We start from the raw sequence: 55,012 nt of genomic DNA on the forward strand, positions 1-55,012 counted from the left end.
TCTGGAACGGCATGCGCATGGCGATGCCATCGGCCTTGGCCAGCGCGCCATCGAGTTCCGGTGCAGTGGAGGCACCGGTCATCAGGCTGATCTGGAAGGGCAGGCCCTGGGCATGCACCGATTCGATGCGGCGGGCCAGTTCAACGGGAACGGCCTTGGGGTAACCGGAGCCGGTAAAGCCGCTCATGGCCACGGTTTCACCGGGCTGGATCAGCGCGGCTGCGGCCTCGGCGGAGACCACGCGGTCACGAAGACGCGCGTTGGCGATGCGATCAACAGTCATGACGACAGCGTTTCTGGGGGGAATCCCGATTATCGGCCATCCCCTGCCGTACGGGGGGTTCTACCTTCGTGGAATGGTGTTTCCGGCAACGCCTCTCCCATACCCGCCAGTTTTGTTTTGCAGTGCAGCGTGCAAAGTACTTTCGTACACCGCACGATGGCCCTGCATCCCGACGTGGGGGAGGGAGCAGAGCCCGCTGGCAGTTCGCTGCAAGCGGGCTTTTTTATTGCCTGTCGCCCAGTATGAATACGCGTTTTGCACTATTGGTAGTGCCGGCCGCTGGCCGGCAACCCCAGCAACCTTCGGCAGGATCGCAGCAACGGGTCACAGCCCTTCGCCGTTGGCAAAGGGATCCGACCCCGCGAGAATCACGGTATGACCCTCGCCCCCGCCGAATTGCCCGCCACCCTGCAGCCCCTCGTTGACCGCGCACTGGCGCGCCTGGCCCAGGCAGTGCCCGATCCCATCCCGGCCGAGCTGCAGCCGATGCTGGTGCAACTGGCGGTCAGCAGTGACTTCGCCATGGACACGCTGGTGCGCCAGCCCGGCCTGTTGGCGCAACTGGCCGCGCCGGGCTGCCCGCCACTGCCGGCGCCGGTGCTCGACCCGCTGCAGCCCGGCGACTGGCCGGCGCAGCTGCGGCGCTGGCGCACGGCGATGTCGACCCGCTTGATCTGGCGCGACCTGGCCGGGCTGGACGACGTGCCACAGACCCTCGCCGGTGCGACTGCGCTGGCCGAGGACTGCCTGCGCTTGGCGCTGGACGCCCTGCAGCAGGAGTTCGCCCAGCGCCACGGGGTGATTGCCGATGACAACGGCCGACCGCAGCAGCTGGTGGTGTTCGGGCTGGGCAAGCTGGGCGGTGGCGAGCTCAACTTCAGTTCCGATGTCGATCTGGTCTACGCCTACGTGCAGGGCGGTGAATCCGACGGTCCGCGCGCGCTGGCGGCCGAGGAGTACTTTGCCCGCCTCGGTCAGCGCTTGGCCAAGCTGCTGGATGAAACCACCGTCGATGGCTTCAGCCATCGCGTCGACCTGCGCCTGCGCCCGTTCGGCAGCGCCGGCCGCGTGGCGCTGTCATTCGCGGCGATGGATCAGTACTTCCAGCGCGAAGGCCGCGACTGGGAGCGCTATGCGTGGTTGAAGGCGCGCGCGGTGGCGGGCGATATCGCCGCTGGCGAGGCCTGGCTGCAGACCCTGCGTCCGTTCGTGTACCGCCGCTACCTGGACTTCACCGCGCTCGATGGCCTGCGCGAAATGAAAGCGGCGATCACCGCCGAAGTCGCGCGCCGCGAGATGCACGACGACATCAAGCGTGGCGCCGGAGGCATCCGCGAAATCGAGTTCCTGTGCCAGGCGCTACAGCTCATCCGCGGTGGCCGCGAGCCGGTGTTGCGCGAGCGGCGGCTGCTGGTCGCGCTGGATGCGCTGGTCGCCGCCGGGCAGATCGCCAGCGATGATGGCGCCGCATTGCGCGAGGCCTACCTGTTCCTGCGTCGGCTGGAAAACCGCCTGCAGATGCTGCGCGATGCACAGACCCATGTGCTGCCATCTGATGTACTGGATCGCGAACGCATTGCCGTCGGCCTCGGCTATGCCGATTGGGATGCGCTGCGTGCCGCATTGACCGTGCAGCAGCAGCGCGTCAGTACCGAGTTCGCCGCATTGCTGGCCCCGCGCAAGGGCCAGGCCGCGCCGGATGCGCTGGCCAACTACTGGCGCAGCCTGCCCGAGGGCAGCAACGCTGCGCTGCTCGCCGAGGCCGGTTTCCTCGATGCGAATGGCGCCGACCAGTCACTGCGTGATTTCGCCCAGGGCACGGGCGTGAAGTCGCTGTCCGATGCAGCGCGTGCGCGGCTGGACCGCGTACTGCCAGCACTGCTGCACGCCGCCACCCGCTCACCGCAGCCCGACGCCGCCCTCAAGCGCGTGCTCGGCCTGCTGCAGGCAGTGCTGCGCCGTACCAGCTATCTGGCGCTGCTGGACGAGCAGCCCAGCGCGCTCGCGCGCCTGGTCGACGTGCTCGCACGCAGCGCATTGCTGGCCGAACGCCTGGCCGCGTATCCGCTGCTGCTGGACGAACTGCTGGACGTGCGCGTGTCCGGGCCGATGCCCGATGCGGCCGGCATGCTGGCCGAATGCCAGCAGGTGCTGCCGGTGGAAGATCCCGAATCGCAACTGCGCTGGCTCAATGAGACGCGGCTCGCCCTCAGTTTCCGCATGGCCATGGCCACGCTGGATGGCCGCCAGGGTGCGGTTGACAGCACCCGGCAACTGGCCGAACTGGCGCAGGCGGTGGTCATCACCGTGCTGGCGATGGCCGAGGCGGATATGCACGCCGCGCACGGCGCTATCGTCGGCGGCCGCTTCGCGATCATCGGTTACGGCAGCCTGGGCGGCCTGGAGCTGGGTTTCGGCTCGGATCTGGACCTGGTGTTCCTGCACGATCACCCGGCGGGTGTGGAAGCGAGTGATGGCGCCCGCCCGCTGGAGCCGGGCCGCTGGTATGCGCGCCTGGCCCAGAAGGTGATGGCGCTGCTGGCTGCGGTCACCGCCGCCGGGCGGTTGTACGACATCGACGTGCGCCTGCGCCCGGACGGTGGCAAGGGCTCGCTGGTGTCTTCCCTGGCCAGTTACACCGAGTACCAGCGTGATCGCGCATGGACCTGGGAGCACCAGGCGCTGGTACGCGCACGCGGCGTGGCCGGCGATGCCAGCCTGCTGCAGGATTTCGAACAGGTACGTGCGCAGACGCTGGGCCGCGAACGTGATCGCGCGACGCTGTACGCCGATGTGCTGAAGATGCGCGGGCGCATGCGCACCGAACTGGACCGCAGCGATGCCGCACGGCTCGACCTGAAGCAGGGCGCAGGCGGCGTGGTCGATCTGGAATTCCTGCTGCAGACCGGTGTGCTGGCGCGCAGTGCGCAGACACCTGCGTTGCTGCAGCCGCGTGCCACGCCGGCGTTGATCGACGCGTTGGCAGCGGCGGGATTCCTGCCCGATGCCACCGCACAGGCGCTGCATGGCGCGCACGCCACGCTGCTGGAGGTAGGGCTGGCCTGCACGCTGGATCGCAGGCCGCGGTTGGCGCCGACGACGCCGGCCATCGAAGACGCGTGTGCGGCGATCAGCGCCGCGTGCATCGCCGCGGATCTGCCGTTCGCCTGAGTGCAGGTGGTGTGGATGCCAACCAAGGTTGGCACCTACCGGGTGATGGCCTGCTGTTGGCATCCACCGTGCGATGGCTTGCTGTTGGTAGGTGCCAACCTTGGTTGGCACGCTGTTGCCGGCGGAATGAACGCTGACGGATTGTGCCAACCAAGGTTGGCAACTACCGGGCGAAGGTTTGCTGTTGGCATCCACCGTGCGATGGCATGCTGTTGGTAGGTGCCAACCTTGGTTGGCACGCTGTTGCCGGCGCCATGAACGCTGACGGATCGTGCCAACCAAGGTTGGCACCTACCGGTGAGGCGGTCAGCCCGCTGTGCGCAGCGGCGCCATCTTCCACAGCAGCGCGCGGAACGGGGCCAGCAGGCATACGCCGATCGCCAGCTTCACCGCCAGGTCGCCCGCGGCCCAGCTCACCCACGGCAGGGTGGAACCGGCGAAGGCGATCGACCAGAAGATGGTGGTATCCACCGTAGCGCTGCAGGTGGTGGCCACCATCGGCGCGCGCCACCAGCTGCCACGGCGCAGGCGGTCGAACACGGTGATGTCCAGCAGCTGGGCCACGATGAAGGCCGAGCACGAGGCGATCGCAATGCGCGGCGTCGCCACCCACACCGACAGCAGCACCGCCACCGCAAAACCAATCCACGCCACGCGGCGGGCCGGGCCCGGGCCGAAGCGGCGGTTGATCAGGTTGCTGACCAGAAACGCCACCGGGTAGCTGAAAGCACCCCAGGTCAGCCAGTCATTGATGGGGTACTGCACCAGCACGTTGGACAGCAGCACCACCGCGCCCATGGCCAGCACCGCCAGCACCAGGGCGCGGGCGGTCAACGGGGCAAAAACAGGCGCAGGACGCACGGACATGGCGAGCCAGGGGAAAAAGGGGATCGCCCATTATCCGCCCGGCCCGCCGCAAAGCCAAAAACGGCCGTTCAGCTTTACAGCTGTTCGCTCAGCGCGTCGCCGGCGGCATAGGCCGTGGGCACATAGGCCAGCGCCTTGCCGTCGCTGTTCTTCACCGTCCAGCCGGCACCGGCATCGGTCGGGTCGAAGCGCACCTGCTGGCCGACCACGAAGCCGGCCACCGGGTCATCGCCCTCGATCGCCGGCCACTGCAGGGTCGCGGTCTGGTCGGCCTTGTCCGGCACCTGCAGCTGCACCTGGCGCTCGCCAGCGGCGGTGGTCGCCACCTGCTTCACTTCCATCGGCGGCAGCGGCACCGCCGGGGTGCGCTCGGCAACCTTGCCATTGCGCTCGCTGGCCTTGAACGGCGCCTTGGACAGCGCGGCCAAACCCATCGAGGTGGCAAGCGGAACCGACACCACGATCAGCGACGTGACCAGCACGCTGGCCTGGCCGCTGTTGATGTGCGGGGCAGCACCGGCGTGCACGGTCGGCACCGTCAGGGCCGAGAGCAGCAGGGCGGCGGCGGGGGCGCGCAGGGAACGAAGCATGGTGACCTCCTGGTCGGGAAGAGAAGCAGCGGCTCAGCGCTGCGTATCGAAAATGTCGCGTGGGCCGGTGGCCTCGGGCAGGTACTCCAGCGGCCGGCCCTGGTTGTCGCTCACCCGCCAGCCGTTGCCCGATCCGGCGGGTTCGAAGTTCACGGTCTGGCCCACGTTGAACTGCACAGCGGGGTCACCGGGGCGCTTGGGCCATTGCATGGACGCGGTGTTCTGCGGGTTGGCGGGGTCCTGCAGCAGCACCTCGCGGCGACCATCGACGGTGGTGGAGATGGCGCTGACCTGCATCTGCGGCAGCTTCACCGCGCCCTGGCCCGCAGGCACGCCGGTATCCTCGGCTTCTTTGGCCGCCGCCGCTTGCGCAGCTGCCACCATCGGTGCGGACATCTCCAGGCTCGGCCCCTCGGGCACGCTGTTCTGGATGATCACGATGCGGCGCTCGGCATGTGCCGGCGCTGCAGACAACAGGCTGCCGCACACAAGCACGGCCAACGCGGAAAACTGCAGGTTGCGCATCATCTTCTCCTTGCCAGGTCAGGGCGCAGCGGCGGCAGTGTCGGCCGTCGCGTGCGCAATGGTCAGTTCCTGCTGCAGCTGGCTGCGCTGGTGCAGGAAGTCGAATACCGATTCCACCGTCACCACCGAGTAGTTGCCGGAAATACGTTCACTAGCCGGATGGTCGGTGGTGGTGGCGTTGGCCACGAACAGGCGCGCCCCAACGCGCTTGCCCAGGCCGATATGCAACACGCTGGGCTGGAATTTCTGCGCGCGCAGCCATTGCTGCGCCTGTTCGCGCTTGACGATGACCGGGCCACCTTCATCCTGCGCCATTGCCGCGGCGAGCACTTCCAGGATCCACTGGTTGGAATTCTGGAAGTCGGTGGCGAACGGATAGGCCACGACGTTGTACTTCGATTCGTGCAGCGCCTTGGGCTGGATCGCCGGTGCTGCCAGCATCCGCTTCAGTGCCAGCTGCAACGCCGGCGGCGGCACGCCGATGCGCAGATCGGTATGGGTGCCGCTCTCGCCGACGAAATTGCCCAGACCCTCGCGGTACAGCTGCGAGCTGTCGGTCTTGCAGCGGTTGAGCAGGTGCATCGCCCGCCAGCGGCCGTCGTCCTCGCGCAGCAGGAAGGCCAAGTGGCTGTGGCGCAGGCCGTAGCGGCTCAGGTCCTGGCCACCACGCGCGGCGATCACCACGTCCACGTCGGGCAGCGCATCCAGGCGCTCGGCCGTGGTCCACGCCACATCGAACATCGCCGCCTGTGCGGCCACGCTGGGGTAGCGCTCCAAGCAGGTGCCGCTGTCGGCCCATGCCGGCGCGGTGGCCAGCAGGCCCATCAACAGCAGCAGGCCGCAGCGCAGGCGATGCAGACGTTCCATGTATACCGCTCCAGACGCGGGCAGGCCCGCGCGCCGATCATACCCGCATCGCTGGAATCAGCGCTCCACGCCCTTGCGCCGCAATTCCTTGTCGCAGGCATCGCTGATCGGCGCGATCGGCAACGGCGGGCGCTCGTTGCGCGGATTACGCAGTGCCGGCTGCTCGCGGTAGGCATCCAGCTGCTGCTGGCAGGCGTGCGACAGCGGGTCCAGTTCGGTGGGGGTAGTGGAGCAGGCCGCCAGCAGGGCCAGCGGCAGCAGAAGCAGGGTACGCATGGGGACGTCCAGTCCGAGGGGGAGGCTGGACTCTAACTGCGCCGACGGATCGAAATGTTCAAAAAGCGCTGGACGGCGTCACCCCAACGCCAAGCGCGCTTTGACCTCGGCAGCAATCCGAGCGGTCTCGCGCAGTGGTTCGATGCGGTCGTACTGCCAGTCCAGCCAGCGTGGCTGCAGGCGCCCGCGTTCGCGCAGCTGCTGCTGGAAGCGCCCCAGCCGTCCCTGCGCCGTATCGGCCAGGGCCACCATCACCGGCATGCGCGTGGCGCTGGCCTCGGACAGCAGGTTCACCGAATCGGGCGACACCACCACCCGGTTGGCCCAGCCGAGCAGACCGGCATACGGGTTCACCCCATCGCCGCCATCACCCCAGATCACATGCGGCAGGTCGGCGAACTTCGCGCGCAGGATCTCGGCCAGCGCCGGCGGCGTGCGCCGCGAAGTGGTCGCCAGCAGGCTGCCACCCTCGCTGCGGATCTGTTCGGCCAGCGCCTGGAACACGTGCACCATCGCCGTCTCATCCCATGGTGCCAGCGGCGTCGGGCCGCCCACCAGCAGTGCCGTGCGCGGGCCGGGCAGGGTGCTGAAGCTGGCGAACGCGGCGCGGCCCAAGGCCAGCCAGTCATCGTCCACCGGGTTCAGGCTGCCGACCAGGGTCAGCACGTTGCTGCCGCGCAGGGCGTCATGCTCGGGCACCACCACCACGTCCCAGTGGCGGCAACCGATGCGCGGGTCGAGGATCTGCACCACCTGGCTGCCGCGCGCACGCAGCACGCGCAGCGCACCGGCGGCCTGGCGGCCACAGCCGATCGCCAGTGCGGGCGCTTCGGCAGCGAGGGACGCAAACGCCTCGCCGTAGCCGTTCACATCACCGGGCAAGCGCCGCGGCGACAGCCAGCGCCACGGCGCGCGGGGTTGCAGTACCAGGGGGCGGTGGCTGCCCAGGCGCAGCGCCGTCGCCAGCGCGACCGCCTGGCGGACATTACCGGCACGGCCATCGGTGACCGTCCATGGCGTGCTCGATCGTTTCACCATTGGCATTAATTCGTTTCAATCCTGCTGGGTGTTGCAACAGTCGCGACACTCTACACTGCGGATCGACGTTTCGCCCCGCGCCGCCCGCGGGCACTGACCTTAGCCGCCCTGGAGATCCACCGATGTCCCACGCGCTCGACGCTGCTGCACTGGACCAGTTGTTCCGCACCGCCCGTACCCAGAACGCCTTCCTCGACAAGCCGGTTGAAGACGCACAGCTGCACGCTCTGTACGACCTGCTGAAGTGGGGCCCGACCGCCGCCAACGGCAGCCCGGCGCGCTTCGTGTTCGTGAAGTCGGCCGAAGCCAAGGCCAAGCTGGCACCGGCGCTGTCCGAAGGCAACCACAACAAGACCCTGGCCGCCCCGGTCACCGTCATCGTGGCCTTCGACCAGGACTTCCACGAGAAGCTGCCGTACCTGTTCCCGCACACCGATGCCAAGGCCTGGTTCGACGGCCCGCGCGAAGGCCGCCACGAAGGCGCGTTCCGCAACGGCAGCCTGCAGGGTGCCTACCTGATCCTGGCCGCACGCGCGCTGGGCCTGGATGCCGGCCCGATGTCCGGCTTCGACAATGCCAAGGTCGATGAAGCGTTCTTCGCCGGCACCAGCATCAAGTCGAATTTCCTGGTCAACCTGGGGTACGGTGACGATTCGGGCCTGTTCCCCCGTCTGCCGCGTCTGTCCTTCGACGAAGCGGCGCGCATCGCGTAAGTCGCTGTATCGGTTTCGGGCCCGCCCGCCGTGGCGGGCCATTGCTGCACTGTGTTCCCACCCTACGATCCGGAGAGTTCCTGAGATGAGCGCCACCCGTAAACTGCTGCTGCCGCTGGCCCTGACCCTGGCCATCGCCGCCTGCTCCAAGCCGGCCGACACCGCCGCCCCGGCCGCCGATGCTGCTGCCCCGGCCACCACCGAGCAGGCTGCCACCACCCCGGCCGCCGATGCCGCTGCTGCTGCCCCGGCGGCTACCGCCATCACCATCGCCTCGGGCACCTACAAGCTCGACCCGACCCACACCGACGTGCTGGCGCAGTGGAGCCACTTCGGCTTCTCCAACCCGAGCGCGCACTTCGGCAATGCCGAAGGCACCCTGGTGTACGACGCCACCGACGTCACCAAGTCCACCGTGGAAGTGAAGCTGCCGCTGAGCGGACTGAACAGCTTCACCGCCAAGTTCGACGAGCACCTGAAGAGCGCCGACTTCTTCGACGCTGCCAAGTTCCCGGCCGCCAGCTTCAAGAGCACCAAGGTCGAATCGGCCGGCACCAACAAGCTGACCGTCACCGGCGACCTGACCATCAAGGACATCACCAAGCCGGTGACCCTGGATGTGACCGTCAACGGCGGCGGCGAGCACCCGATGGCCAAGGTTCCGGCCGCCGGCTTCGATGCCACCACCACCATCAAGCGCAGCGATTTCGGCGTCGGCGCCTACGCCCCGAACGTCAGCGATGAAGTGAAGATCCGCATCACCACCGAAGCCACCGGCGAGAAGCCGGCTGCTTGATGCAACATCCCGCTCACTCGTCGTGAGAAGGCAGAAGGCCCGCTGAAAAGCGGGCCTTCTTTTTTGCGTGCTCCGGCAGGTGCCGACCTTGGTCGGAACACAATCAATCCGCAGGCCAACCAAGGTTGGCCACTACCGGGTATGCGCGCTCAGCGCAGCGTACCCAGCCATGCGGCCGATGCTTCGCTCGGGCTCTGCTTGGCCTTCACCACCAACCCGCTCGCGCGCACGAACGTCTGCGCGGCCTGTGCCACCACCTGGCGGGCGATCAGCGCGGCCTGCCTGGTAGACGCCTGCTGCTTGCGCAGCTGCACGATATGCACCGACGGACGACCCACCGGCGCGTACTTCTGGTCGCGGCGCAGGATGTCGGCCACCTGTGCCACTTCATGTTCGGCCTGCAGGTAGCGGTGCTGTGCTTCGACCAGCTCACGCAGCGGTACGCGCGCCGCAGCCGGGTCGGCGAAGGCGGACAGCACTGTGTCGCAGGCGCTGTCGTCGGCCAGGCGGGTACGCAGCGTGTCCACGCCGCTCAGGGTCAATTTGCCCACGTGGGGCCTCGTTGGTGCAGGAAAGGAGCGCGATTGTCGCATGGGGTCGCGGTTACCATGGCGGCCGCACTGAACCACGGAAGACAACACCATGCAGGAAGCGCAGTACTGGCTCGGCGAATTCTGGACCGGCCTGAGCCTGCTCGATCTGATCGGCGGCAGCGTGCTGGGCACCCTGTTGGGGCTGGCGCTGGGCATCTTCGCTTGGCGCGGGTTGCATCGGCGCGGTTGGCTGCGGCGGCAGCGGCGTTGGCACCACGGGCTGCTGGCCTCGTATGTGGTGCTGCTGCCGTTGCTGGTCGCGTTCTTCGGCCTGCAGCTGGGCTTTACCGCCGGCGCGCACCGCGCGCTGTTCAAGCAGCTCGATCACTTCCAGCCGCACCTGCAGACGATGGTGGAAGGCTGGAGCAGCGGCTTCACCGCCTCGCTGGAGGACGAACGCATGCGTGCCGCGCTGCAGAGCCAGGGCACGGTGGGGGATGTGGCAGATTCGCTGGCCGCGATCTACCTGAGCGAGCATCCGCTGCCCGGCGTGGACCGGCTGGGTGACGGACCGATGGCGCGCGGCGTGGGCTGGGTGATCGGCAAGGTGCGCGCCGGGCTGCTGCGCGCGATGGTGGAAGACACACTGATCGACAAGGCCGGCACGGTTGGGCTGGAGCCGAAGATGGTGCGCGAGGCGCTGACCATGCGCATCGACGAACTGCTGCATACACGCGGCGTGCTGCGGCTGGTGAAGGCGCAGATCAACGGCATGATGCCGGGCGTGTACCTGGGGTTGCTGCTGCCGCTGGCGATCATCGCGCTGCTGCTGGCGCTGGAGATCTGGGCCGCGCATCGGTTCGGGTGGGTGCGTGGGGCTGCGCCCCGCATGGTAGTGCCGGCCGCTGGCCGGCAACTGCAGGATGCTGCCGAAGGGTCATGAGGTTGCCGGCCAGCGGCCGGCACTACCCGTAGAAGAGCGTGCGGACCAACGGTCCGCGCCCACCCGCTGCCCGGTCAATCGCCGTCCTGTTCGTCCGGGTGCGCCTTCCAGTAACCGGTCGAGCGGATCCAGTCGCGCGGCACGCCCAGGTGCCCTTCGATGAACTTGCGCATCATCCGCGCGCGGCGCGATTCGGTGGCGATCCAGTAGAACGCATCGCCGTCCGGGGCTTCGAAGTCGGTCAGCATGTCTTCCAGCAGCGTGCTGCTGGCCGCCGGGAAGCCATTGCGCTCCAGCCAGTGGATGCGCACGTTCTCGTACTGCGGCAGGTCCTGGCGCTCGTCCTCGTCGGCCACTTCGATGTACGCCTGCACCTGCGCGCCTTCGGGCAGCACGTCCAGCCAGCGGGCGATGGCCGGCAGCGCGGTCTCATCGCCAATCAGCACATAGGCGTCGTAGCTGTCGGCCACCACGAACGAACCGCGCGGGCCGCCGATCACCAGCGTGTCGCCGGCCTGTGCGCGCTCGGCCCACGGCCCGGCAATGCCCTGGTCGTGCAGCACGAAGTCGATGGCCAGCTCGCCGGTTTCGTGGTCCCACCAGCGCGGGGTGTAGTCGCGCGCCGGCGAAGGCTGCTTGCCCTCGGGGTAGCTGCGGCCTTCGGCGGTCAGCACCGGCAGCACCATCTCGCCGCTGGCGTTGGGGAAGAACAGTTTGATGTGGTCATCGGCGCCGGGCGAATCGAAGCCGGCCAGGTCGTCGCCGCCCAGCACGATGCGGCGCATGTGCGGGGTGACAGTCTCGGTGCGCAGCACCGTCAGTTCACGGAAGCGCACATCCAGGCGCAGGCGCGAGTTGTGATGTTCGGTCATGGGGGTACCTGTGGGAAGGTCGCGCGGGGGCGCGCGGCATGGGGGAAGACCTGGCTGGATTCAGTCTGGCTGGGTCGTAGAAAAGGGAGAGGACACGTTGCCGGCCTGGCCATTGATCAGCGCCGACGCGCGCGACAGCAGCGCGGCCACCTGCTCGGCTTCGCCGTCGGCCCAGCGCCCGTGGTGGTGCACCAGCGCCAGCTTGAACTCGCGCAGCGCAGCGGCCAGCGGCGCCGGCAGCGAAGCCTTGGTGATCTCGCGGGCGCGGTCGAACGCGCGTCGCTGGGCCAATCGCACCTGGGTGCGCTGCACCTTCAGCTCGAACTCGCCGGCGCTGGTGATGCGGAACACGCGACGGCCGTCCACCTCTTCCGATTCCACCCAGCCGGCCTGCTCGAAGCTGGCCAGCAGCGGGTACATGGTGCCGGCACTGGGGGTGTAGGCCTGCATGAACATGGTGCTGATGTGCTGCATCAACTCGTAGCCATGGCGCGGCTGCTCGCCGATCAGCGCCAGCACCAGCAGGCGCAGGTCGCCACGGCTGAGCACGCGCGGCTGGCCGTTGCGGCGGGGTACCGCAGCATCGTCGGTGCGGTTCCTGGGAGAGGGGGATCGGCCCATTTCGATATATCGGTAACGTGTGCGGCAAACGATATATCGATAAGCCGGACCCGACAAGTATGGTTTCGGCCACAACGCTTGCCAGATCGGGCCATGCAGCCAGCTACTGCAAGGGCTGAAGGGGAGGGGTGCGCGCGGCGCAAGCCACCGTTGCGCGGCCTGACATCCGTATCGGGCCACGCAACGGCGCTGCGGGTTTCCGCCCCGGGCGGGGCGCAGCAGACGAGCGGCGAACCGCGGGAAGGGGCCTGCTCGCCGCCAACCGTGCGCAGCGGCCCCGTCCACGTCGAGAGGCGCGCGCGACACGTTGTCGGGGGTTCAGCGGCAGCCCGTCAGACAACGCCGACACGGCGCCGGCCTTGCCCTACAACGGTCATCCGCAGCAGTAACACTGCGTCCTGCGCATGGGCGCAGCAGGCCGCAGGCGACAGCTGGCGCAGCCCTTGCAGGCAGCCATAGCGGCCTGCAGCAGTGCTTTGTCCCGCCGGTGGACGTCCCGGGACATGCCGTGCAGACATGGGTGGCATGCCTCCATACGCCAGCGTAGCCAAGTGACGAAAGCCCTTGGTGCGCTACACTTTGCGGTCTAGAAATCTATCAACAGTCGCGCGCGTGCGTGCGGTAATGGGAGCGCTAATGAACTGGTTGAACGAGGTGCTGAACAACGACCCGAATCCTGTGGAAACCCAGGAGTGGATCGAGTCGTTGAAGGCCGTTATTGATGTCGAGGGCCCCGAGCGCGCGCATCAGCTGCTGGAAGGCATGGTGGAACTGACCCGTCGTTCGGGTGCCTATCTGCCGTTCTCTCCCACTACCGAATACGTCAACACCATCGAGCCGCAGCTGGAGGCCAAGAGCCCGGGCAACGCCGAACTGGAATGGCGCATCCGTTCGATCATCCGCTGGAACGCGATGGCCACCGTGGTGCGCGCCAACCGCAAGCCGGGTGACCTGGGCGGCCACATCGCCTCGTTCGCCTCCGGCGCAACGCTGTACGACGTGGGCTTCAACCACTTCTGGCGCGCCCCGAGCGAAAGCCATCCGGGAGACCTGCTGTTCATCCAGGGCCACAGCGCCCCGGGCATCTACGCGCGTTCCTTCCTGGAAGGCCGCATCAGCGAAGAGCAGCTGGACAAGTTCCGCATGGAAGTGGACGGCGGCGGCCTGTCGTCGTACCCGCACCCGTGGCTGATGCCGGAATACTGGCAGACCCCGACCGTGTCGATGGGCCTGGGCCCGCTGGCCGCCATCTACCAGGCGCAGTTCATGCGCTACTTGGAAAACCGTGGCCTGATCGAGAAGTCCGACCGCAAGGTGTGGTGCTTCATCGGCGACGGCGAGAGCGACGAGCCGGAAACCCTGGGTGCCATCGCACTGGCCGGCCGTGAAGGCCTGGACAACCTGATCTTCGTGGTGAACTGCAACCTGCAGCGCCTGGACGGCCCGGTGCGCGGCAACGGCAAGATCATCCAGGAACTGGAAGGTGTGTTCCGTGGCGGCGGCTGGAATGTCATCAAGCTGCTGTGGGGCGGTTACTGGGATGCCCTGCTGGCCAAGGACACCAATGGCGTCCTGAAGAAGCTGATGATGGAAACCGTCGACGGCGAATACCAGAACTGCAAGGCCTTCGGTGGCGCGTATACCCGCGAGCATTTCTTCGGCAAGTACCCGGAAACCGCTGCGATGGTGGCCGGTCTTTCCGACGACGACATCTGGCGCCTGAACCGTGGTGGCCACGACCCGCACAAGGTGTACGCCGCCTACCACCAGGCCGTGAACACCAAGGGCATGCCGACCGTGATCCTGGCCAAGACGGTCAAGGGCTACGGCATGGGCAGCGCCGGTGAGGCACTGAACCCGACCCACCAGACCAAGAAGCTGGACGACGAAGCGGTGCGCCACTTCCGCGACCGCTTCAACATTCCGGTGACCGACGCGCAGCTGGCCGACGGCCAGGTGCCGTTCTACCACCCGGGCCCGGATTCGCCGGAAGTGCAGTACCTGCAGGAACGCCGTGCCGCGCTGGGTGGCTACCTGCCGCAGCGCCGCCGCAAGGCCGAAAAGAGCTTCGTTGCCCCGAAGCTGGAAAGCTACGAGCGCCTGCTGAAGAGCAGTGGCGAGCGCAGCTACTCCACCACCATGGCGTTCGTGCAGAGCCTGAACATCACCCTGCGCGACAAGGAACTGGGCCCGCACATCGTGCCGATCGTGGCCGACGAAGCCCGTACCTTCGGCATGGAAGGCCTGTTCCGCCAGATCGGCATCTACGCGCCGTTCGGCCAGAAGTACAAGCCGGTCGACGCCGACCAGCTGATGTTCTACCGCGAAGACCAGAGCGGGCAGGTGCTGCAGCAGGGCATCAGCGAGCCGGGTGCGATCAGCTCGTGGATGGCCGCCGGTACCAGCTACTCGGTCAGCAACGTGCCGATGCTGCCGTTCTACATCTACTACTCGATGTTCGGCTTCCAGCGCGTGGGCGACATCGCCTGGCAGGCTGCCGACATGCGTACCCGCGGCTTCCTGCTGGGTGGTACCGCCGGCCGTACCACGCTGAACGGTGAAGGCCTGCAGCACGAAGATGGCTTCAGCCATCTGGTGGCCGGTGGCATTCCGAACGTGCGCAGCTACGACCCGACCTTCGGCTTCGAAGTGACGGTGATCCTGCAGCACGGCACCAAGGCGATGATGGAAGATCAGATTGACGAGTACTACTACGTCACCCTGATGAACGAGAACTACACCCACCCGGAAATGCCGGAAGGCGCGGCCGAAGGCATCGTCAAGGGCATGTACCTGCTGACCGACGCCGGCAAGCCGAAGAAGGGCGAGCTGCGCGTGCAGCTGCTGGGTTCGGGCACCATTCTGCGCGAAGCCATTGCCGCGGCCGAGCTGCTGGACAAGGACTTCGGCGTGACCGCCGACATCTGGAGCTGCCCGAGCTTCAACGAACTGCGTCGCGATGGTTTCGACGTGGAGCGTGCCAACCGTCTGCACCCGGAAGGTGAGCAGCGCAAGGCCTACGTGACCGAGCTGCTGGAAGGCCGCCAGGGCCCGGCGATTGCCGCCACCGACTACGTGCGTGCGTATGCGGACCAGATCCGCGCGTTCGTGCCGATGTCGTACACGGTGCTGGGTACGGATGGATTTGGCCGTTCGGACACGCGTGCGAACCTGCGCCGGTTCTTTGAGGTTGACCGGTACTACATCGCGCATGCCGCGATTGCGGCGCTGGCGAAGGACGGGAAGATGACGGCGAAGGATGTGGCCCGGGCGATCAAGCAGTACAAGATTGATCCGGAGAAGGCTAATCCTGTTGGGGTTTGATTGATTTCCACCAAAGTTGAAAGAAAGGGGGCCCTCGCGGCCCCCTTTTTTCTCACCATCTCGGGACGGCGTGCCTGCAGACGTTGCGTTGGCACCTGAACTAGAATAGGCCAGTCAACAATCGCGTCGGAGCGCCAAGCTTCAGCAATGAAAAGTCCCCGTTTTGTAAGTCTTTTCTCTGGGTGTGGGGGCTTTGACTTGGGATTCGTCAGGGCGGGTTTCGACCCTGTTGCTGCTTTTGATAACTGGGCAGCGGCCGTCGACAACTACCGCTTGAATATTGGCGGAGAGGCCGTTGTTAGAGATCTGTCCTCAGGTGAAGTCCCCTATGACGGGCCTTGCGACGTGCTGTTATCTGGCTCACCTTGTCAGGGGTTCTCGACGGTAGGGAAACGTGACGTCGCAGATCCTCGGAACGCACTGCTAACTGCAGCCGTATCTGCAGCGGCGAAGCTCAGACCAAAAGTGGTCGTAATCGAGAACGTGCCGGGAGTCCGCTTCGGTGCTCACAAAGAGTATTGGATCAGAGCTATTCGAGGTCTTGAGGCATTAGGTTACTGCGTCCAACAGGTTGCTTTGGATGCAGCTGACTACGGGATACCCCAAGCGCGCCGGCGCGTGATGCTCGTTGCTTTCAAAGCACGCGTCGCACCTGTCTTATCGTTCGATGCACTGAAGCCGGTCAAGCTCTCTGACGTACTCCAAGGGCTGAAAGGAATAGCGAACCACTCACCGAAATTGCTTGGGGAAGATTCGCCAGATGCCAGGATCGCTAGGAGAATTGGTCTTGGCCAGAAGCTCTGCGATGTGCGGGGCGGAGCAGCTTCCGTGCATACGTGGCAGATACCGGAGGTATTTGGACCAATAAGCGAAGCAGAAAGAGAATTCCTTGAGGCATTGCTTGTGCTTCGAAGGCGCGACAGAGTTCGTTCATTCGGCGACGCGGATCCTGTTAGGCTGAATGTGATATCGGAGTTCCTCAAAATCCGAGAAAGCCGTGCGACTACATTGTTCCGATCGCTTGAGAAGAAATCCTATGTTCGCGAAAGAGACGGCCGCGTAGATATGAGATACGGATTTAATGGGAAGTATCGTCGCCTGTCTCCGGACGCCGCTTCTTGTACTGTCCATACTCAGTTCGGCAATCCGCAATATTTTCTTCACCCATTTGAAAACAGAGGCTTCACCGTTCGGGAGGCTGCTCGAATCCAATCGTTTCCGGACAGTTATGTTTTCAGTGGGAGTGCGCGGGATCAATACAAGATGATTGGAAATGCAGTGCCGCCAGCATTGGGGTTTGCAGTTGCGATGGCTCTTAGGAATTCCGTCAAGGGGTGGCGTATATGAGTGGGACTATATTTTCATGGGAGAGTTCCGATCCTGAAAAGGCCACTAAAGTAATCGGGCTGAGGAGGTATTATGAGTTTCTTTCAAAGCGTCTTTATGATGAGTACGAGCCAACAAAAATAGCCAAAATTCCGATTCAACGAAACTTTCTTAAGCGAGTTGATGAGTGGCTTGGGAATTTTTCAAGCGACGAGCTTAGGTATTCTGCTTTCAGGTCTATCGAGTACATTTTCTTTGCTGGCAAGAGGGAGTATGAGGAGCTCTACAGATGCGCTGATTCCATCAATATGCGAACCTGGCTCAGGTCAAAGCTGGGGTTAAAGATATTTGATAATGGCTATCATCGAGCGCTCAAATCTGCTATTCGAGAAACCTGGATCTGTCCGGCAACCGACAGTCTGAAAATAAATGAATTTCTTAAGATAACAGGCCTTCGCGGCCATTCAAATGGGCGTGCAGACTGGCGCTCTATGAAAAGAATGGGACAATTGGACGGTGTTAAGAAATTTATTAGAGAGGAAAAAGTTGAGAGAATAGTTCTGCTTGAGGATTTTGTTGGTAGCGGGCGTCAGTACTGTGATGCGCTGGAAACCGTGGCATCAATATTCGATGGGCCGGTCCTTGCGCTCCCGTTGGTTATATGTGAGGAAGGCTGCAAATCAGTTCGAGGTCTAATCAAAAGGCTTGGTAGGGACAATATTGAACTTTCACCAGTGCTTGTTGTTCCGCCAAATTGCATGATTGGACCAATTCAGAATATTGGTGAGCCTCGTCTATTCCAGGCTCTTAGAAATTCCATGGTGGATGGTTACAAGACCATGAAGCTCACTTTGAATGGTGAAGCATACGGATTTGAATGGGTTGGCAGTCTTACTGTTTTATATAGTAACTGTCCGAACAATGTGCCTCCAATCTACCATTCGTATGGAAAATCCGAAAAGACTTGGAAGCCAATTTTTCCGCGAGGGAGGAGGGCTTGATGAGTGCTAGTCCGATACGCAACCCATTTCACGACCTGTGGCTGACAGAGCACCTGACGCCTGTCGGATTCGTTCGGCTCTTTAGCCCTATAGTTGCTATGGGGCATGAAATGCTGTTCTCTGCGGGCAACATAGTTGTGAAAGGCCGTCAAGGTAGTGGCAAAAGCATGCTGCTCTCCCTGTTGGATACGGATACGCGAATTGCTTACGCACGAGCGGGAGTTCCCTACCCTGGTAGGTCAAGTAGGCCGTTTATATCTGCCGGGGTCAACCTAACCCGAGAGAACGTTAGGTTGGTGGTGGCTCGAATAGATGAGGTTGAAATTGCGCAGAGGGAAAGAAGGGCGGCTGCTCTTTTTTCAGACTATGTAAACTATCTTCTCGCCGCAGATTTGATTAGGAATATTCTTAGCCTTGCGCAGGAGCAAAATTTAGATCGTGTCTTGATGGGCGAGCTTTGCATAACGCTATCGCCTGAAACCGAAGGTCGATTTGTTAAGTCCATAGTAAGTTCTGAAAGTTGGGTCGGCTACCTTGATGGGTGCAATAGTATCCAGGATATTTTTGATAGAATTAAGCATCGTCTGGCATCTTATAATCGATACTTTAATTATAATGGTGATCTTGACGATAGGATATCTAGCTCAGGGACTGAGCTCGGTCAGCCGATTGCGGAGATTGCTGAGGCGCTAAAGTTGGAGGGAGTTTTGCCTCCGGATACCATGGTTTTTTTGCGCCTTGATCAGCACGAAGAGCTCTACGTTTTGGAGCGGGTTTCCGGCTTCGGTTCTGTGTTCCGTCAAGTTATCAACAGGGCGCTGGCGATGCGTGATCCGAGAATATCATATCGAATTGGTACTCGGCACTATGCATGGGATGACAGTATTGTCGTATGGGGAAGTGGCGCTAGTCTTGAGAATTTGAGGGATTATAATTCAATTGACATAGACGAATATTTTAAGCGTCCCGAAAGTAAGTCGGTAAAATGGGAGTTCCCGGCCTTCGCTGAGGATGTCTTCAGGAAAAGGTTGATGGCTGCGGGATATGACCTAGATGGTCACATCTACGCGAAACCGCTCGATTACGTTTTTGGAAAAACGCCGCTTCCAGCGGCACGTGCACGATCCTACGCTGCTGGATCGCCCCCTCAACCTCGGATTGATCCGGGTTGGCACGAGACTTGGATCGAGCTGCTAAATGAATTGTGGAAGTCTGATCCTCTTTCTGCTCGGCTGGGCGAGGCTTTCCTGAGACAACGGAATCAAATTAGGTCGGGAATGGCCTATAAGGCAGTGCCAACAGGTGAGCTGCCGTGGGAGACGAAGGCCAAGCGTTGGTGGAGAAAGGAGCGACTAGAAGTTGCGGCGATGCAAATCGCAAGCGAGCGAAATCAGTCCCTTATTTGGGGTGGAAGCAAGCATATCGTTGAGCTTGCGGGCTGGAATATTTTGCCATTCATGACGGTATGTAAGACAGTTTGGGGGGCATGGAATCGCAATGTTGAAAGTCATGCATCTGTTGGTTCGCCTCCTCCTCAGATTGGTATATCCGAACAGACGGTTGGAATTCTAGAGGCCAGTAAGATCTGGTTCGAGAAACTGCAAGAGGGTATTTACGGCGATCGGCGGAAAAGGCTTGTGTCCAATCTAGGGGCATGGTTTGCAATCAGGCTTCGAGCAGACAAGGCGCTTTCTTACCCTGGTAGTAATGGTTTCTCTCTGCTTCGTGATGAAATGCAGCAGGATTCGGATATCGTTAATCTTATAAGGGAGTGTCGAGATCAAGGCGACCTGTTGCAGTCGGATCATACGACAAAGCTCTCTGACTCTAAGTTGAGATTGAAGTGGTATCTAAATCCAATACTCGCTCCGTTCTTTAGGATAACGCAAGGCAGAACCAAGGAGCCCATATATACAAGCGTTCCGGAGCTTTCAAGAATTTATTTGAGTAAGCCGGTTGCCAGCGCTGATGATAATTTGCGATTGTCGCAGAAGGATCTGTTTGAATGAAGGACCTGCAGCCTTGGGGGCATATTAATTCAATGCTGAATGAGTATGGTGGCGCGAAATGGCATTGCATTTCATGCGCCTCCTTTGAGGTTAGAAGTGCGCATGTTCCACTCGTGCTTAATTCACAAGGGCGGTCATCTTCCAATGACGTCCTCAAGCTCACCCCTCCCAGTGATGCAGGTGGACGGGGTGAGTGTTTGGCAGCGGCCGAGAGAAGTCTCAAGCAGATTCAGAGCGCCAAGAACGTCAAGGTAATAGAGTCGCCCCTACTGGGGGGCATGGCTGTGGCCCTTGAGATTGTAAGACGCGCCAGCGCGCACCAGTCTGTTGTTCTAGACATAAGCGGGATGCCCAAGAGGTTCTTCATGTTCTTGGTGCTCAAGTTGATGGCTGAGCCCGCAATTAAGGACCTACTGGTGACGTATACAAAGCCAGAGTCATATCCCGAAGGAGTCTTGGCGAAGGATCCTGAGCCAGTCGCCGCGCTTCCTGGTTGCGGAAGACTTGATGCGGGCGGGGCGGGGGCACTTATGGTCGTGGGCGTTGGCTACATTCAATTTAGTCTCGCCGAGCTTTTGGAACAGTCAAAAGGTCATGGCCTTGCATTCTTGATGCCATTCCCGCCGGGAGCCCCTAGCGCTCGGCGAAACTGGACTTTGCTGCACCACATGGACCCTGACGTTGAGCACAACAGAGTCATCAGACGGGTCCACTCAATGGATATGTTTGAGGCACTGTCTTGGATTAACGAGTATGTCGACGATGCTTCTGGATCAGTAGATTTAATTCCACTGGGCCCTAAGCCACACTCGCTGGCAATGGCACTTGCGTATCGAAAGAGACCGGAACGGGTCCAAGTTCTGTATGCTCAGCCTCACACATATAGAGCAGATTACTCCCGCGGCATAGCCATCGGTGCAGACGGGGAGGCTGAGGCCTACGGATATTGTCTGAAGTTCAATGGGGGCGAGTGTTTTTAGTGCGTTGGTTGCATTATATTCGTCGCCAAATTTCGAAGTCGTAGCTGATGGAGTTATTCTATTCTCGCCTTGAGCACGCGGTGTTGCGGATTGCGCAGGACAACTCGTTCCGTCAGTCGAAATTCTTCCTGATTGGTTTTTATTAAAATTTAAATGGTTATTCCCCTGACTCCGGGGGCGCCGGGATCTTGAGGAAGAAACAGCCTTAATGTGGGTGGCCGGAGGTGACGCGCTTGATGGCCATGACGTTGTTATTGATTTCCGTTGTTGATCTCCCCGATCAAACTCGTTGCGCAGCGCGCTCTTAGGGAATAGGCCATTTCTAGTCGTCTTACTCGTGAGTTGTCTCTATGGAAAGATCCCATTTCACTAAATAACGCGTCATCGGAAGTTGGGTTTTCACGACTGCTAGAAGGAGGAGCGCCGAGTTCACAGGAGGTCTCGGGGACAAACGACTACTCGCGCACCTGCAACCGCTCAGCCACCTGCGCAGTCAACGCCACACACGCCATCTTCAACCCCTCCATCACCCGATCCCCCAGGTACTCCTCGGGCGCACCGTTCTGCCGCGTGCGCTCCGCAGCCAACATCAGCTCCGCCACCACGCGTAGCCCGGCCAGCGCGCAATCCGCATCCGCCAACTCAAGGCAGCGTCCAGGCAGTTGATGCCGCTCCGGCCAAGGCTGGCCGTCGGCCGCGGCACCGGTTCCGATGCGGCGCAGCGTGGCAACGAAGGTGTTGGGATCGACGGACGATTCGCGCTCGGCTTCAGCGTTGTCCGGATCGTACTGCGCGTGCAGGGAACGGAAGTCCGATGTGTTCATGGCAATGCTCCGTACAGGACAGATAGCAGCGCCACCAATAAAGGCGGCGGACGATGCGTGGCTCGAAAACCGGTCTGTAGCGAAGCCGGTGGGTCCGAAGACCCCCACGCACCGCCCGCCATGGAACGCGAACGGATTGCCAGCCGGCGCCACGCAAAGGTGACGCCGGCTGACAAGCGTAAACACATCGCTACAGAACGGGTTTTCGACACCCGCGCCACCCTTTTCCGGTGGCATGCCAAGGTGTACCCGCGCTGATGCGAAATGCCAAGAAACTGCAGAACTGACGATCGCCAGTCCTGACGCTTTCGGGATTGTCGCACACGGTGTTAAGCCGGCAAGCGATTGCGCCGCAACGGTCTTGAAGGGCTTGGCGCTATTGGCCCCAAGCGCAGGATGCCTACAGCCAGGCCCACGGCGTAGGACCAATTACGACAGATTGGAACAGCAGCTCAGCCGGGCGGCGCCTCGGCCGTGGGCACGAAGGTCAGACGCACCCGAACCTGCGCATGCCGCGCGACGCCCTCAACCACGACCGGGTCGAAGCGCCACTGGTCCACTGCGGTAAAGGCCGCACGATCAATCTCCGGCAGTCCGCTGGACCGAGCCACCATCACGTTGGAAACGTGGCCCAGCTCATCCAGTTGAGCAACCAACAGCACCTCCATGGGAACCTGCAGCAAGGTATCGGGCGGCGTGGCAGGGGCCGTTGAATACACAACGGCAGGCGCCTGCTGCAGCTCGAAGGTGGGGTTGTCACCGCGCTCTACGAACACTTCAGTGGAAACCTGCGGGTCTGCCGCCATGGCCATGGCAGGCGTAGCGCCCAGCAGTATCAGAACGAGGTTCAGTGCCAGGGCGGTGTTCAAACAGGGCATACGTGGTTTCCATTCCGGTGCGCTGCCAGCATAGCGGCCATGCCCTGGCATCGCTTGCCTTGAATGCCGGGGTGCCGGACTGCTGCACGGATCACACAGGCACGCCCGGCCGTGGCCACAGCGCATCGTCGCGCTCCAGGTCGTAGTCGCTGCCGAAGGCGAGCGCTGCGTCGCGTGGTGGAAGGTCTGCGTAGCAGCGCAGCAGGTACTCATCCATGCCGGCATCGCTATGGTCGATGGCGAACAGGTGGAGGAGCTCTTTGTCGAAGGCTTCCAGCCATGTGGGGTCGATCTTGGTCATGGTGATCCTCCAGTGGGGGAGGGAAGGATGGCTGAAGTGCGTCTCAAGACATGGGATGTGAATTCGACTTACTGCGGGCCCGGCGGTATCCGTCCGCTCTGTAGTGTCAGTCGTCGTAGATTGCTTTTAGGCCTGGGTGTATAAGAAGGCCTGGTGAAAACACACCTATCAATCGAAGCTGACGCGAGGACGGACGATGCTGCGACTGGGACGACGGATGCTGGGAGCAGGTGCATGCTTGGCTTTTCTTCTGCTGAGCGCTTGCCAGGCACAGACTTCCTCGCCGCGATCTGAGACTTCTTCAAGTGCTGCACAAAACAATGTGCCGCTTGTCAGGCCGCTTACTCTGACGTCAATGGCCGAGCCCATGGTCGTAGAGTTCAATCTGGAGCCGCCCGGTAGAAACGCCACGCCAACGCTCCTGGTTGCCGTCCGCGTAAGTGGGGAAGATGGTGCCGTAGCGCAGGAGCGGGCCTTGATGATTCGAAGCGCTGGTCTGCCTGCACGCGTACACCTCACTCATCTCGGGGAAATGGGTGAGGCAAGTGCTCCACTCGTCCGTGTTGAGCAGCGGCCAGGAACGGCCGCCACTCTCGTGCCGATCAACGCTGATGGACGCGTTTCAACGGTCTGGCTTGATGACGTGGACGACACTTCACTTGAAGCGGCAGGTCTGTCCAATCCGCAGGGGCACTACAAGCAGCTGGCGATGGCATGGGGCCAGAACCTCTCTCCGGGCAGGTACCGCCTGAGTGTGGAGTTGCTTGACCCACCCGTGCATCTCGCGCCGATCCCGGCAGAATTGATGGTCGCCTACAAGCACAAGTCGAAATAGGAGCGTTTCATGGACGAACGATATCGCGTGACAATTTACGTTGCGGCGCCAGGAACCCCGCTGTTGGAGGGCGGAACATCTACCGCGGGCCACGTCTATTACGCAGTGGATAATGGCCGTGAGAGCATCAGCTATGGCTTTGCGCCGAAGGAGCACGGAGCGACGACCGGCCCCGGCAAGGTTTACGACTCTGACGCGCGGGAGTACCAGAATCCCTTCTACCAACGAACGCTCGAAATCTCGAAAGATCAGTACGAAAAGCTCAAGGAATTTGGTGCCGCGCCGGACAAGCATGGGTTCAATACGGAGTATCACGGGCTCAACAACAGCTGCATTGATTTCACCTGGGGCGCGCTGAATCACGCGGGGCTCCATCGCACCAATGTGCTGTTCATGCAGGACAAGGATTTCCAAGGTGGCCTCAAGCCGCTCACCAATGTCGAGTACATCCGCAGCATCCGCGCACCGTTTCCCGATAGTGAGCTGAACATCGAGCATTACAACAAGATGCCGGACCGAACCCTGAAGCAACGCCTCATCAGCGATGAGCAATTGCCAGGCAACGATCGCGAGATGCTCGACACCATCCGCAAGGGCGTAGCGGGCATTGATGAGAGGCACGGTCGGGCCTACGACGGAACTAGTGAGCGCATCTCGGTGGGGTTGCTGGCCACCGCCAAGGAAAATGGGCTGGAGCGCGTCGATCATGTTGTATTGGGCAATACCCCCGCTGATGGCTCAGCACAGCGGCTATTCGTCGTGCAGGGCGCGCTCAACGATCCTGCGCATGTGCGAGCCTCTATGACGGCAGAGGAAGCAGCCCGAACGCCAGTGGAGCAGTCGTTCGCCAAGGTCGAGCAGATTTCGCAAAGCCAGCAGGAACGCGCCTTGGCGGCACAGCAGGAGCCCGTGCTGGAACAGAGCCGGGCGCCCATGCAAATGGGCTGACCCAGGCCGAGTACTGCATGGTAGATCACAGTTTCGGGGGCTTCGGCCCCTGTGCTGCTTTTCTCTCCACCTGCCCGCGAACCCACCTATGCGATCATCCGGCCAGGACCGCAGTACCCAACAAGGCTGAGCAGGCATGGAGCAAGCAACACGCTACACGGTAACCCTCTTTCTGGCCGCGCCCGGCACCCCGCTGAACAGCGGCGGCAGCTCACCGCGCGGCCACATGTATTTCCAGACCGCCGCCGGCGAGGAGGTACACAGCTACGGCTTCGCACCGCCGCACCTGCCGACTGGTGAGACCGCTGCCGGCGTGCAGTACGCCGAGGTCGTACACGACGACGCTGACGAGCACCGGGACCCGTACTACAGCCGAACCCTTGAGATCAGCGAGGAGCACTACGGCTGCCTGCGCGATTTCGCCGAGGAGCCGGCCGAGTTCGGCTTCGACGTCGATCGCCCGGCCACCATCAACCGCTGCAGCGATTTCGTCTGGGCCGCGCTGCACTATGCCGGCCTGCATTCGCAGCCGGCACCGCTGGATGGCGGCAGCAATCTGGGCGAGTTCGCGGTGCTGTTCAACCTGCCGGAAATCCAGTGCATTGCCGCACCGTTCCCGGCCAGCGAGCTGAATGGCGAACAGCATCACCCGATGCCCGAACGCGAGGCCGAGCTGCACCGTGAGGGCGGTCGTCCGAGCCACGAGCCGCCGCCCAGCCCGATGGAAGTGGCCGGCACGCTGCTGGATCCCTCGCACCCGGACCACCGGCTGTTCGCGCAGCTGATCCAGAAGGTGGCCGAGCTGGACGCCGCCCACGGCCGCACCTTCGACGACACCAGCCAGCGCATCAGCGCCAGCCTGCTGGTGCTGGCCAAGCAGAACAACCTGTCCCGCGTGGACCACGTGTTATTGAGCCGGCCCACGAAGAGCAGCCACGAGGCCGAGAGCATCTTCATCGTGCAGGGTGACCGCGATGATCCGGGGCATCGTCGTGCGAGCATCGCTACGGAAGTAGCGGCACAGACGAATGTGGCGGATTCGCTGCGGTTGAAGGAGCAGTGATGCGGGTGGCGCTTGCAGTTGTTGCGTCGGTGGTAGTCGCCTTGCTGGTGGGCTGCGGCAGTACTTCGTCACCTGAAGCCCCGAAGCTGTTGTCCCGGGCCGAGGCTGATGCACGCACCGTGGTGCCTTTCACGCGCGGCATGCGATTGGACAAGGCGGGGCGCATCGTGGATGTGACCTTCGAGGCGCCAAAGCCGGAGCCGCCTGCCAGTCCAACGTTGATTATCGGCCTCAGAAGCGAGGGGAAAGAGCCCGCAGAGGCCCGTGCGGTGACCGACCGCATTCAGCGCGACGGGCTCAGGGCTCGCGTACAGCTGGAGCGGCTGGATACCGCATCGCCCGAACCCATTCCGTTGTGGAGAGTTTCCGACGACGGACGCAGCCAGGTGAAGCTGTCTACGGACATTGTGGGTGAACGGCTATGGGGATCGGATGTTGCAGTGAATACACTGGCCGAAGCGGGACTGTTTTCCCAACGGCTGAGCTACAGCGAACTGCAGTGGGCAAGCGTCGGTCTCGGGGAACGAGGCCGATATCGTCTCCGGATTGATCTGCTGGAGAATCGCCCTGATCTGGAAGGGCTTCAGATGGATTTGATGGTTGGTTACCAACAACTCGGGAAGTAAGCATGCAAAAGGACTCTGCTGAACGAATCACCTTGACGGTCCACCTGGCCGCGCCAGGTACGCCCTTGGTGGCCTTGGAAAATGATGAACGGAAGCAGGTTGGCGTCTCCGATGTCGGTCACATGTTCCTGTCGCTTGATCGAGTGGGCTCCGCGGAGCCGCGGCAGAGCTTTGGCTACACCCGAACGCCAATTCCCGGCAACAACGATCTCGGGAAGGTTGTTGATTACGATCTGCGTATGTATGAAAACCCACGTTATCAACGCACCATCGAGATTACGCAGGAGCAGTACAACAAGATCGTCGAGTTCGCCAAAGATCCCGCGAAGCACGGCTTCGATGCAAAGAACTACAACCTTGCCTCCAACTCCTGCGTGGACTTTGCCTGGGGCGCCTTGAACCACGCCGGTATTCACGGCAATACCATTTTCGGTGAGTTCAAGACGTACGAAGGTACGTTGAAGGTGCTGGACAACATCGGACCGGTGCAGAGCATCCGGCCACAGGTGAAAGGCAGCGAGCTGGACCGGGAAGAATGGAAGCCGATGCCCGTGCAGACCAATGCGATACAGCGGTGGTCCACGGACATCAATGATCCCGCCCGTGCAGATGCCTTGGCCTGGACCGGTACGCCGGGCGATCCCAGCCACGCCGACAACCCACGTCTGAATCAGATCCACGAGCGCGTGGTTGCGATGAATGCCTTCGGCGCAGACACCGGCAACGTCAGCGCCAGCCTCCTTGCACTCTCCAAAGAGCAGCAGTTCGCCCGCGTGGATGACGTGCTGCTCGGCGAACGCCGTGGCGATGCAGCGCCCAATCTCTTCATCGTGCAGGGCGACCGCAACGACCCGGCGCATCAGCGCGCCAGTCTGCCGGCAGACGTCGCCGCGCAGACGCCGGTAGCTGCCTCCTTCGAGCGCATCGAGCAACTGGCGCAGGCACAGCCGCAGCGTGATGCCCAGCTTCAACAGGAAGAGCAGCAGCAGGCCCAGGCGCACGCCCCACGTATGGTCTAGGCGTTCAGCGCCGAACAGCGCGTCCGCCATGCATCCGCAGGCGGACGCCACGGCCCCCACCTGCTACCATTCCCCGCTACCCAGCCAGCCCCACCCCGCGCAGACAGATGCAGGGCCGGGCCGTCGAAGAACGGCCCCGCGAGCCAGGACACCCTCCGTGCCCATTGAAGGACGCTCGCATGATCCGCAATTCCCTTTTCCGTTCGGCCGTGCTGGCCGTCGCCGTGTCGCTGAGCCTCGGTGCTCCGACCGCCTTCGCCGCTGACGCCGCCACCGCAACCAGCCCCGCCACCGCCGTGCAGCGCCAGGCCGTCGCCCAGGGCCTGTACGAGCTGGCCTACAGCCCCAAGCAGAACGCGGTGTTCGTTGCCTCGTCCGGTGGCTTCGGCGATGACGCCGGCCCGGCCCAGGTGCTGCGCCTGAACCCGATTACGCTGGCCGTGGAAACCCGCATCCCGCTGGAGCGCAAGGCGTTCGGCGTGGTGCTGGATGACGCCCACAACCGCCTGTACGTGGGCAACACCGTGGACCTGTCGGTGACCGTGGTCGATACCGCACAGAACAAGGCCATCGGCACCGTGCAGCTGATGGAGAAGAAGACCGGCAAGGACGGCAAGGCCGCCTACACCCACGACTTGCGTGAGCTGGTGGTCGACAGCGCCGCCAACCGCCTGTACGTGACCGGCCACAGCAGCCAGCCCGATGTGAGCAGCGTGCTGTTCGTGATCGATACCACCACGCTGAAGGTGATCAACACCATTCCGGGCCTGGGTAATGCCAAGGCGCCGGGCCTGGCGTTGGATGCCGCCAACAAGCGCGTGTACACCAGCAATCTGCTGGCCGATCTGGTGGTGGTCGGCACCGACTCCAACAAGGTGGAAGCCCAGCACAGGATCGCCGCCGAGCAGCCGATGAACATCGCGCTGGACCCGGCCGGCAAGCGCCTGTTCGTGACCGACCAGGGCTCGGAAATGCTGCGTGGTTACCAGGCCAAGAGCAGCGGGCTGGTCAGCAAGCATCCTGGCCAGCGCGTGCTCGTGCTCGACCGCAGCAATGGCAAGGAACTGGCCAGCATCCCGACCGACGCCGGCCCGCTGGGCATCCTGTTGGATGCACCGCGCAAGCGTCTGTACGTGACCAACCGCGAAGCCGGTACGGTGACCGCGTACAACAGCGACAGTTACCAGAAGGTGGCCACCTACGCCGTGCCGACGCACCCGAACAGCCTGACGCTGGATGCGAAGAACAACGTGCTGTACGTCAGCATCAAGAACGGTGAAAAGGATGCCAAGGGCTCGGAAGAGAGCGTGGCGCGGATTCAGCTGTGATGCGATGACGCTGGGCCACGCCCGGCGTCCTGACGCGTGAAAAAGGCAGGGCGGTTGCCCTGCCTTTTTCTTTGCCCGGTTGAAGTCCCCGCCGCCAACCCGCTAGGGTTGAAGCCCATGGCAGGGAGCCAAAGGGTCTGAATCATGCTGGGTATCCACCGCTGGCTGCGCGCTGGCCTGTTGATCATCTTGAGCTCCGTGCTGGGCGCCTGTTCCAGCCGTATCCCGGAGCCGCCGGAACCGCTGGAACTGACGCAACCGATTACGGTGGATCAGCCGGGCCAAGAGGTGCGGTTCGAGTTCGAAGCGAATGCGCGCAATTTCGATCCAGGCCGAACCTATGCGCTGGAGTTGGAGTTGCAACGGTACGGACCGGTCACGAACGACGAGCCTGACGTAGGCAGATTGAAGGTCCCATTCGAGGTAACCCTGCAGCAATGGGGCGCCGATGTCTGGAAAGATGTTTCTACCTACGACAGCTACCAGGCCGGCGTGCTGAATGCAGGCAAGTCACTTCCCGAGTGGCATGCATCCAGCGAATGGCGCTACACATCCCCCCACATGGGTAGCGCGGGCCACTACCTGCTGAGCGTGGTCGCTCTGCCGCTGCAGTCCAACAACCGCTATCGCGTACAGGTTCGTACCGTACAGACCACGCCGGAATTGCAGCACTACTCGGCTCGGGTGCGGGTACATGCAGCGCGACCTGTAGGCAAATAGCTATCCTCAAGTTGTAGAGCCGACCCCTTGTCCGAATTGCGCTGCTCGTAGACAGTCATGCGCGCTACCGCCTACAGGGTTCGTACCGTGCAGGTGAAGCCGGAGGTGCAGCAGTACACAGTGCGTGTGCGCGTGCATGTTGCTCGTCTGCCTGGTAATTAACCAACAGCAGACGCAGCAGTCCCAGCCGCGAGCGGGCTGATATCGGCCGATGCCACAGAGGCGTCGATGACATCGACGCCTGGTGGTGTTTACCCCATCCGATGCGCAGGATTCTGCTGCTGATCCTGCGCCTGTGCATCCAGCGTCTGCTGCTCGGCCTGCACCGGCTGCTGCCCACCCAACCCCAGTTTCTGCAGCGACTGCTCGGCCGGCGTCTGCGCGGCCACGGCAGTCGGCAGCATCGCCCGCAGGTGCGCCGGGTTGGCCGGGTCGCCCTGCACCACGAAGATGTTATGCCCGGCCGGGTGGTTGGCGGTGGCATTGCTCACCAGCACGTGGTCGGCGCGTTCCAGGCCCTGCTCGCGGGCTTTGACGGCCAGACTGGCGGCCACGTTCTCGCTGGTGGCGTCGAACGCGCGGCCGTGCTTCTCGTCCAGTGCGGCCACGTTCTGGCGGATCTGCTGGTGGAGGGAATCGTCAGGGGTCATTGGGGGCTCCATGTGGCCGCTACCGTGTGGCCGGATGTGGCCAGTGTAAAACGGTCGCGGGCTGCGCCGGTAACGGCTTTGTTGCTAGCCTGTGGCTCGGCGACGCAGGGGATGGCGTCCGGTGCAATGGCAGCGGGGGAGAACGTGGTGCACGGGGAGACAAACCGGATACGGGGACAGGCGGCCGCGCGGTTGCTGCTGGGCGTGGGGCTGTGGGCCTGCGCAGGTGCTGCGGTGGCTGACACGCCGGTAGCAGCGGACGATCCCGCCTGCCCATCGCAGGACTTCACCCGCTTCCTGCAACGATTTGCCGACCCTGCCGATGACCGGGTGCGCTTGCGCTACACCTCCGACCCGCTGGAGTACGAGGTGCCCATGCACACCGTGCGCGACGACCACGAGGGGCTGGCGGCCACGCATGTCGTGCTGGAACAGGGCGCCGCGCGATTGAAGCGCTTCAACTACCGCTACCTCGCTGCGTTCGATCTGTTCGTGCCTTCGCCGGTCAGCCGTGACCCGGCCGCGCTGGAGCGCATGCGCGCAGGTCCCTACAACGCGCCCACACGCATCGAAGCGATCGACGACAACGGGCAGCGCGTGACCTTCGGCAGCGGCGCCGAGCGCGATACCTACACCTTCGCGCGCCGCTACGGCTGCTGGATGCTGACGCGCGCCAGCAACCTGCGCGACTGAGCGGGCGCCACGGCGTTGATGTTTATTTGTCCGCCGGGCGGTGGTCGTAGCTGATCACCCGCTCGGCCTGCCATTGACCGTCCACCCGGCGCCAGACCTGGATGAAACGCGCCTGGCCGATCCAGCGTTCGACGCCATCGGTGCCGCGCTCATGGAAGCGGTGGTCGCCGATTTCCAGTGCGCGATCATCGTGTAGCGGAAAGACCTGCAGCGAACTCTCCACCAGCTCGCGCCGCAGCTGCCAGCCGCCCTTGCGCGCGCTGTCGCACAGGTTGGCCACGCTGCGGCGGAAATCGGTGCGACTGCTGGCGGACTTGCCATCCTTGTCATGGAAGAACTCCATGTCCTCGGTGGTCATCGCGGCGGCCCTGTCGGCATCGCAGGCCTCGAAGGCCACGGCGAACAGTTGCGTGTCGGCTGCGCGGATCTGCTCGCGCAGGGTGTCGCTGGCGGGGGCGGTGCCGGCCAGTGCGGCGGCGAGCAGGGGCAGGGCGAGCAGCATGGCGAGGCTCCGTTGAGGACCGGCGCAGACTGGCACGGGGGCCGTCTCACCGTAAGCGGTCGCTGACGAAACCCGGGGAGCGCCCGACCAATGCCGTACTGGCGGGTGCGAACCGATGCAACCCGGTGCCCGTGTACGCGATGTCATGGCCTGAGCCGATTCCATCACGGGCGGCTCCGTTGCGAGTGCCTAGGCTGGGTTCCTCATTCTCCCCGGGAGCTCCCATGCCTACCTCCTCCGTCCGCCTGCACATTGAAGACACCGGCGGCACCGGCCGGCCGGTAATCCTGATTCACGGCTGGCCGCTGTCGGCCGAAGCATGGAAGGCGCAGGTGCCATTGCTGCGCGATGCCGGCTACCGCGTGATCAGCTACGACCGCCGCGGCTTCGGTCGCTCGGAAAAGCCCGCCGATGGTTATGAGTACGACACCTTGGCCGCTGACCTGGCCGGCCTGATCGATGAGCGCGACCTGCGCGATGTCACCCTGGTCGGCTTCTCGATGGGCGGTGGCGAGGTGGCGCGCTACATCGCGAACCATGGTGAGGATCGCCTGCATAGCGTGGTGTTCGCTTCGGCCGTTCCGCCGTACCTGCTTAAGGGCGCGGACAACCCAGACGGGCCGCTGACCCAGGAAAAGGCCGATGAGATGCGCCAGGGGCTGGAGAGGGACCGGGAAGCGTTCTTCGATGGCTTCACCCGTGACTTCTTCAGTGCCGACGGCAAGCTGATGGTCACCGAGGACGAGCGTCAGGCTGCCATCGCGCTCGCCCATCAGTCCGACCAGACCGCTGCGCTGGGCTGCATGAAGGCGTTCGCCACCACCGATTTCCGTGCGGACCTGAAGAAGGTGACGGTACCGACGCTGGTGCTGCACGGTGACAGCGATGCCACGGTGCCGTTCGAAGGTTCAGGCAAGCGCACGCACGCGGCCATCGCCGGCAGCGAGGTGGTGGTGCTGGAGCATGCACCGCATGGCTGCAACACCAGTCACGCCGATGACTTCAATCTAGCGTTGCTGGAATTCCTGAAGAAGTAACACCGACTACGGCATCATCCACACATGCCTACTGCCCGCACGCCGCCCTGGAAGAAGCCCAACCCGAAGGGCCAGAAGACGCAGCCGCTGACGGAGGCGCAGAAGGCGGCGGCGCGGCAGCGGGCGGAAGAGAACGGGCGCCGTTACCCGAACCTGGTGGACAACATGTGGGCGGCGAAACTGCCGCGCGGTTGAAGCCTTACTGGCTGCCGCGCCCCGCCCACGGCTGCCAACCCCCTTCCCGCCATGGCGCGACGGTGCGGGCGTGCATTGTCAGTGCAGCGCCGGACGATGCGCTGCAGGCGCGCAGGGCGTCGCGCAGCACGGCCGCATCCACCGGCTGGGCCGTGGCCACCTGCAGCAGTGTGCCTCGACGACGCACCTGCACCGGCAGCACGCCATGCACCTCGACCGGGTTGCCGGTTCGGGTCCTGCGATAACGCATGGTGATGGGACGGACAGTCTGCAGCAGGACCGGCGTGCAGCTGTCCAGCAGGCGCAGCTGCTGCTCCGCCGGCGCCCGGACCTCGATGACGGTGGAGGGATAGCCCACGAAGCTCTCCACCATTACCTGGAAGCGCGGTCCTTCGGGCGTCAGGTAGACGGCCAGGCTTATCGTGCCGATGAAAGCCATTGCTGCCAGCCAGATCCAGCTCCGCGGCACCTTCGGCGGCAGGGTGATGCTGTTCAGGCCGGGGCTGCGGCGCCGCAGGCGGCGATAACGCCGCTGTGCAGCGGGTCTGGGCAGCAGGCTGTCATCGGGCAGGGCAATCACGCGTGGCGGTAGACGGGCCAGCCGTCGATTGATCACCCGCGCGCCCAGCATCGCAACCGCCCCGCCCAGCAGTGCCGGCAGCACGGTACGCACGAACAGATACAACCCCAGCATCGCCAACACTCCTGCATTGAACGTACATGATCGCGCATCACCGGCGATGGTGTCGCATCTGCCAGCCGACAGCATCGATTGGCTTGGCTAGCATGCGCGTCACTCGCTGGGGATACACCGATGACTGCCTTCACTGCCCGCCTCGGGCGCTTCTTCGGCGCTGGCCTGATGTTGTTGCTGCTGCAGGTGGTGGCGTTGCTGTCGGTCGGCTTGGCCGCAGGGTACTTCCATCACCGCGTGGACCTGTTGCTGGAGCCACTGTCGCTGGCCTGTGGTGGTACCGATCCGGCCGCACGCCTGCACGTGGCCGAGCATCTGCTGGCGCGTGCCGGTGCGCTGGATGATTGGCAGCCGCTGTGCTGGTTGCCGATGGCAGCGCTGGTGCTTGCTCTGCTGGGTACGCTCCTGGTCTGCGTGCACTGGTTGCGGCATGTGGACGCGCCGCTGCGCCGCAGTGCGTGGGGCCTGCTCGCCCTGCACGCGGCGGCGCTGCTGCTGGCCAGCGCGATGCTGCGACTGTATGAGCATGTGTGGGAAGGCATCACCACGGCACTGCCGGCTGCGTGCATGACAGATCTGGCACCGGACGGGCAGGCGCTGCCGTCCTCGATGCGGCAATGGTTGCTGCAGCTCTTCGCTAGGGCAGACCTTGTGCCGCCGCACGCGCCTGACGCGCTGGCCATCATCCTGTGTGGACTATTGCTGGCAGCGATGGTGATTGGCCTGTGGCTGTGGCGCACCACTTCGCAAGCGAACCGGTTTTGACGCCGGCGCGGACCGCTGACTGGCACCAACCGCAGCATTTACGGCACTCTATGCGGATGAACACGGAAACTTCATCCAAGCACACCAGCAAGTTTCTCAGTCTGGTGCTGCGCCATGAGCCCGAAAAAATCGGGTTGATCCTGGACGGCCAGGGCTGGGCCAACGTCGACGAGCTCCTGCAGAAGCTGGCTGCACATGGGCAGACGCTCGATCATGCCGGACTGCAGCACATCGTGGCGACCTGCAACAAGCAACGCTTTGCACTGAGCGATGATGGCCAGCGCATCCGCGCGAACCAAGGGCATTCGGTCACGGTCGATCTTGGACTGGTGCCGGTTGAGCCGCCGCAGTGGCTGTACCACGGCACGGTGCCGCGGTTCGTCGGCTCGATCCGCGAGCAGGGCCTGCGTGCGGGCGAGCGCCAGCACGTGCATCTGTCACTGGACCGAGAGACGGCCCACCAGGTTGGCGCTCGCCGCGGTGCACCGGTCATTCTCAGCGTGCACGCCGGGCGCATGCATGCTGAAGGGCATGTCTTCTACCGCTCCGCCAATGGCGTGTGGTTGACCGACCACGTGCCGCCGAAGTACATCGCCGACTGACTCGGCCCGGCGCCGCAACGCCGCGCCCACACTCGGCTGCAAGGCGCAATCGCGCTACAGTCGCTGCATCCTCATCCCATGGATGTACCGATGCGTCTGTTCCTGCGTGCGTTGCCGTTGCTGTTGTTGTCACTCACCGTCCACGCTGCCGAGGTCGATCGGCGCATTGCGGTGACCATTGACGATCTGCCGTGGGCGCGCCTGGATGAGATCGTGCCGGCGGATCTGCAGGCGCGTCATGCCGCACTGATGGCACAGCTGCGCCAGGCTGACGTGCCGGTGATCGGTTTCGTCAACGGCAACAAGCTGGAAGTGGATGGCAAGGTGCAGCCGGCGCGCGTGCAGATGCTGCGCGACTGGCTGGATGCCGGCTACGAGCTGGGCAACCACACCTGGTCGCACATGGACCTCAACGCCAAGGGCGTGCCGGCGTTCCAGCAGGATTTCCTGCGCGGCGAGCAGGTACTGCGGCCGCTGCTGGCCGAACGCGGGCAGACGCCACAGTGGATGCGTCATCCGTATCTGCGTGCGGGGCGTACGCCGGAAGATCGCGCGGCGATGGACGTGTTCTTCAAGCAGCATGGCTACCGCGTTGCGCCGGTGACGGTCGACAACGGTGAGTGGGTGTGGGCCTTCGCCTATGCCAACGTGATGAACGAGCAGCCCGATTCACCCGAGCGCGAGGCGACGCTGGCGAGCCTGCGCAAGGGCTATGTGCCGTACATGCTGAACAAGGTGGACTACTACGAGAAGCAGTCGCAGGCGCTGCTGGGGTATGCGCTGCCGCAGGTGTGGATGATGCATGCCAACGAACTCAACGCAGCGGCGTTCGCCGAGCTGGTGGCGGCCACCAAGCGTCGTGGCTATCGCTTCGTGTCGCTGCAGGAGGCGGTGCGTGACCCTGCCTATGCACGCGGTGCCGAGGGCTACAGTGGTCGTTACGGCCCGAGCTGGCTGCACCGCTGGGCGATGGCCGAGAACAAGCCCAAAGAATTCTACGCCGGCGAGCCGGAAGTGCCGAAGTGGGTGATGAAGCTGGCCAAGGTGGATGGCGAGTGAGGCTCAGCGCTTGATGGCCAGCACGCCGTCCAGCGCCAGCTCGGCCTTGAACCCTGCCTTTTCCAGGCGCTTGGCCACTTCGCGGGGCACGTCGCGGCCGCTCGTCAGTTTGTTCGGCGCGCCGGTGTAGTGGAACAGGCGCCCCCCCTTGCGGATGACGCGGACGAGGTGGTCGTAGAACACCTGCGAGTACAGTTCGCCGGCGATGCCGAAGCGCGGCGGGTCATGCAGGATCGCATCGACGCTGTTGCTGGCCACCTGTTCGATCTGCTGCGATACGTCGCCGTGGCTGAAGTGCAGGCGACCGCCAGCGGCGGCTGAATCCGGATCGGGCGACCACGGATTGAGCGTGCGCAGCCACATCACGTCGGCGTTCTTTTCGAACGAGCGGATCTGGCCGACGCCGGCCTCCAATGCACAGGCGGCGAAGTAGCCCAGGCCACCGCAGGTATCGAGGATGATCTTGCCTGCGGGGGCGACCAACTCGACCTTGCGGCGCGCGTCCTCGAACGGCGACAGCTTGGAGGTCGGCAGCATCTTGATGCCGTCGATCTCGAAGGTCGGTGCGCCCCATTCGGTCGGCACCAGCTTGATCAGCGAGCCGCTGAAGCGGGAGATGGCGGAGAACTCCTCGCCATCCCAGTAGTACAGGGTGCGGTCCTTCAGCTTGCCCGGCCACGGGTAGTGCTGGCCACGGAAGGTGAAACCCTCGACATCCAGCTGCGCGGCCTCTTCGCTGCGCCCCAGGTCGAGCGAGCCCTGCCATTCGGTGGCGCCCTTGTCATGGGCACGGCGCAGGGTGTCAGCGCTGTCGCGGGTCAGCAGGGGGCCGATGTAATGGGGCACGTTGGGCACAGGGGTGGCTCGGGGGAGGGCATGGTGCCGCAGGCGCTGTGCAGCCGAGCCGGGCATGGTGTAACGGCGCGCGATAAATCGCACGCCCCAAGTGAGATAAACGGTGGGGCGTCCATGTTGCGCCCACCGAAATGAAATTGCGCGGGGGCGAAAGCCACCCCCTGCCCCAGTCCGGCTACCAGGTCGTGTAGATCAGCTCTCGCCGCTGGACCGCGTGCCGGCCGATCGTGTATCGGATCGGCACCACCCGCACGCTGAACTGCCCAAACACGTCTCGCATCGCTGGGTGATCGTTAATGGTCAGGATGGCAGCGCCCCGCAGCGTCTTCATCTGGCTCGCCAGCTGCTGGTACTGCTCCATCTCAAAGGGGGAGCCGTACCCCTCGGTCTCCCAGTACGGTGGGTCAAGGAAGAACAACGTATCCGTCCCGTCGTACTTGGCCAGGCACTGCTGCCAAGCCAGGTGCTCGACCGTAACCTTGTGCAGGCGAAGATGTGCCGCGCTCAGGTCCTCTTCGATGCGCAGCAGGTTCAGGCCCTTACCACCCCGCCCGAAGCCAGGCGTCTGCCCCGTCGCCTTACCACCCCACGCCAGGCGCTGTAAGTAGTAGAAGCGCGCAGCACGTTGAATGTCGGTGAGGGTGTCGGGGTGCTGAAGCTGGCACCAGCGGAACATTTCCCGGCTAGTCAGAGCCCATTTGAACTGGCGGACGAACTCTTCCAGGTGGTTGGCAACCACTCGATACAGACGAACCAACTCGCCGTGGCAATCGTTCAGGACTTCAGCCCTGGCCGGATCCTTGGCGAACAGCAGCGCCGCGCCGCCGGCGAATGCCTCGACATATGTCCGGTGAGGGGTCTCGGCCACCAAGGGCAGCAGGTGTGGCAGCAGGCGGGTCTTCCCGCCCGGCCAGGGGAACAGCGTCGTGGTCATCATTCTCAGCCTCTGCGATGGATCTAGGCCAGACTCAGCCTCCCCGCGCGGGGGGCTGGGCCTTGGCCAAATAGCACGCGGGCTTTCGCGTGTGTTGCGGTGCCGGTCGATCAGTTCCAGCTGCTCGACCGGCGCCCAGTTCTTGAACTACTTGCCGAACTCAATAGCGGCCAGTCGAGTATCTAGCGCGTCGACCTTGGCGACCAGTGCATCGTTTTCCGCCGCCAGGGCTGAGACCATGAAGCACAACATCTCCTCCTTGCGGAAGCTGTATTGGTTGCCGGCCTCGCGCGCGGGCTGGACCAGTTCGCGGCCAGCCTCGACTGCAGGTTCGAGCACCTCGTCGTTATCGCCCAGCACGGCGTCCTTGGCCGGCCACTCGTGCCACTGCTCGGGCTCTGCCTCCCACTCGTCATAGCAAATGAAGGAGTAGGAGAACGGGTCAAGCCCATTGGCCTCCATCACAGCCATCACCGCCTGCACGGTTGGGCCGATGTGCTTGCGGGCCTCCTTGCCCTCCGGCTCGCAGCCATCGCCGTTCACCCGGCTTAGCCAGCGCCACACAGCCGGCAAACGGGAAATCGCCGAGCCGGCTTTGAACTCAGCCTCTCGCAATTGGCGCGGCTCGGTCTTTAGCCGGGCGTCGGAGGAGCTGATGGTGGTGTTGCCGGCGAAGAGCTGAGTCCAGAGATTGGACGGCAGCCCTAGACTCACTACGTTTGTGACGTTTGGCTTAACATTTGAGTGCGCAATCGATAGGAACTGCGTCGGCTGAGCTTCATTGGTGCTTGCGCAACCAATAAGAACATCGACGTCCCGAGCGCGAATGTCAGTTCGGCGTCGAGCATTCATAGCGCCATAGAAGAGAGTGATCCCGGTAGAAGATCCACCTGGCTGGCCATAAGTAATCTGGCCGGTAGCACTCAGGTTCCACGTGTGCTGGGAGTTCCACGTTTTGTAGCCATCGACCGTTTCATCTCCAGCGAGCCCAACCGCCTGGATCGCCGCCCTCTGCGCCGCCTGAGTGCTGGCTGCGAGGAAGGTGCGACCTACAGGGGTCACAATGTAAGTGTCCCACGCGGTCCCGGTGTAGTAGATCGACTGGTCGTTGGCGGGAGGATCCATCCCCTCCACGTTGAGCAAGCCAGCTCGAATCGCGCTGACCAGCACCTTCACGTTCTTGGTGCCTTGGAGGCCCGCAAGCAGCTCGTTGCCTGTCAGCGCATCGGCACCCGGTAGAGCGGAAATCTTTACGTCGACCATTTTCGTTACTCCAGAATCAGAGAGGCGCCCGCTTCGGTGACCAGGCGGTCGCCCGCTTCGGTCACCAACTGCGCGCGGTAGAGGAAGGTGTGCTGCAGACGCTGCCAGCTGGGGAAGCCGGCCCGGACGGCCTCGACTTCCACCAGCAGGGTCTTGCCGCCGCTGCCAATGGGCGGCTGGTAGCTGGCCGTGGTGCCGGCGATATCGTCCTGCCGCAGCACCTGTTGGCCGGCCAAGTACCAGCGGACCGTGTAGGTAGTGCCAGGCTCAGGGCCGATGCTGGCCTGCTCGGAGTCGATCAACTGGTCGGCCTGCAGGACGCGGTCGCGATGTGCCCAACTGGCCACCACGGTGCCACTCGTGCCCCAGGCCTCGACCGGGTAGGCGTCGCCGTTGATCCGAAGACGGCCAGGCGGATACGGCAGTGCCTGCCGGCGCAGGATTGTCATGGGAGTGACCGTGGCCAGCGCCGGGTTCAACTGGCCTTGGCTGGTGCGCGTGAGCAGCTTGGCCTGGATGAACTCACCGGCGAAGTACTCACGTCCGTCAAAGCCAACGTACTCATCGGTGAACCACACCCGTGCACCGATCGAATGCGCCACCGGCACCGTGTCCACGCAGCCTCGGGCCACGGTCAGAGTGGCTGCCACCGGGTCGATCGCCACCACACGGACCAGCTCGTCGTCGATCAGGGCTTCCGTCCCGACCTCCACGCCATCCAAGCCGATGCCGGCAGAAAGACTGATCGCGGTTGTGGTGGCGGTCATCGCGGTGATCAGCAAACCGCTGGGGGCGAAATCGGCGGTTCCGACCTCAGCGAAATCAGCGCTGCCGACCCTGGTCTGCAAGGTGTAGCCAAAGGCGGCCGAGGTTGGCCGGACGCCAATGGACGTCAGGAAGCCCACGTTGACGTTGAGGGCGCCCACGGCAGTGGCGCCCAATGTTGCGGCCAGGTCGCGGTAGCTGGCCTCCTGCAGCCGCTGTACCGTCACCGGCTTGGGGGCATTGTCCGGCTCTACCCAGTCGCTGCTCTCCGGCTGGATGTAGCTGGCTGCGGCCATGCCGCTGACGTCCTGGCTGACCGTAAGCGTGTAGGAACTGTCGGTCTGCGTGCCCTCATCGACTTCCAAGATCCGCACAGGCATCCGGACTACGCCTCGGCGTGGCCACGTCAGAGCGCGCAGCTGCCCGCGCTTGAAAGGGCCGGCATCGTGGCGCACGCGCACTTTGACCCGGCAGGCCAAGCTACTGACGGCCGCCACCTCTCGCGCGGCCACGCGAGAGGCCAGAGCGGCGTTCCAAAGTCCGGGATAGGTCTTGCGCTGGTTGATGACACGTCCCTGCGCCTGGACATTGGCGGCGTTCTGGTAGGTGACCGCTGCATCCTTGTTGGTGGCCACGTCGCGATAGACGACGGTCACCTCGTTGACGCTGTTATCCAGCATCGGCTGCTGCCACTCAACGACCTCCAAAATGGCGTCCGGCCCGATCTCGACCAGGGCGGCCGGGTCGTAGTCGGCTCGCAGCAGTACCAGCTCGGTGAGGCCACTGACCGGATCTTCGATTCGCATCGCGCCGATGTGGTCGCAGACGATATCCATGAAGTCCTTGGCGCTGGTCGACCTCGACCACTTCAGGCACAGCCCGAAACCCTCGGCCTTCAGTGTCTGCGCCGCCTGCCGGAAGCTCTCATCGTTGATGACGTCGACCGGATGCCCCATACCCTCGGTTCGCACCTGATAGATGATGTGGGCCGGGTTCATGCCTTCATCGATCTGCACCAGGTCGGCCTGCCAGAGTCCGTTCCGCCAGCCCTTTCGCCAGCGGGAGACCTTCTTGGCCCAATTCTTGATGTAGGGATTCATGGCCGAGACCTGGCCATTGAACACCGTCGTCAGAAGGTTACGGGCAGCCGGCCACGGGCCTGGCACCTGCGCCTGCAGGTAGGCGCTGGGCATCTGATCCGGTTCGCCCATGCGAACTTCCAGCGTGCCCGCGATGCCGCCTTCGCCCTTGTCGCCACCGAACACCTCCGGCGCCAGGATGCGGATCGTTTGCGAGGTCGTGATCGGACCGGTAGCAGGGACAACAGAGGGGACGTTGACGCCGATGATCTTCTGCCAGTACTCCTGCCGGCTTCCATCCCATACAAGGCGATCACCCACCCGGATCTCGCGCAGGGCATCGACGGGCCCAAGACACTCGCCCATGTAGATGCCCATGAAGTAGCGATAGCCGACGGTTTGCTTCTTGCCACTACCCACGATCAGCCTCCCCGCGCGCAAGGCCTGCCAGACGCTGCGCGAAGGCATCGTCCAGCGCTTCGAACTGTTCCACCGGCAGCCCCTCGTCCAGGAACTGACGCAGATCCAGTCCATGCCTGTCCATCCAGGTGCGGATGCCGGCGGCGCATAGCACGCCGGCCTGCTCGCCCAGCTTCGCGGCGCGAGCGTGTTCGACGGTGACCAGGATCGGCGCCCGCATCACTTCTTCCCGCCCTTGACCTTGATGGGGGTCGTTCGCAGATCGCCATACCAGACCACATTGGGGTCATCGATCCAGACGGTACCGAACACCATCGCGACCTCGCGCCCATCCTCGGCGGTGGGCACATTGAAGTCTTCCAGCGCCGACGGCCGTGGCACCTTCGGCTTGGGCATCATCACGTAGCTGATGATGAGTGCCACGATCATTACGACGATTTGAACCCACATGGTCAGCTCCTCAGAAGATGGGATCGGGGCCGAACGGATTCTTCTTCGGCAGCGTGTGCTGGCCGCCGTAGTTCGGTGCGTTGTTGAACTTTTCGTGGCAGACCTTGAGCGAGTGGCCGCAGCCTGGATAGGCCGAAACCAACTCTCCAGCGGCCAACGGTGAGGCAGTCAGAAGCGTGAGCGTGGCGCCCACATGCGCCGTCACAAATCGGTACTCCGTGGCTGAGCCTCGGCGCCACATGATGTAGCCGCCCTGGAACCATCCATCCGGCTTGGCGGCGAATGCGGTTGAGGACACGGTCGAGGTGGTGGCGGCGGTCAGCACGCCGTCGATCCGAAAGTCTTCGCGATTCAAGGCGCAATCGCGGTCGAACACAGCAAACGGGCACAGCACCTGCCAGCAGCGCCGCAAGCCATTGGTGGCTGCGGCGTTCGCGTTGCTTTGACATGTAAGGACCATGTCGCTCTGCCGTTCGTTGCAGTCGGTCAGCACCCCATTCCAAGTACCACGGATGACCCCGTCGCTCTTGCGGATCCGGCGCCAGCGCACGGTGATCCGCTCGGTCGGTGGATAGGGGCGCAGTACGGAAAGCAGCGGCAGTGTCAGCGGCACTGTCAGCTCCAGGTTGGAGCGCGCATCCTGGGAAGACTGACCAATGCGGCCGCGCTTGATGGCGGCGGCCACAAACTGCTGGGCATCGTAGGTTTCGGCCCGATCGGCTGAGGTGTAGCGCCAGCGCTCGGAACCGCGCCCGAATTCGTACAGTTCGATGTGGCGAGAGAACAAACTCACGGCTCAGACTCCTCGGCGCCAATGCCGGCGAAGGAGACGCGGCAGCGCGCAACACCTTCGCCATCGGTTTCATGGGATAGCTCAACCGTGTCGGAGCTGAGGCGCCCAAGCACCATCCAGCTGATCAACCGGATGCTGTCCGGCTGCAGGGCGATGCCATGCGCGACGTCAAGCTGCAGGTGCTCGCGCTGCGGATCCAGCTCGGTGGCGACGCTGAGCTGGCGGTAGAGCACTCGCCCGTCCTTCAGCTCAATGCGCAGGTGCCGACGACCAGCCTGCGCGCGGCCGTAGCGCGCCACGCCGGCCCAGGCAACGACGATGCCGCTGGAGGTGGATATGGCGGCCTCAACCAACTCCAGGTCATCTGCCCAGGACGGCACCCACAACGAGGCAGCGCGGCCCTGCAGCCAGTACAGCAGGCTCCGCAGGCCGGCCTGCTCTGCACGGCCCCAGGTCTGCCAGGCGTGGGACTGGAGCGGCCATGCCTTGCCGTTGATGTCGTCGACGGCAACGGGGCCGATATCGCCATCGATGAGCACCAGCTGCCGGCCGAACTCAGCTGTCTGTGCCTGGTCCAGGTCGGGGCGCTGCTCAAGGACCGGCCGACCACGGTAGGTGGCCGCCGGCGCGATCGCTGGCCAGTCACAGGTCTCCACAGCGGCCAAACGCACGGTCGAGCGCATGACCTGGTCAGTAACACGCTCCAGGCTCGGTGTGCCGTCGATGCGCGCGGTTCTGCACGGAAGCAACCGAGTGCCGGCCGGCCAGGCGTTGGCGGTGGGCCGAGCCAGCTGCAGCGCGTTGGCGGTGATGCCAGCCACCTCCACCAGCTCGTAGGTTGTGACGTCCTTCCAAAGCATGGCTAGGCCACCAACGCGGAAGTCCTTCAGCGTGGCATCGGGCACCGATAGCGACTGCACACCCAGCACCAGGGCCGAACTCATCCAGGTGACATCTGCCCATATGGGCAGCGCCCAGGTGCGTGCAGACCAGTCGAACACAGCCTGCTCCAGCACCTGACGTTCCCGGCGATCGGCCAGCACACTGAACTCCCAGGTCTTGCGCGGCGAGCCCCGCAGCGGATACCGGGCTTCCGCGCCGGAGACCGATTGCTGGATGTCGGTCGCCCAAGTCAGGGTCTCCACCACCGGCCTGGCCCAATCCGGCGGCAGCATCCAGGCGGACATGCGATTGCCGGTAATCGTGATGTCACGATCGCCGAGAACGCTGAACGTAAAGGTCAGGTTGGCGGTAATGACCGGAGGGCCATCGGTGGAGACGGTGAGCTGCCACTGGCGCAGCTGTAGCGGAGCGAACGGTAGCGGCGGTGCACCTGGTCCCGTCAGGTCTATGCCCTCGCCACCCTGCAATGACACCGAGGTGAGGTTTTGCTGCTGCAGGAACGCGTTCCAGAGGCGCACGTAGCGCACCTGATTGGTGACCAGGTTGCCCAGGTCGATACGAAGGGGCAACACATGGATGCGGTAGTACCAGCCATCGAAAGAGGTGGCCAGGGCAGGCCCGGTTGAGCGCTGCTCCGGCTCCACGATCGTCGAGAAGCGGGATGCACCGAAGTGAAACCCGACATGAGGAAGCGCAACCCGGAACGCGTCCACAGGAATGCGCGTGCGTGGCCTGACCAGGTTCTGGCTCCGCCAGTTCTGGCCAGTACTGGTTTGGCCGGGCAGGATCAAGGTCATCAGGACTTCCGCACTGCCCACCCGTAATTCCCGCTGGCGTGCGGGGCGTTCGGATCAGTGCTCATGGGGTACTTGCGCAGCCAGGGAAAGACCACCCATGTTTCCTGTCCGATGGTGACTTCCTGTTCGGGTTCCAGCTTCTCCAAATAGCAAGCGCGCAGGCCGCTGACCTGCCCGATCGGGGAAAGATACTGGCCGGTGCCGGTGCGGCGCACACTGATGGTGATGGGATGAAATACGCTGCGGCCAGAGAAATTGTTCTCGTCGGCACCGCCAAGCGCCCGCCCCAACCAGAGCATGTCTTGCGAAAGCATGTTGGACGTGGACTGTGCAATCGAACCGACGCCAGTGCAGGCGGTACCTTCAACGCCAAGACTGCCTGACAGATAGTTGTTTATCTGGTGGAAGCTGTTAGTCCGGGCATCCTCTGATGAATCAGCGCGGACGTGCCCTCGGCCAGTGTTCTGATATCCGTAGCCGAACAGGACAACGTTGTTGTAGTTGGCGCTCATCATGCCGCTGCCGTAGCTGGTCAGTGTCTGCCAGTAGGTCCCATCTGCGTAGGTTCCGCCGACATAGTTGCCGGCCTTTTCCAGGACGCCGAACGCATGATGACGGTACTCACCAGCCGTGGCGGTGGCCACAGCGACATGGATCGCATAGCCATTTGAAAACAATTTCAGCCGCGGATATGGACCAGGCAGAACGTTGCTCATTCCGTCACGCTGAGAGACGTTGGGTTGGGCCGACGGCGCCGCACCGGCGTTGTAACCAATCGAGATCCGCGAACAGAGGTTCACCTGATCATTGTTGAACAGGTGCACATAGTCAGAGACGTTCGGGATGCGAAGTGTTGCTGTTCGGCTGCTAGACGTGAGCGTGTTCCTCTCAACGGTCCAGCCATTGGCGGCAGCGAACTGGACGACAAGATCGATCAGCGTCTGCAGGTTGGCGACATTGACATGTTCTGCGTATGGCATCGGTTACTCCAGAGCAATTGCGGCGAACTGACCATCACCAGTGCGGAACACGTTCGGCACCAACAGGTGGTCAACTCCATTGACGGTGGTCAACTGCTCAGCGGCTGCCCCGAATGAGGGTGTGTAGAACACACCATCGAAGCCGCCGTAGAACTGCCCCCGTTCAGCCACGCTCGATGAAAGGCTGCCCCTGTCCGGATTGCCGGGCAACCAAGCGACCGCAGCAAGCTGCCCTCGCTGCAACCATCGCTCGCCGTCCAACAGACTGCGCCAGCTGTTGTTGCACATCTGCGGCATCCAGGGGATGGTCACGCGACCGGAGTCCACGCTGTTGGACTCGTTGAAGCCATTGCGGACCGGGAGCCAGGCTTGCACGGGCGAAAAAAGATAGGCCTGGCTGTTGTCGACGTTGTTGGCGCTATCGGCTCGCGGATTCCAGAAGTTGGAGTGCATGTAGGTGTCCATCGAGGCCACGGCGTTCCTGCCCAGATAGGACGCCCCAATGAACAGTGGATAGCTCCAGTCGCCTGGCAAGTGCTCAGGAAGGATGAAGCCCGCATAGGCGGCGTCATACCGCCCGTTGATGCGGGTGATGACCTTGAAGCACCTGCCGTTGGCAACGAACCAGTACTTGAACGGCGAGTTGACGCCCAGGATCGACACATAGTTGGAGTTGGCGCCCGGTGGGTCGAGCGTTGGCAACGCTGGGTTGTAGGCCGTGTGTCCTCGGAATGCCAGGTTGTAGAAGTTGCTGGCCGGCACCACCCAAGCCTGCGCAGAGACATAGATCTCGTCGTCGCCAGCCAGCCCAAGGCCCTTGAACGATACGAAGCCGTTCGCGGCGATTGCGCCAGCAGCAGTGCCACCCACCACCTGCCACTGCTGCCCCGCAGCGACGAGGTCCGGATGCGTCGTCAGAAAGTCCCGCAGCCTGGCCAGCAGGTCGGTGATATTGGCTGCGGTGTCGGTTGCCCAGGCCATGTTCAGAGTCCCAATACTTGGCGGATCGCCGCAGAGTTGCGGCTGATCTTGTTGATGACGGTGGTGTCGCTGCCCGGGTCGTCCAGGTACTGGTCGAGCAGGTCTGGCGATACCTGGTTGATCACGCGCAGGCCCAGCTGCGCGGCGGTGCTAGGCGGCGCCGAAGCTGCGCTGGTGAACACGGGGGACCGCTGCAGCGTGGGCAGCGCTGCCACATGCCCTCCGTCGGCATAGCCGCGCCAACGATCGATGGCAGCCATACCGACCTGGTTGAAGGCCGACAGGAAGGCCAGCGCGCCCGGCTGGCGCACCACCTCCTGGCGGTGGACGAACTCGCCGGCGTGAACAAAGCCCGCCAGTTGGTACTTGCCACCCGGTCCGGTGAAGCCGCCGCTGGAGTAGCCGGCCGCGCTGGAAACGGCCATTGCTGCCGCAGCGGCCTGCATCTGACGAGCCGCCTGGGAAATAGCCTGCGCGCCGACAATGAGTCCCACGCTGGACGAACCAAGGGTGGTGGCCGAGGTCTCCAGCTTGGAGGCCCCCACACTGACGATCGCGCCCGCCGCCGCAGTCGCTGCCGCAGCCTTGGCCATGTCCTGCGCGCCGTCTCCACCGCCATTCCCCTTGTCGCCGGCGAAGAGCCCCATCAACTTCATGGTCGCGGCCTGCGCCAACTGCGCAGCCGCGAATTCGGCAATGCCCTGGGCGATGCTGAGGAAGAAGTTCCGCACCGACTCGGATAGCGAATCGGTTTGCATGATCAGCGAGGTGAACAGGTTCGAGAACGATCCTTCCAGCGTGTTACGGATGGACTGTTGGAGCAGGTTTGTGGTGGCCGCCATCTCCTGCAGCTTGAGCTTGATCTGCTCCACGTTTGCCAGTGCGGCCGGATCCTTCAGTTTCTCTGCGGCGGCCTGCATTTGGGGGACAAGCGCCTGGAGAGCACCTGACTGCTGGCGGTAGAGGTCGACCACACGCTGCTGCGCACCCGCCTGAGTGATCAGGCCTGCTTGCAGCTCCACCTGAATCCGCTGCTGGGCCAGTGCAATGCCGCCCATTACCCTGTCGTAGGTCTCCTGCAGATTCTTGAGGTCAGTGCTGGCCTTGCTTAGATCCATCAGTTTGGAAATGTCGGCCGCATCAGCAGACCGTCCGGCAGCCTCCAGCTCCTCCTTCAGCTTCGTCAGCTCGCGCGTGGTCTTGGCCAGCTCTGCATCGGGACCACGTCCTTGCAAGGCCGCAATGCGATCACGGATGTCCAGCATCTTGCGGTCGGCTTCGACCCGGAGTTTGACCAGATCCAGCTTCTTGGCTTCGTCCAGCAGCCCCTGCTTGGTCTTCGCCGACGCGTTCTGGAAATTGCCCTCGGCAATGGCCGCCTGGATGCGGGCGGTCTCGGTTGCCTTCTTGCGCGTTTCATCCAGGGTTCCGACCAGATCGATCTGCTGTTTGAGTCGCTCCAGCTCCCGCTGTGCCGCGGTCTCATCTTTCTGGCTCTCGGTCTTCGGGGTCTTTCGAGTGCGCTCTTTGAACTTGTCCTGCAGCTGGGCAACCCGCTTGTCATAGGCGCCGCCGCTGACGCTACCGTCGTCGCCGAAGCTGACACCCTTGAGGAGGTCACTTCCTGGATTGGCCTTGCGCAACTCGCGGAACTGCTTGGCAACCTCTTCGGTTGCTTTCTTCAGCTTCTCCGCCTTGCTGGCACCCTCTTCGAGACCTGAAGCGATCGCCTTGGCGGCTTCGACGCCGGCATCCTGGATCCGCTGGGCCTGGCCGGCGCTCTCGGCGGCATTGACGTCACGATCGTAGGCGGCCTGCGCCTTGCGGAGCCGATCGATCTGCTTGATCTGCTGGTCGTAGTAGTAGCCGATTGCTGGGGCATTGCCGTTCCTCAGCGCCTGCTGCAGCTGCTCGGTCGTACCGCGCATCGCCGCGGTCTCCGCGCGGAGCATCGCCTCGGAGTCGGTGCGGCCGATGTCCTTCAGCCCTTGCCAGACCCTCTTGAGCGTACGGGCCACTGCATCCCACGCCTGCTCCAGATAGCCCGCCCGCGACTCCATTTCTTTGACGCGCTGGTCACTGACATTGGCAATCGCCTCGAGCGCGGCCTTGGCGGCATCGGTCGCCTTGCCCTGGTCCTCGAGCGCTCGAACCTGTTCGTACACCGCTGCGGTGAGGAAGTGGTACTGCTCATTGAGCTTGGCCAGCGTAGCCGATGGGGCCTTGGACACCTCCACCACCTTTGCGGTGGTGCCTTCGATCGACTCACCTGTGAGCTTGGCCAGGTTGACTGCGACACTGATTGCAGTGGACAGCGTGTTGGCCGTCAGCTTCCCGCTGGCCGCAAGTTGCTGCGCAGCTGCCGTTGCATCTGAGTATTCGCCAGTGACCGCGCCGACGGCATTCGCTTGGGCATAGAGCTGTCCACTGGACACACCAAGTGAATGGCCGGTCGAGATCACAGCGGCGTCGAAGGCTCGCAGCTGCTTGTAGCCCTGCAGCGCGGCAAAGCCAACAACACCCAGTCCGGCGGCCACACCGCCCAGAACGACCACCGCGGGATTGAGCGCACTGGTGAGCGCACGCGCGGCCGGGACCACGCCGCCGAAGGAATCCTTCAGCTGGCCACCCTGCTGGATGGCCACCATCCAGATCGGCATGCCGCTGACGATGCTGGTGGTGATATCGGTGATCTGCGCCGGCAGCTGGCGCATGGCCATCTGGTACTGGCCGGCGGAGATCGCGCCGGGGCCGCGCCCGCGATTGTTGGCCTCGGCCAGGTTGACGGCATTGCGCTGGATGTTGATGCCGGCCAAAGCGCGGTTGTACTGCTCGCGGCTGATCCGGCCGGCATCCACCGCCGCCTTGAGCTCCTGCTCGTCCCGCTCCAGCTTCTGCAGCTTTACCGATGCACTGTCATAGCGCCCCAGGGCGCCCTCAACAGCACGCTGGCGCTGTTGCTCCGACCGAGCCAGGCCTGCTTCCTGCTTATCAAGCGCCTTGAGCGCGCTGTTGTAGTCCTCGGTGGTGATCAGGCCGCGCGCCATCACCCGATCAAGCATCGCCTCGGTGTCGGCCAGGTCGGACATGCTCGCCGCGCCGCGCTCCAGACGTGCATCGAGCTCGGAGATGAGGCGGATCTCATCGGCCACCGTTTTCTGCACCGCCGCGCCGGACGTTCGGACGCGATCTGCGGCGGTGGCCACATCCGCCGACATGGCCTTGGCTGATTCTCCTGCCGTGGCCATGCCCGCCGCGCCGGCGGCCGCCTTCTGGCCAGCATCCTCCATTTGGCTGCCCGAGGCGGCGCTGCTGCGGGCGGCCCGATCCAAGGCATCAGCGGCCTTCTTCGCCTCTTTCGTGACGTCGCCCAGGCCGGCGCCGGCATCCTGGCCAGCGCCCTTGACCGAGGCGAGCCCCTTTTGGACCACTGGCAGCGCCTGGCGCACCTGCTCGATGTCCAGGGCGATACGCATCGCCAGTTCGAGGTTGCGCGAGGAAGCCATTGTTATTTCAGATCCTTCAGCAAGGTGGTCATCGAATTACCGCCGGCATACGCAGCGTTGGCGTCGGTAATGCGCTCCCGCCGTGCCCGCCGCTGCTGAGCCTGGACGTGCTCCCAGGCGAGGGATATCTGGCGCTTGGTCATGCGACCGATATCGCCAAAGCTGCGGCCGTAGCCCGCGTTGATCAGGTCGGTGAAGACGCGTCCGTAACCGACGGGAGTGCCTTTTGACTGACGGCGTTTCGGAGCAGGCGGCGGAGAAAAAAACTGCTATTGGCCTGCCACCACAACAGCAGCATCTGTTCGCCGTCAGTTTCGTTGAGCGTCTCCAGCCACGCTTCCTGCTCCCGCACCTCGGCTGCGTGGTCCTTGGCATCAGCCGGCGGCGCTGCGATCGAGCATGCCAGTAGATGCCGGATCAGATCCGGGTGGGACATAAGGGCGTCCATCACCTGCAGCATGGAAGGCGGATCGGCGCCTTCGAACAGCGGCTGCAGGTCCCCAACCAGTGGTGCGGCGGTCTGCAGGATGCGAGCGGCCTCAAAGAAGCCGTACTCGCGCACTGTGATGGTCTTTCCGCCGAGCTGCCCCTGCTGCTGTCCGGCCAGCACGTCCAGCTCACCGGCTACGGCCCCCGGATCCGTAGTGCCGGATCCGGAGGACTGCTGACCGACATTGCCGATCACCTTGGCCATCAGGCTGCATCCACCAGCAGGGCACGGGCATACAGGCCGAAGCGCGGATCGGCCTGTCGTACCGGGTCGATCTTGGCCTCGCCGGTGAGCGCAATCTCACCGAAGGTGTCATTGATCAGCGACAGCGTTTCCGACGCCGGGAAGGTGACGCGGTGCACCTCGCCGCGGAAGCGCATCGTGGTGCCGTCAACGCTGTTGACGCCGTCGAAGAGCACGTAGTACTCGGACTTGGTGCTTTCAAAGACCTTTACCAGGCTGTGCGCAGCGTACTCGTACGTCTTGGCCACCACCGCCGTCTTGGCCGTGAGGAAAGTGATGATGCCGGTGGTCAGGTTGACGGTGTAGTCGGTGTCCAGCACCAGCGGCGCGGCCGGGGTGCCCCCTTCCAGTACCAGCGCGCTGATCGCCGCATACTCCAGTGCGACCACGTCACCCGGCTTGACCGTGCCAATGGCCTCGTTGGCCGCTGAGCCGGCAGCCAGCTCCATGCGGGTGCCGTCGGTGGCCAGCGCCAGGTGATCGGTGTTCAGCTGACCCAGGGTCAGATTGACGCCGAGGTTGCGCTCGGTGGTCATGGTAGCGCCCACACCGCGCACACCCGACCAGCTCTCCTTCTTGGTTTCACGGGTGCTGGACATGGTCAGCTCCAGGACGCTGGCGTCGTACGCCCAGCGCGCTGGTGCGCGGCTGCCGTCGGGATTGCGCAGGCCCAGGTACACGCGTCCCTGCAGGGAGAAATATTCGGTCTCGGACATGGCTTACTTCGCCTCCTGGGCGCTGGCAGTGGTCGGCTGGCCACTGGCCTTGCGCGACGTGTTGGGGGAAGAATCAGTCTCGGGGGCGTCGATGAAGCCGCGTTCGACTGCCCAGGGCACAAGGTCGGCGGGAACCTCGACTGTTTCGCCGGCGGCAATGGGCTTGCGCGACAGCGTCAGGCCCGGCTTCTTGATCGTGTATTTCTGGGTGGTCATCGCGGGATCTCAGGTTGAAGAAGGGCTTGGGTCTTCCATACGTCGACCCACAGGGCGGTAGCGGCGTCGTAGTCCTCCAGGTTGCCCTCGATGAGCTGGCAGGCACGGCCACCGGCAATGGGCGGCGTCCAGCCCAGCAGTGGTTGGCGAACCTTGCCCAGCAGGATCCGGAGCTCATCGATCACCTGGGCGCCGCGCTGTTCGCGGTAGTTGCGGCACACGGTCACTACCGCGAAGTTCACTTCGACCAACTGCGCCAGGCGCGTCTGCTGGCCGGGAAGCGAAGCGCCGGTCTTGGTCTCCAACGGCATCTCGCGGGCCAGCAGCACGTAGCAGCACGGCGCAGGGAAGTCGCGCAGCGCCTGGACGGCGGCGTAGTCGGCGCTGCCCTGCACCTGACGCAGTTCCTTGTCGCTGACGCCCTGACGGATGCGATCGCGCACCAGGCCAATGTCGAAGGGCTGCGTGCTCACCGGCCGTAGTCCTGCAGGGTGCGGTGGCTGAACTCCCGCGGCGGTGCACAGACCTCAGGAGCGCCACCGCTCGGCGCCGGCAGGGGGTCATCCACACCGAGGCTGAACTTGCCATCGCGTACCAGTTCCAGAAAGCGCAGTGCTTCCTTGTAGTCGCGTACCACCGGATCGGTGCGCTCCTCGGTATTGACCCGATCCTTGTGCAGTAGGTAGCGCGCAATCCATCGCGCCCAAGTGGACACGATGCCCGGTACCGGCGCCGGCAGCGGCACCGGATAGGGCTTGGGTTTGCGCATTACCAGGTAGCCGTTGATCAAGCCATCGGCGTCATCCAGAGCACGCTGCACGTGCGCGGCTGCCTCATCGGCGATCGCCACGTCGGCCGGGTCGAAGGCGCTGCGATCGCTGCCGAGCAGCGTGGCATCCATCAGTGCATCGTCCACGATCGAATGGCGCTCTGGCGTGGCCACCTGCGCCAGTTCCTGGGCGAGCTTGGCCGCCGACAGAAGGGCGAGCGTGCAATACGACATGGCCGCCAGTTACTCCAGCTCTTCCGGGGTGGCCGGTTCGTCACCGAGGACGCCAGCATCCTGGTAGTCCTCGGCCTCGTCCCAGGTCATCTCGATCCATGCCGGCGGCTTGATGACCACGCCGTTGTGCTTGAACGGGCTGAGTACTTCGAAGCACCAGGTGCTCAGCGCATCATCGTCACCAGCTGTGGCGGTAGCAGATGCAGCAGCATCGAGAGACGCAGCATCAGGCGCAGACGCTTCCGCTCCGTTGCCGACGTCCTGATCAGCCGCTGCCTGACCGCCCTGGGCCTGGTCCACTGCGGCTCCATTGGCTGCGGAGACGGCCGACGAGGCGGACTCTGGTTCGCCGCGGCCTTCCTCCGGCACCGAACCGTCCTTTGCCGGCGACGCGTCGGCCGCCTTCTCTTCCGTGACCGCCGGCGCATCGGCCGGCTTGTCGTCCTGGACGGTCTTGGGTGCGCTGGGCGGTGCGGTGCGGGGCTTGGCCACGACGAGATCTCCGAATAGGTGTGGTGCCGTGCTCTCCGGCTGTCACGCATGGTTTTGCTGTGCTTCGCACGGCCAGGTCCCGCGTTCGCCTGATGCTGCCGCTCGCTGGGTTGTACGGGTTAGCGGGAGCTACGCCGGCGATCCTTCGCCGGCTCCCTTCATCACGCTGCGGGCGCGCCTGCGTTCTGGATCAGGTAGCCCGCGACCATGCCGCTGAGCACCGGAGTGCGGTTGTTGTTGACCGGGTGAATCCAGGACTGGCGGTTCTCTTCGCGATAGGCCTGACGCACATTGGGCTCGCCCGCCATGCTGTAGGTGTAGCCATAGCTCGGTCGCGCGCGGTTGCGGCGGTTGCCGCCGCTCGGCGGGGCCACGAACGCCAGGATCACGTCCTGACCCCACACATCGCCCAGGTCATCATCCTGGCCGGTAGCCACCACCGCCTCACCAATGTAGATGTTCGGGATTTCCCACATCGACGCCAGGATTTGGGTAGTCAGCGCATTGAAGCCGCGATGCTTGAGGTAGTCCTGGATCTTCGGATTGGCCTTGGCCGCTTCAAATGCAGCCGCTGACAGAATCGCGGTGTTCGGCCGCATACCAATGCTGGAACGAATGGCTTCCTTGCCGACGCCAATATCAGCAGTCGGATCACCGGAGGCACCGCGCCAACGATTGACGCCCACCAGAGCGACCTTGTGTTCGTTGTCGTAGTTGTCCGCGTTGCGCGCCACGTCAGCGCACTCACACTCGTGTTCCAGCTCCATGATGTCCAGGACGATATCCACCGCGTCCTGCGAAGCGTCCAGGCCGGGGCCGTTGGCCGCCTCATTGGCGGTTTCATCCGGAACCACCGCCTCCAGCGCTGCAGGGATGATGGCGTAAGGCTTGCCCTGGTAGCCGAACTGGACGCGCTTGGTGGCTTCGCCCGGCGCGCGCTTGGTGTTGTAGCGACGGAAGCCTTCCTTTCCGAACGTCAGGATCTGACCGCCAAAGGTGGCCACGTCGACGCGCGGGAAGAGGAACTGGCCGACGTTGCCGGGGCGGACGTAGCCGAGTGCATGGGTGGTCAGGATCGGATCGATGATGCGAGCCTGACGGAGAGTCTGCTGGGACATGGAAGGTCTCTCTGCGAGATGGTGAGAACGATGGGCGGCGGCAGTTGCGGCTGAGATCAGCCGGTGGTCGCTGGCGCGTTGGGGATCAGGAGCACTTCGACGCGGTCACCATCTGCCGTGGCAGGCTGCAGAGCCTGAGCAACGGCAACGCCGGCAGTGCGAGCAATGAGTTTTCCAGCAGATCCCACCTGCAGGTAGGCACCGTCGTCAAACGCTCCGCCGGCAGTGGCGATGCTGGTGCCCACCACATCAACGGGCACCCGGTCGCCCACCAGTCCACTGGTGTTGGTCACACCGAAGGCGTTGCCGCCGGCGGTGGCGTACTGTCCGTCACGACCGACGACGCGCTCGGCTTCCAAGGCGACTGCTGCGATGACAGCCAGGGTGAGCAGCGAGATTTTCTGAGTCATGGTTCTGCGCTCCAGCGCGAGGAATGAGTTGAGAAGCTGCGTTTGGATACAGGTCAGGAGACCGCTTTGACCGCCGTGAGGTAGTCCACCCCCGCGTGGGTACGCTGGTAGTCCAGCGCCTTGTTGTGCAGCGCAAGCCGTGCCGGGTCGACCTGGGTGCCAGCCGGTGCAGCGAAGTTGGCCGCGCCTGGCTCCACACCTTCACCACCAGACTTCTCACTGAAGTCCACGGCCTTGGGCAGGCTGGTCAGCAGCTCGCGCAGCACCGATTCGGCCGGCTTGGACACCGTCGTTTCACCCTCGGCGAAGTTCAGCGGATCCTTGCCATTGGGCTGAGCCAACAGCAGTTCCACCACGGCCGGCTGCTGGCGCGGCAGCAGCTTGCCTTCCTTCACCAGGCCTTCGGCGAACGCCACTGCTTCTTCGCGTCGCGCGGCCTGTTCACGGGCGGCGAGGGCCTTCTCGCGAGCGTCCAGGGTGGAAGCCTGCTGGTCGAGCTGCTGCTGGCGCTGTGCGTGCTCGACGTTGTTCTGCTGGGACATGGGGTCGATCTCCGATTTGACCTGTTCACGAGTGGGAGGCGGTGCCTGGACGGGCGCAGGTCCATCGAGGGCGCTGCGCGGGAACTGGGTGAGCAATGGCGATGCGAAGAGGGCCGACGTGCGCGAGTTTTCGTCATCGCGTGTGCTGCTCTCGATGCCGCGGATCTGCCAGTCCGGAATGACCTGGTCAGCCGTCTCCAGGCCCTGGGTATCGATCAGCCAGTCGCGGAAGCGACGGAACAGATCCGTCAGCGTCCAGCCCAACGGGGCCAACGACATGGCGAAGCAGGCGGCGTCATCGCCGTCGGCGAACGAGGCCGACTTGAGCCCCTTCACGGCCGGCGGCTGTGCGCCAAGGAAGCCAATGTGGCGCAGGTAGTACTTGCCCGGCGTCGGGTTGCCCGGCGAATCGGGCATGAAGATGGAGGCGCTGATCTTCTTGAAGCGGCCGTTGTTGGCCAGCTCCGCGAAGGCAGGATCGACCTGATGCGGTTCAGCCAACAGGAGGCCATCCTTGGCCTGAAGTGCTTTACCCCAGCCATAGGCCGGATCGTCGGTCTTGGGATGGCCCACCACGATGGG

General features: G+C 63.7%; 59 protein-coding genes (2 of these 59 only partly in view). 22 read left to right on the forward strand and 37 right to left on the reverse strand.

The window, feature by feature from the left end; genetic code table 11:
- On the reverse strand, window positions 1–283 hold the beginning of the coding sequence (locus HFK18_RS20565; RefSeq protein ID WP_100554564.1) for an acetyl-CoA hydrolase/transferase family protein. The gene continues 1,232 nt to the left of window position 1, outside the view; the window shows 283 of its 1,515 coding nt (coding positions 1–283); the start codon lies at window positions 281–283; its stop codon lies beyond the left edge, outside the window.
- 375 nt (window positions 284–658) lie between these two features.
- Here HFK18_RS20565 and glnE point away from each other — a divergent pair, with 375 nt between their 5' ends.
- Complete coding sequence (gene glnE / locus HFK18_RS20570; protein ID WP_180167661.1) at window positions 659–3,454, forward strand: bifunctional [glutamate--ammonia ligase]-adenylyl-L-tyrosine phosphorylase/[glutamate--ammonia-ligase] adenylyltransferase; 2,796 nt, start codon at window positions 659–661, stop codon at window positions 3,452–3,454.
- A gap of 306 nt (window positions 3,455–3,760) precedes the next feature.
- Here the strand turns inward: glnE and HFK18_RS20575 are convergent, their stop codons facing one another.
- The 6 genes from HFK18_RS20575 to HFK18_RS20600 form a co-directional block, all read right to left on the reverse strand.
- Window positions 3,761–4,321 carry a queuosine precursor transporter gene (locus HFK18_RS20575; RefSeq protein WP_025878224.1) on the reverse strand — a complete coding sequence of 187 codons (561 nt, stop codon included), beginning with the start codon at window positions 4,319–4,321 and terminating at the stop codon, window positions 3,761–3,763.
- 74 nt (window positions 4,322–4,395) lie between these two features.
- Window positions 4,396–4,911 (reverse strand): hypothetical protein, encoded by a 516-nt coding sequence (locus HFK18_RS20580; protein WP_099821369.1) that lies wholly within the window; start codon window positions 4,909–4,911, stop codon window positions 4,396–4,398.
- A gap of 33 nt (window positions 4,912–4,944) precedes the next feature.
- Window positions 4,945–5,436 (reverse strand): hypothetical protein, encoded by a 492-nt coding sequence (locus HFK18_RS20585; protein WP_180167662.1) that lies wholly within the window; start codon window positions 5,434–5,436, stop codon window positions 4,945–4,947.
- An 18-nt stretch (window positions 5,437–5,454) separates the two neighbouring features.
- A complete protein-coding gene (locus HFK18_RS20590; protein ID WP_180167663.1) occupies window positions 5,455–6,303 on the reverse strand; it encodes a DUF2145 domain-containing protein in 849 nt (282 codons plus the stop codon).
- Between the two features lie 57 nt (window positions 6,304–6,360).
- On the reverse strand, window positions 6,361–6,579 hold the full coding sequence (locus tag HFK18_RS20595; RefSeq protein WP_032975596.1) for a hypothetical protein: 219 nt from the start codon (window positions 6,577–6,579) through the stop codon (window positions 6,361–6,363).
- Window positions 6,580–6,657: 78 nt separating this feature from the next.
- Window positions 6,658–7,617: a mitochondrial fission ELM1 family protein gene (locus HFK18_RS20600; protein WP_180167664.1), complete on the reverse strand. Its 960-nt coding sequence runs from the start codon at window positions 7,615–7,617 to the stop codon at window positions 6,658–6,660.
- 122 nt (window positions 7,618–7,739) lie between these two features.
- Here HFK18_RS20600 and HFK18_RS20605 point away from each other — a divergent pair, with 122 nt between their 5' ends.
- Together HFK18_RS20605 and HFK18_RS20610 are read left to right on the forward strand one after the other, a co-directional pair.
- Window positions 7,740–8,330: a malonic semialdehyde reductase gene (locus tag HFK18_RS20605; RefSeq protein ID WP_025878215.1), complete on the forward strand. Its 591-nt coding sequence runs from the start codon at window positions 7,740–7,742 to the stop codon at window positions 8,328–8,330.
- 85 nt (window positions 8,331–8,415) lie between these two features.
- Window positions 8,416–9,126, forward strand: coding sequence for a YceI family protein (locus tag HFK18_RS20610; protein WP_180167665.1), 711 nt, complete (start codon window positions 8,416–8,418; stop codon window positions 9,124–9,126).
- A gap of 149 nt (window positions 9,127–9,275) precedes the next feature.
- Here HFK18_RS20610 and HFK18_RS20615 read toward each other — a convergent pair whose 3' ends face one another.
- Window positions 9,276–9,677, reverse strand: coding sequence for a hypothetical protein (locus HFK18_RS20615; protein ID WP_180167666.1), 402 nt, complete (start codon window positions 9,675–9,677; stop codon window positions 9,276–9,278).
- A gap of 91 nt (window positions 9,678–9,768) precedes the next feature.
- On the opposite strand from HFK18_RS20615, the gene HFK18_RS20620 reads away from it, so the two are divergent.
- Complete coding sequence (locus HFK18_RS20620) at window positions 9,769–10,602, forward strand: hypothetical protein (RefSeq protein ID WP_180167667.1); 834 nt, start codon at window positions 9,769–9,771, stop codon at window positions 10,600–10,602.
- 74 nt (window positions 10,603–10,676) lie between these two features.
- Here HFK18_RS20620 and HFK18_RS20625 read toward each other — a convergent pair whose 3' ends face one another.
- Together HFK18_RS20625 and HFK18_RS20630 are read right to left on the reverse strand one after the other, a co-directional pair.
- A complete protein-coding gene (locus HFK18_RS20625; RefSeq protein ID WP_127564109.1) occupies window positions 10,677–11,474 on the reverse strand; it encodes a siderophore-interacting protein in 798 nt (265 codons plus the stop codon).
- Between the two features lie 60 nt (window positions 11,475–11,534).
- Complete coding sequence (locus HFK18_RS20630; protein WP_180167668.1) at window positions 11,535–12,095, reverse strand: PadR family transcriptional regulator; 561 nt, start codon at window positions 12,093–12,095, stop codon at window positions 11,535–11,537.
- A 636-nt stretch (window positions 12,096–12,731) separates the two neighbouring features.
- On the opposite strand from HFK18_RS20630, the gene aceE reads away from it, so the two are divergent.
- The 5 genes from aceE to HFK18_RS20655 all read left to right on the forward strand — a co-directional run bounded on the left by aceE (window position 12,732) and on the right by HFK18_RS20655 (window position 20,735).
- The gene (gene aceE / locus HFK18_RS20635; protein WP_180167669.1) at window positions 12,732–15,419 is read left to right on the forward strand and encodes a pyruvate dehydrogenase (acetyl-transferring), homodimeric type; all 2,688 of its coding nucleotides are present in this window, start codon (window positions 12,732–12,734) and stop codon (window positions 15,417–15,419) included.
- A 147-nt stretch (window positions 15,420–15,566) separates the two neighbouring features.
- Window positions 15,567–16,766, forward strand: a complete 1,200-nt coding sequence (locus HFK18_RS20640; RefSeq protein ID WP_180167670.1) for a DNA cytosine methyltransferase — start codon at window positions 15,567–15,569, stop codon at window positions 16,764–16,766.
- On the forward strand, window positions 16,763–17,746 hold the full coding sequence (locus HFK18_RS20645) for a hypothetical protein (RefSeq protein WP_180167671.1): 984 nt from the start codon (window positions 16,763–16,765) through the stop codon (window positions 17,744–17,746). Before HFK18_RS20640 ends, HFK18_RS20645 begins: the two co-directional genes overlap by 4 nt.
- Entirely contained in the window at window positions 17,746–19,755 is a 2,010-nt protein-coding gene (locus HFK18_RS20650; RefSeq protein WP_180167672.1) for a hypothetical protein, read from the forward strand. Before HFK18_RS20645 ends, HFK18_RS20650 begins: the two co-directional genes overlap by 1 nt.
- A complete protein-coding gene (locus HFK18_RS20655; RefSeq protein ID WP_180167673.1) occupies window positions 19,752–20,735 on the forward strand; it encodes a hypothetical protein in 984 nt (327 codons plus the stop codon). The genes HFK18_RS20650 and HFK18_RS20655 overlap by 4 nt, the downstream gene beginning before the upstream one ends.
- Before the next feature lie 455 nt (window positions 20,736–21,190).
- Here HFK18_RS20655 and HFK18_RS20660 read toward each other — a convergent pair whose 3' ends face one another.
- From HFK18_RS20660 to HFK18_RS20670, 3 genes are all read right to left on the reverse strand, one after another.
- Window positions 21,191–21,559 carry a hypothetical protein gene (locus tag HFK18_RS20660; protein ID WP_180167797.1) on the reverse strand — a complete coding sequence of 123 codons (369 nt, stop codon included), beginning with the start codon at window positions 21,557–21,559 and terminating at the stop codon, window positions 21,191–21,193.
- A 452-nt stretch (window positions 21,560–22,011) separates the two neighbouring features.
- Window positions 22,012–22,437, reverse strand: a complete 426-nt coding sequence (locus tag HFK18_RS20665; RefSeq protein WP_180167674.1) for a TonB family protein — start codon at window positions 22,435–22,437, stop codon at window positions 22,012–22,014.
- A gap of 91 nt (window positions 22,438–22,528) precedes the next feature.
- The gene (locus tag HFK18_RS20670) at window positions 22,529–22,738 is read right to left on the reverse strand and encodes a hypothetical protein (protein WP_180167675.1); all 210 of its coding nucleotides are present in this window, start codon (window positions 22,736–22,738) and stop codon (window positions 22,529–22,531) included.
- A gap of 595 nt (window positions 22,739–23,333) precedes the next feature.
- Here HFK18_RS20670 and HFK18_RS21985 point away from each other — a divergent pair.
- The 7 genes from HFK18_RS21985 to HFK18_RS20705 all read left to right on the forward strand — a co-directional run bounded on the left by HFK18_RS21985 (window position 23,334) and on the right by HFK18_RS20705 (window position 29,277).
- On the forward strand, window positions 23,334–23,573 hold the full coding sequence (locus HFK18_RS21985; protein ID WP_240196818.1) for a hypothetical protein: 240 nt from the start codon (window positions 23,334–23,336) through the stop codon (window positions 23,571–23,573).
- A 9-nt stretch (window positions 23,574–23,582) separates the two neighbouring features.
- The gene (locus HFK18_RS20680; protein ID WP_180167676.1) at window positions 23,583–24,521 is read left to right on the forward strand and encodes an XVIPCD domain-containing protein; all 939 of its coding nucleotides are present in this window, start codon (window positions 23,583–23,585) and stop codon (window positions 24,519–24,521) included.
- A gap of 136 nt (window positions 24,522–24,657) precedes the next feature.
- Window positions 24,658–25,584, forward strand: a complete 927-nt coding sequence (locus tag HFK18_RS20685) for an XVIPCD domain-containing protein (RefSeq protein WP_180167677.1) — start codon at window positions 24,658–24,660, stop codon at window positions 25,582–25,584.
- Entirely contained in the window at window positions 25,584–26,210 is a 627-nt protein-coding gene (locus HFK18_RS20690; RefSeq protein WP_180167678.1) for a hypothetical protein, read from the forward strand. Before HFK18_RS20685 ends, HFK18_RS20690 begins: the two co-directional genes overlap by 1 nt.
- A 2-nt stretch (window positions 26,211–26,212) precedes the next feature.
- Entirely contained in the window at window positions 26,213–27,229 is a 1,017-nt protein-coding gene (locus HFK18_RS20695; protein ID WP_180167679.1) for an XVIPCD domain-containing protein, read from the forward strand.
- 179 nt (window positions 27,230–27,408) lie between these two features.
- Entirely contained in the window at window positions 27,409–28,557 is a 1,149-nt protein-coding gene (locus HFK18_RS20700; RefSeq protein WP_180167680.1) for a YncE family protein, read from the forward strand.
- A gap of 144 nt (window positions 28,558–28,701) precedes the next feature.
- Complete coding sequence (locus HFK18_RS20705; RefSeq protein ID WP_180167681.1) at window positions 28,702–29,277, forward strand: hypothetical protein; 576 nt, start codon at window positions 28,702–28,704, stop codon at window positions 29,275–29,277.
- A gap of 251 nt (window positions 29,278–29,528) precedes the next feature.
- Here the strand turns inward: HFK18_RS20705 and HFK18_RS20710 are convergent, their stop codons facing one another.
- Window positions 29,529–29,927 (reverse strand): XVIPCD domain-containing protein, encoded by a 399-nt coding sequence (locus HFK18_RS20710; protein WP_257216363.1) that lies wholly within the window; start codon window positions 29,925–29,927, stop codon window positions 29,529–29,531.
- Window positions 29,928–30,074: 147 nt separating this feature from the next.
- On the opposite strand from HFK18_RS20710, the gene HFK18_RS20715 reads away from it, so the two are divergent.
- Window positions 30,075–30,620 carry a hypothetical protein gene (locus HFK18_RS20715; RefSeq protein ID WP_180167683.1) on the forward strand — a complete coding sequence of 182 codons (546 nt, stop codon included), beginning with the start codon at window positions 30,075–30,077 and terminating at the stop codon, window positions 30,618–30,620.
- A 22-nt stretch (window positions 30,621–30,642) separates the two neighbouring features.
- Here HFK18_RS20715 and HFK18_RS20720 read toward each other — a convergent pair whose 3' ends face one another.
- The gene (locus HFK18_RS20720) at window positions 30,643–31,122 is read right to left on the reverse strand and encodes a nuclear transport factor 2 family protein (protein ID WP_180167684.1); all 480 of its coding nucleotides are present in this window, start codon (window positions 31,120–31,122) and stop codon (window positions 30,643–30,645) included.
- 224 nt (window positions 31,123–31,346) lie between these two features.
- On the opposite strand from HFK18_RS20720, the gene HFK18_RS20725 reads away from it, so the two are divergent.
- Window positions 31,347–32,159, forward strand: coding sequence for an alpha/beta hydrolase (locus HFK18_RS20725; protein ID WP_180167685.1), 813 nt, complete (start codon window positions 31,347–31,349; stop codon window positions 32,157–32,159).
- A gap of 24 nt (window positions 32,160–32,183) precedes the next feature.
- Window positions 32,184–32,354 carry a hypothetical protein gene (locus tag HFK18_RS20730; RefSeq protein WP_099782623.1) on the forward strand — a complete coding sequence of 57 codons (171 nt, stop codon included), beginning with the start codon at window positions 32,184–32,186 and terminating at the stop codon, window positions 32,352–32,354.
- 4 nt (window positions 32,355–32,358) lie between these two features.
- Here HFK18_RS20730 and HFK18_RS20735 read toward each other — a convergent pair whose 3' ends face one another.
- Window positions 32,359–33,048 carry a hypothetical protein gene (locus HFK18_RS20735; RefSeq protein WP_180167686.1) on the reverse strand — a complete coding sequence of 230 codons (690 nt, stop codon included), beginning with the start codon at window positions 33,046–33,048 and terminating at the stop codon, window positions 32,359–32,361.
- 120 nt (window positions 33,049–33,168) lie between these two features.
- On the opposite strand from HFK18_RS20735, the gene HFK18_RS20740 reads away from it, so the two are divergent.
- The 3 genes from HFK18_RS20740 (at window position 33,169) to HFK18_RS20750 (ending at window position 35,474) form a co-directional block, all read left to right on the forward strand.
- Window positions 33,169–33,813 (forward strand): hypothetical protein, encoded by a 645-nt coding sequence (locus HFK18_RS20740; protein ID WP_180167687.1) that lies wholly within the window; start codon window positions 33,169–33,171, stop codon window positions 33,811–33,813.
- Window positions 33,814–33,863: 50 nt separating this feature from the next.
- Window positions 33,864–34,415, forward strand: coding sequence for an RNA 2'-phosphotransferase (locus tag HFK18_RS20745; RefSeq protein WP_218946945.1), 552 nt, complete (start codon window positions 33,864–33,866; stop codon window positions 34,413–34,415).
- Between the two features lie 90 nt (window positions 34,416–34,505).
- On the forward strand, window positions 34,506–35,474 hold the full coding sequence (locus HFK18_RS20750; RefSeq protein ID WP_180167689.1) for a polysaccharide deacetylase family protein: 969 nt from the start codon (window positions 34,506–34,508) through the stop codon (window positions 35,472–35,474).
- A 3-nt stretch (window positions 35,475–35,477) separates the two neighbouring features.
- Here HFK18_RS20750 and HFK18_RS20755 read toward each other — a convergent pair whose 3' ends face one another.
- The 21 genes from HFK18_RS20755 to HFK18_RS20855 form a co-directional block, all read right to left on the reverse strand.
- The gene (locus tag HFK18_RS20755; RefSeq protein WP_180167799.1) at window positions 35,478–36,320 is read right to left on the reverse strand and encodes an MnmC family methyltransferase; all 843 of its coding nucleotides are present in this window, start codon (window positions 36,318–36,320) and stop codon (window positions 35,478–35,480) included.
- Between the two features lie 184 nt (window positions 36,321–36,504).
- Complete coding sequence (locus tag HFK18_RS20760; protein WP_180167690.1) at window positions 36,505–37,263, reverse strand: DNA adenine methylase; 759 nt, start codon at window positions 37,261–37,263, stop codon at window positions 36,505–36,507.
- A 147-nt stretch (window positions 37,264–37,410) separates the two neighbouring features.
- Window positions 37,411–38,526 carry a tail fiber domain-containing protein gene (locus HFK18_RS20765; protein ID WP_180167691.1) on the reverse strand — a complete coding sequence of 372 codons (1,116 nt, stop codon included), beginning with the start codon at window positions 38,524–38,526 and terminating at the stop codon, window positions 37,411–37,413.
- Window positions 38,527–38,531: 5 nt separating this feature from the next.
- Window positions 38,532–40,838 carry a hypothetical protein gene (locus HFK18_RS20770; RefSeq protein ID WP_180167692.1) on the reverse strand — a complete coding sequence of 769 codons (2,307 nt, stop codon included), beginning with the start codon at window positions 40,836–40,838 and terminating at the stop codon, window positions 38,532–38,534.
- Window positions 40,783–41,010 (reverse strand): hypothetical protein, encoded by a 228-nt coding sequence (locus HFK18_RS20775; RefSeq protein ID WP_180167693.1) that lies wholly within the window; start codon window positions 41,008–41,010, stop codon window positions 40,783–40,785. Before HFK18_RS20775 ends, HFK18_RS20770 begins: the two co-directional genes overlap by 56 nt.
- Window positions 41,010–41,240, reverse strand: a complete 231-nt coding sequence (locus HFK18_RS20780) for a hypothetical protein (protein WP_180167694.1) — start codon at window positions 41,238–41,240, stop codon at window positions 41,010–41,012. The genes HFK18_RS20775 and HFK18_RS20780 overlap by 1 nt, the downstream gene beginning before the upstream one ends.
- Before the next feature lie 10 nt (window positions 41,241–41,250).
- Window positions 41,251–42,033, reverse strand: coding sequence for a phage BR0599 family protein (locus HFK18_RS20785; protein ID WP_180167695.1), 783 nt, complete (start codon window positions 42,031–42,033; stop codon window positions 41,251–41,253).
- Complete coding sequence (locus tag HFK18_RS20790; RefSeq protein ID WP_180167696.1) at window positions 42,030–43,733, reverse strand: hypothetical protein; 1,704 nt, start codon at window positions 43,731–43,733, stop codon at window positions 42,030–42,032. Before HFK18_RS20790 ends, HFK18_RS20785 begins: the two co-directional genes overlap by 4 nt.
- Window positions 43,733–44,713: a hypothetical protein gene (locus tag HFK18_RS20795; RefSeq protein ID WP_180167697.1), complete on the reverse strand. Its 981-nt coding sequence runs from the start codon at window positions 44,711–44,713 to the stop codon at window positions 43,733–43,735. Before HFK18_RS20795 ends, HFK18_RS20790 begins: the two co-directional genes overlap by 1 nt.
- Window positions 44,714–44,716: 3 nt before the next feature.
- Entirely contained in the window at window positions 44,717–45,694 is a 978-nt protein-coding gene (locus tag HFK18_RS20800; RefSeq protein ID WP_180167698.1) for a hypothetical protein, read from the reverse strand.
- 2 nt (window positions 45,695–45,696) lie between these two features.
- The gene (locus tag HFK18_RS20805) at window positions 45,697–49,200 is read right to left on the reverse strand and encodes a phage tail length tape measure family protein (RefSeq protein ID WP_180167699.1); all 3,504 of its coding nucleotides are present in this window, start codon (window positions 49,198–49,200) and stop codon (window positions 45,697–45,699) included.
- A 2-nt stretch (window positions 49,201–49,202) separates the two neighbouring features.
- The gene (locus tag HFK18_RS20810) at window positions 49,203–49,343 is read right to left on the reverse strand and encodes a hypothetical protein (protein WP_153857040.1); all 141 of its coding nucleotides are present in this window, start codon (window positions 49,341–49,343) and stop codon (window positions 49,203–49,205) included.
- A gap of 41 nt (window positions 49,344–49,384) precedes the next feature.
- Complete coding sequence (locus HFK18_RS20815; protein ID WP_148239591.1) at window positions 49,385–49,894, reverse strand: DUF6631 family protein; 510 nt, start codon at window positions 49,892–49,894, stop codon at window positions 49,385–49,387.
- Window positions 49,894–50,649, reverse strand: coding sequence for a hypothetical protein (locus HFK18_RS20820; RefSeq protein ID WP_180167700.1), 756 nt, complete (start codon window positions 50,647–50,649; stop codon window positions 49,894–49,896). The genes HFK18_RS20815 and HFK18_RS20820 overlap by 1 nt, the downstream gene beginning before the upstream one ends.
- Before the next feature lie 3 nt (window positions 50,650–50,652).
- A complete protein-coding gene (locus HFK18_RS20825) occupies window positions 50,653–50,865 on the reverse strand; it encodes a hypothetical protein (RefSeq protein WP_111111879.1) in 213 nt (70 codons plus the stop codon).
- A complete protein-coding gene (locus HFK18_RS20830; RefSeq protein ID WP_343202982.1) occupies window positions 50,862–51,338 on the reverse strand; it encodes a hypothetical protein in 477 nt (158 codons plus the stop codon). Before HFK18_RS20830 ends, HFK18_RS20825 begins: the two co-directional genes overlap by 4 nt.
- Window positions 51,335–51,868, reverse strand: coding sequence for a DUF1320 domain-containing protein (locus HFK18_RS20835; protein WP_148239593.1), 534 nt, complete (start codon window positions 51,866–51,868; stop codon window positions 51,335–51,337). The genes HFK18_RS20830 and HFK18_RS20835 overlap by 4 nt, the downstream gene beginning before the upstream one ends.
- Window positions 51,869–51,877: 9 nt before the next feature.
- Window positions 51,878–52,360 carry a hypothetical protein gene (locus HFK18_RS20840; protein WP_180167701.1) on the reverse strand — a complete coding sequence of 161 codons (483 nt, stop codon included), beginning with the start codon at window positions 52,358–52,360 and terminating at the stop codon, window positions 51,878–51,880.
- 161 nt (window positions 52,361–52,521) lie between these two features.
- The gene (locus HFK18_RS20845) at window positions 52,522–53,478 is read right to left on the reverse strand and encodes a hypothetical protein (RefSeq protein ID WP_180167702.1); all 957 of its coding nucleotides are present in this window, start codon (window positions 53,476–53,478) and stop codon (window positions 52,522–52,524) included.
- Window positions 53,479–53,534: 56 nt separating this feature from the next.
- Window positions 53,535–53,888 carry a capsid cement protein gene (locus HFK18_RS20850; RefSeq protein ID WP_180167703.1) on the reverse strand — a complete coding sequence of 118 codons (354 nt, stop codon included), beginning with the start codon at window positions 53,886–53,888 and terminating at the stop codon, window positions 53,535–53,537.
- A gap of 53 nt (window positions 53,889–53,941) precedes the next feature.
- A protein-coding gene (locus HFK18_RS20855) for a peptidase (RefSeq protein ID WP_180167704.1) crosses the window boundary here: on the reverse strand, window positions 53,942–55,012 show its 3' portion. It continues 135 nt past the right edge of the window; 1,071 of the gene's 1,206 nt are visible here — the last part of the coding sequence; its start codon lies beyond the right edge, outside the window — the gene reads right to left on this strand; its stop codon occupies window positions 53,942–53,944.

It is taken from the genome of Stenotrophomonas sp. SbOxS2 (assembly GCF_013416715.1).
Taxonomy (GTDB): Bacteria; Pseudomonadota; Gammaproteobacteria; order Xanthomonadales; family Xanthomonadaceae; genus Stenotrophomonas; species Stenotrophomonas lactitubi.

Bases quoted from the DNA above. Each gene is read 5' to 3' on its own strand.
- glnE (WP_180167661.1), top strand. From the start codon at position 659: ATGACCCTCGCCCCCGCCGAATTGCCCGCCACCCTGCAGCCCCTCGTT.
- HFK18_RS20575 (WP_025878224.1), bottom strand. From the start codon at position 4,321: ATGTCCGTGCGTCCTGCGCCTGTTTTTGCCCCGTTGACCGCCCGCGCC.
- HFK18_RS20580 (WP_099821369.1), bottom strand. From the start codon at position 4,911: ATGCTTCGTTCCCTGCGCGCCCCCGCCGCCGCCCTGCTGCTCTCGGCC.
- HFK18_RS20585 (WP_180167662.1), bottom strand. From the start codon at position 5,436: ATGCGCAACCTGCAGTTTTCCGCGTTGGCCGTGCTTGTGTGCGGCAGC.
- HFK18_RS20590 (WP_180167663.1), bottom strand. From the start codon at position 6,303: ATGGAACGTCTGCATCGCCTGCGCTGCGGCCTGCTGCTGTTGATGGGC.
- HFK18_RS20595 (WP_032975596.1), bottom strand. From the start codon at position 6,579: ATGCGTACCCTGCTTCTGCTGCCGCTGGCCCTGCTGGCGGCCTGCTCC.
- HFK18_RS20600 (WP_180167664.1), bottom strand. From the start codon at position 7,617: ATGGTGAAACGATCGAGCACGCCATGGACGGTCACCGATGGCCGTGCC.
- HFK18_RS20605 (WP_025878215.1), top strand. From the start codon at position 7,740: ATGTCCCACGCGCTCGACGCTGCTGCACTGGACCAGTTGTTCCGCACC.
- HFK18_RS20610 (WP_180167665.1), top strand. From the start codon at position 8,416: ATGAGCGCCACCCGTAAACTGCTGCTGCCGCTGGCCCTGACCCTGGCC.
- HFK18_RS20620 (WP_180167667.1), top strand. From the start codon at position 9,769: ATGCAGGAAGCGCAGTACTGGCTCGGCGAATTCTGGACCGGCCTGAGC.
- HFK18_RS20625 (WP_127564109.1), bottom strand. From the start codon at position 11,474: ATGACCGAACATCACAACTCGCGCCTGCGCCTGGATGTGCGCTTCCGT.
- HFK18_RS20630 (WP_180167668.1), bottom strand. From the start codon at position 12,095: ATGGGCCGATCCCCCTCTCCCAGGAACCGCACCGACGATGCTGCGGTA.
- aceE (WP_180167669.1), top strand. From the start codon at position 12,732: ATGAACTGGTTGAACGAGGTGCTGAACAACGACCCGAATCCTGTGGAA.
- HFK18_RS20640 (WP_180167670.1), top strand. From the start codon at position 15,567: ATGAAAAGTCCCCGTTTTGTAAGTCTTTTCTCTGGGTGTGGGGGCTTT.
- HFK18_RS20645 (WP_180167671.1), top strand. From the start codon at position 16,763: ATGAGTGGGACTATATTTTCATGGGAGAGTTCCGATCCTGAAAAGGCC.
- HFK18_RS20650 (WP_180167672.1), top strand. From the start codon at position 17,746: ATGAGTGCTAGTCCGATACGCAACCCATTTCACGACCTGTGGCTGACA.
- HFK18_RS20655 (WP_180167673.1), top strand. From the start codon at position 19,752: ATGAAGGACCTGCAGCCTTGGGGGCATATTAATTCAATGCTGAATGAG.
- HFK18_RS20660 (WP_180167797.1), bottom strand. From the start codon at position 21,559: ATGAACACATCGGACTTCCGTTCCCTGCACGCGCAGTACGATCCGGAC.
- HFK18_RS20665 (WP_180167674.1), bottom strand. From the start codon at position 22,437: ATGCCCTGTTTGAACACCGCCCTGGCACTGAACCTCGTTCTGATACTG.
- HFK18_RS20670 (WP_180167675.1), bottom strand. From the start codon at position 22,738: ATGACCAAGATCGACCCCACATGGCTGGAAGCCTTCGACAAAGAGCTC.
- HFK18_RS20680 (WP_180167676.1), top strand. From the start codon at position 23,583: ATGGACGAACGATATCGCGTGACAATTTACGTTGCGGCGCCAGGAACC.
- HFK18_RS20685 (WP_180167677.1), top strand. From the start codon at position 24,658: ATGGAGCAAGCAACACGCTACACGGTAACCCTCTTTCTGGCCGCGCCC.
- HFK18_RS20690 (WP_180167678.1), top strand. From the start codon at position 25,584: ATGCGGGTGGCGCTTGCAGTTGTTGCGTCGGTGGTAGTCGCCTTGCTG.
- HFK18_RS20695 (WP_180167679.1), top strand. From the start codon at position 26,213: ATGCAAAAGGACTCTGCTGAACGAATCACCTTGACGGTCCACCTGGCC.
- HFK18_RS20700 (WP_180167680.1), top strand. From the start codon at position 27,409: ATGATCCGCAATTCCCTTTTCCGTTCGGCCGTGCTGGCCGTCGCCGTG.
- HFK18_RS20705 (WP_180167681.1), top strand. From the start codon at position 28,702: ATGCTGGGTATCCACCGCTGGCTGCGCGCTGGCCTGTTGATCATCTTG.
- HFK18_RS20710 (WP_257216363.1), bottom strand. From the start codon at position 29,927: ATGACCCCTGACGATTCCCTCCACCAGCAGATCCGCCAGAACGTGGCC.
- HFK18_RS20720 (WP_180167684.1), bottom strand. From the start codon at position 31,122: ATGCTGCTCGCCCTGCCCCTGCTCGCCGCCGCACTGGCCGGCACCGCC.
- HFK18_RS20725 (WP_180167685.1), top strand. From the start codon at position 31,347: ATGCCTACCTCCTCCGTCCGCCTGCACATTGAAGACACCGGCGGCACC.
- HFK18_RS20730 (WP_099782623.1), top strand. From the start codon at position 32,184: ATGCCTACTGCCCGCACGCCGCCCTGGAAGAAGCCCAACCCGAAGGGC.
- HFK18_RS20735 (WP_180167686.1), bottom strand. From the start codon at position 33,048: ATGCTGGGGTTGTATCTGTTCGTGCGTACCGTGCTGCCGGCACTGCTG.
- HFK18_RS20740 (WP_180167687.1), top strand. From the start codon at position 33,169: ATGACTGCCTTCACTGCCCGCCTCGGGCGCTTCTTCGGCGCTGGCCTG.
- HFK18_RS20745 (WP_218946945.1), top strand. From the start codon at position 33,864: ATGCGGATGAACACGGAAACTTCATCCAAGCACACCAGCAAGTTTCTC.
- HFK18_RS20750 (WP_180167689.1), top strand. From the start codon at position 34,506: ATGCGTCTGTTCCTGCGTGCGTTGCCGTTGCTGTTGTTGTCACTCACC.
- HFK18_RS20760 (WP_180167690.1), bottom strand. From the start codon at position 37,263: ATGACCACGACGCTGTTCCCCTGGCCGGGCGGGAAGACCCGCCTGCTG.
- HFK18_RS20765 (WP_180167691.1), bottom strand. From the start codon at position 38,526: ATGGTCGACGTAAAGATTTCCGCTCTACCGGGTGCCGATGCGCTGACA.
- HFK18_RS20770 (WP_180167692.1), bottom strand. From the start codon at position 40,838: ATGCCTTCGCGCAGCGTCTGGCAGGCCTTGCGCGCGGGGAGGCTGATC.
- HFK18_RS20775 (WP_180167693.1), bottom strand. From the start codon at position 41,010: ATGCGGGCGCCGATCCTGGTCACCGTCGAACACGCTCGCGCCGCGAAG.
- HFK18_RS20780 (WP_180167694.1), bottom strand. From the start codon at position 41,240: ATGTGGGTTCAAATCGTCGTAATGATCGTGGCACTCATCATCAGCTAC.
- HFK18_RS20790 (WP_180167696.1), bottom strand. From the start codon at position 43,733: ATGACCTTGATCCTGCCCGGCCAAACCAGTACTGGCCAGAACTGGCGG.
- HFK18_RS20795 (WP_180167697.1), bottom strand. From the start codon at position 44,713: ATGCCATACGCAGAACATGTCAATGTCGCCAACCTGCAGACGCTGATC.
- HFK18_RS20800 (WP_180167698.1), bottom strand. From the start codon at position 45,694: ATGGCCTGGGCAACCGACACCGCAGCCAATATCACCGACCTGCTGGCC.
- HFK18_RS20805 (WP_180167699.1), bottom strand. From the start codon at position 49,200: ATGGCTTCCTCGCGCAACCTCGAACTGGCGATGCGTATCGCCCTGGAC.
- HFK18_RS20810 (WP_153857040.1), bottom strand. From the start codon at position 49,343: ATGACCAAGCGCCAGATATCCCTCGCCTGGGAGCACGTCCAGGCTCAG.
- HFK18_RS20815 (WP_148239591.1), bottom strand. From the start codon at position 49,894: ATGGCCAAGGTGATCGGCAATGTCGGTCAGCAGTCCTCCGGATCCGGC.
- HFK18_RS20820 (WP_180167700.1), bottom strand. From the start codon at position 50,649: ATGTCCGAGACCGAATATTTCTCCCTGCAGGGACGCGTGTACCTGGGC.
- HFK18_RS20825 (WP_111111879.1), bottom strand. From the start codon at position 50,865: ATGACCACCCAGAAATACACGATCAAGAAGCCGGGCCTGACGCTGTCG.
- HFK18_RS20835 (WP_148239593.1), bottom strand. From the start codon at position 51,868: ATGTCGTATTGCACGCTCGCCCTTCTGTCGGCGGCCAAGCTCGCCCAG.
- HFK18_RS20845 (WP_180167702.1), bottom strand. From the start codon at position 53,478: ATGTCCCAGCAGACTCTCCGTCAGGCTCGCATCATCGATCCGATCCTG.
- HFK18_RS20850 (WP_180167703.1), bottom strand. From the start codon at position 53,888: ATGACTCAGAAAATCTCGCTGCTCACCCTGGCTGTCATCGCAGCAGTC.